We start from the raw sequence: 54,853 nt of genomic DNA, 5'->3' as shown, positions 1-54,853 counted from the left end.
GCTGCTGGTGTTGCCACAGGGGATGCTGCAGTCGTTCCTGCTGGCGTGGCTCGTGCTCGGGCACGGGTGGTCAGCGGTGTCCGCGGGTGTCGTGGTGACCGTGAGCCAGATCCTCGGGGCCGCCGCCCGGATCGTGGCCGGAGCTGTGTCGGACAGGGTCGGATCACGGATGAGACCCATTCGTGGCGTGGCTATCTCGGTGACCGCCGGCCTTGCGGCGCTCGCCGTGGCCGAGGCGCTCGGCGCGCCCGGTGCGGTGGCCGTGACGCTCGGCGTGGTGGCCACCGTCCTGTCCGTCTCGGACAACGGCCTGGCCTTCACCGCCGTGGCCGAGTACGCCGGGCCGCGGTGGGCCGGGCGCGCGCTCGGGGTGCAGAACACCTCGCAGTTCGTGACGATGTCGCTGGCGACTCCCCTGATCGCTGCCGTGATCGAGGCGTTCGGTTACTGGCCGGTGTTCGCCGGCGCGGCCGTGATCGCGGCGGTGGCGATCCCGCTCGTGCCGCGTGCGGACCAGCGCAGGGACTGACCGGCGCCCGGTGGTCAGGGAGCGGGTTCGCCCCGGTACTGCCCCACCGACCACACGTTGCCCTCCGGATCGCGGGCGGAGAAGGTGTGGTCGCCGTAGTCCGTGTCGTGCATGGCCATGACGATCTCGGCGCCGGCGGTGTTCGCCCGCGCGTAGACGGCGTCGGCGTCCGCGGTCACCACGTACGCCAGACCCGACCCCGGGGGCGCGGCGTGCGGATCAGCGGAGCCGCGGCCGGAATCGCCGAGCATGACCCCACCGCCCTCGGGCCAGAGCAGCTCGGCGTGGACAATCCTCCCGTCGTCGGTGTGGCAGGCGGTTTCGACGAATCCCAGCGCCTCGACCAGCCAGTCGATCACCCGGCGCGAGTCCGAGCACCGCAGACAGTGCCAGACTGACGGGACGGGTGGAGAGCCGACTTCGTGTGCGCTCATTGACCAAGTGTGCGCCGGTACGGCCGCCGACGGAAGACCCTTGACGGGGGTGATCGCGAGTCGCCGCTGGATAGACTGCCGGGCGTGTCGACCGCCCCCTCCACCAGCGCAGAGATCCGCAAGGGACTCGTCGACGCCGCGCCGGTGGGCCTCGGGTTAATCCCGCTGGGCCTGGCGTTCGGGGTGCTGATCACCCAGGCCGGGTTCGACTGGTGGTGGGCGCCGATCTTCTCGATCGTGATCTATGCCGGGTCGATGGAGTTCCTGGCGATCGGTCTGCTCACCGCGGTCTCCCCTCTGTACTCGTTGGCGGCCGCGACGTTCCTGGTGAACTTCCGGCACGTCTTCTACGGGCTCGGCTTTCCCATCGAGTCGATCCGATCCCGCCTGGCCCGCCTGTACGCCGTGTACGCATTGACCGACGAGGTGTACGCGATCACCGCGACCAAGCGGCACAGCGAGATGACCGGCGCGCGCACGATGACCATCGCGGTCACGTGTCAGTCGCTGTGGGTGCTGCCGGGAATCGTCGGTGGGTTGATCGGTGCCGCGCTGCCGCCCGGGCTGGACGGGCTGCAGTTCGCGTTGACCGCACTGTTCGCGGTCCTCGCCGTGGACGCGTGGCGCGCTTCCGGCGATCTGCCCGCGCCGGTGATCGCGCTGCTCTGCGGTCTGGCAGCGGCGTGGCTGGCTCCCGACCAGATGCTGCTGGTGGGGCTCGTGGCCTACGTGGTGCTGCTCTTGGTTCGGTTCGCGTGGGCAACACGATCCGGGCAGGAGGCGGCGTGAGCGCCACGGTGCCGCCGACCGGCTACCTGCTGGCCGGACTCGCCGTGATGTTCCTGGTGACGGTCGCTCTGCGTGCGGCTCCGTTCGTGGCCCTGACCCGGCTTCGGGACTCGCAGGTGGTCCGCTACCTGGGTCGCACCATGCCCGCAGGCGTGATGGTGGTGCTGGTGGTCTACACACTGCGCGACACCACGACCGAGTTCGGATCGTGGGTGCCGGCTTCGGCCGCGCTGGCACTCACCCTCGGCGTGCACCTGGCATTCCGACGCGCGGCTATCAGCATCGTGGTGGGCACCGCCGCATTCATGCTTCTGCAGGCCTGGCTGGGCTGAGCTGAGTGCCAGCTTCCCGCCTCAGCTCGCGACGGGACAGGTCCCCAGATCGACCTTCCACTCGGTGAGCCCGTTGAGCCACCCCGAGCGCAGCCGCTTGGGGTCGCCGAGCGAGGAGAGGTCCGGCAGGTGGTCGGCGATCGCGTTGAAGATCAGCTCCAGCTGCATCTTCGCCAGGTTGGCGCCGATGCAGTAGTGCGGGCCCTGGCCACCGAAGGTCACGTGCGGGTTCGGGTCGCGCAGGATGTTGAAGGTGAACGGGTCCTCGAACACCTCCTCGTCGAAGTTCGCGGAGCCGTAGCAGAGCAGCACGCGGTCTCCCTTGGGGATGGCGACTCCCCCGATCTCCACGTCTTCCATGGCGGTGCGCTGGAACTGCGTGATCGGCGAGGCCCACCGCAGGATCTCGTCGTAGGCCGTCTCCGGGCGCTCGGCCTTGAACAACTCCCACTGGTCAGGGTTCTCGAGCATCGCGACCATGCCGTGGGTGGTGGCGTTGCGGGTGGTCTCGTTGCCGGCCACGGCCAGCAGGGTGACGAACCAGCCGAACTCCTCGGGCGAGAGGTGTTCACCGTCGATGTCGGCCTGGACGAGCTTGGAGACGATGTCGTCCTGAGGGTTCTCGGCGCGGTCCACGGCCATCGTGTGGAAGTACTCGATGAGCTGCATGGACGCCACGGCGGCGAGGTCCATGCCGCCGGGCGCGTCGTAGCTGGTCATGGTGTTGGACCACTCGAAGATCTTGTGCCGGTCCTCCTGCGGCACGCCCAGCAGATCGGCGATCGCCTGGAGCGGCAGCTCGGAGGCGACGGCCGTCACGAAGTCGTCCGCGTTGTTCTCGGCGGCCTCGGTGACGATCTTGCGCGCGCGTTCGGAGAGTTCGTCGCGCATGCCGGCCACTCCGCGCGGGGTGAATCCGCGCGAGATGATCCGGCGGTGCTTCTTGTGGATCTCGCCGTCCTCGTTGACCAGCATTTCGCGCTGGGCCTCGATGATCGAGCGGTCGGTGCCCTCGGCGAAGCGCGGGATCATGGTGTTCTCGCCGGCGGAGAAGGTCTCTCCCGTGACGCGGGAGATCTCCTTGACGTCCGCGTGCTTGGTGGCCAGCCAGTAGTGGTCGTCGTCGAACCCGTCGATGCCGCGGCGCTTGTCGACGCGGCGGATCGGCTCGGATTGGCGCAGCTGGCGCCACTCGTCGTGCGGGAGTCGCTTCTCGAAGAGCTCGGGATCGGTGAAGTCGAACCCCGCGGGGATGGTCACGTCCATGGTGTCTCCTGCGCCTCGTAGCCCGCCGGGTCCGACGGGACTGAAACCGTGAATAGTGGTAACTATATACACGTGGCACTATCTGCGAGTGAGATTCTCGACCGCGCTCTGATGCTGTCGGAGGAGATGTCCGGCTCGATCGAGCGCGCGGCGGCGAATTACGGGCTCACCGTGCCTCGCCTGGAGCTGCTGTTCGTCCTGGGCCTGCAGGGCCAGTGCAAGCAGGTCGAATTGGCCGCCTACCTGGACTGTTCCCCGCGCCAGGTGACCGCGCTCGTGGATGGCCTGGAGGCGAGTGGGCACGTGGAGCGCACCATGTCGCCGGAGGACCGGCGGGTTCGCCTGATCGATCTCACCGCCGAGTCGCGTCGGATCGTGGATGAGGTGGTGTCGGCGCGCGTCGCCCTGGCGGAGTGGCTGTTCGAGGGGCTCGACGACGACGAGCTGCAGACGTTCGGAGCCATGTCGGAACGCCTCATCTCCCGGATGAGTGGCCGTTCCCTGGTCCGGCTGCCCGAGCAGTAAGTCAGACGCTACAGGCGGCGCAACCGGAGCTCTCGCGGGCGAACTCCATGAAGCCGCGCGCCTCGTAATTGGGGATCGCGGCAGGGGAGTCGTCATCACACGTGTGTAGCCAGACACGGCGGCAGCCCGGCACGTTCCAGGCGATGCGGCAGACCTCGGACAGGAACCATCCGCCCAGGCCATGGCCGGCGAACTCGGGGAGTATGCCGAAGTAGACGATCTCCACGTCGACCCCGTCGTCCGTGGTCTCATTCGCGCCCGTGGCGAAGGAGTCGACGGCCGGGTCGCAGGGGCTCATACGCAGTTCGGTGAATCCGACGACCTCACCGTCGACCGCGGCCCGGAGGGTGCTGATGCACGGGTCCGAGGCGTACGACGCCCAGTGCCCGTCGGACCACGCGAGGCGGTCGATCCAGTTCCAGTCGGCGCCGATCTCCCGGTACATCCGGGCGTTGAACGCGGGGTCGGCGGGGAAGACGCGGCTGATCGTGAGATTTGCAGGGGCAGCGGGCCGGAGCTGGTCGGCGGCGGTCTGCTGCAGGTAGGTCACGCTGGTCATCGCGCTATTCAAGCACCGAACCCTCCCGTGCCCAAGACCTACGGCGCGGGAGGGCTCGAGTGCAAGTGGCCGAGTCAGTTCACGTTGATACGGATGCCGGGGATGTTCAGGTCGTTGACAGCACCAGCGACCGAGCCGACTGCGTCGTTGTACATCGCTGCGCCGGCATTGTTGACGCCACCTGCTACATGCGGGTTCGCACCCGCAGCAGCTGCTCCGGACCCCAGCGCACCGACAGCACCCGCGCCCCCGAGTGCGGCGGCGGTCGTTCCGACCACGGCCACGGGGCTGGCAGCGCCTGCAGCGGTGGCAAGAGAAGCAGCGCCGGGCCCAAGGACGCCGAGTCCGCCGGTAATGGCGGCGGCGAGGGTGCCGATGATGCCAACGAAAGCGGCAGGGATCATGATTTCTCCTTGATGGTGTATCGAGGTAGTCGCCATCAGCCGATGGTGACCTGCTTGGGTTGGATGGGCGATATTGGATTCAGGGGCATCAGCGGGATGTCAATCGCTGGTGGCGGGACCGGTAGTGGCGCGACGGCTGGAGCCGGAGCAGGAGCTGGCGCCGGTGCGGGCCGGTATGGAGCCGGTACACGTTGGGGAACCGGCGCTGAAAGTCCGCGGGCTCCGGGCTGCCCGGCCGCCGCGGCCGGGTTTGATCCACGGATGGAAGAACCTGTCGATTCCCTTGGTGCCGGCACCTCGCTGCTGACCGGGGCGGTTGATGTCGCCACCTCTCCAGCCGGCCGTGAAGTGGAGATCGGAGATGCCGCGGTCGGCGGGAGGGTCAGCCCTGCCTGATGGACTGGGGCGGAACGATCCGCTTGGTCCGGGCTTCCGCCGCTGGCGTCAGTGGAGTACCAGCCGACACTTGCGCCCCCCGCGAAACCGACTACTGCGAGAAGGATGACGGCGAACCCGGCGTCGCGTATGGGCGACAGAAATGGGCGTGTGCGATCTCTGGCCACGATTGCCCCTCCCGGTCTGTGCATTGCGGTCGGGCCACGTCGCGGTGCCCGCCTGCACAGGCCGCCTCAGCCCGTGCGGCGGGAACATTAAGGAACCTTGGGCGGCCCATCAATTGCTTGGGTTGCTAACGGATTCGATAGCCGAGACCCGCTCTCAACTGGGCTGATTGCCACCGAATGATAATTTCCTGATACGCACAGGCAGGGGCGTCGACAAAGTGAATTGCTGTCACATCAGGTGCAAATGAACATATATTAGGTGCAGCGGCTACTGAGAGCTAAATCACAGTAGGGCCGCGCGGAATCGCAGCGGATGGCCATGCACTTTCCGTTCAGTGCTCCAGGTCAGCGAGCATCGTGCCCTTCGGCGTCAGGTAGAACACCACGAACGCGAACACCAGCAGGATGAGCCCGCCGATCAGTCCGGCCATGCCCAGGCCGGAGGTGAAGGCCTCTCCGGCTCGCGCGGCCAGGTCCGGAAGCTGCGCGGCGTCGGCCACCGCCATGGCCCCGCCGAGCGAGTCGCGGGCCGCTTCCGTGTCCTCCTCGCCCAGCATCAGCGCCTCGGCCGGGGTGCCGAGGTTCCGCCGGTAGAGGAACGAGGCCAACGATCCCAGGATCGCGATACCCAACACGGCGCCGAATTCATACGAGGTGTCCTCCATGGCGGCCGCATTGCCGGCCTTGGAACGCGGGACGCCGCCCATGATCATCGAGGAGGCCAGGGCCAGCGCGCCGATGCCTGCGCCGATCAGGGCGAGTGCGATGAACACCGAGGTCAGCTCCAGATCCTCACCCCGGATGCCCAGGAAGAGCATGCCGGCGCCGGCGACGAAGAGCGCTAAGAAGATCGTCGCGCGCATCCCGATCCGCTCCGAGGCGACGGGCGCGAGTAGAGAGGTCACGGCGGCGGCGAGCGCCAGCGGCATGAGCTGGAGCCCGGACTCGAACGCGGACGCGCCGTTGACCAGCTGCAACCACTGCGCGAGCAACAGCAGCCCGGCGGACATGGAGAAGCTCGCGATGAGAGCGGCCAGGACGCCCGCGGAGAAGATGCGGTGGCGGAACATCGTCACATCGAGCAGGGGAGAGGTCGACTTCAGGCAGCGCCGGACGAACCAGACCAGGGCTGCCACTCCCACGACGAAGGCGATCCACGCCGGGAGGTAGGTCATCGAGGCCTCTTCGCTGAACTTCTTGATGGCCCAGATGGTTGTCGACATTCCGACGAGCGTGAGAGCGGCGGCGAAGGGGTCCCACGGCCCGGGCTCGGGCACTCGTGACTCGGGAACGGTGAAGATGGCGCTGACAAACGCGATGACCATCATCGGCACGCTGACCAGGAACGCGGACTGCCAGTGGAACGTCTCGAGCAGGAAACCGCCCAGCAGTGGCCCGACGGCCGCACCGATGCCGGCGACCGCGGCCCACACGGCCAGGGCGGTCGCGCGCTCACGGGTGTCGGTGAAGGTGACCCGCAGCAGCGACAGGGTGGACGGCATGACCATCGCCGCGCCGATTCCGAGCAGGATGCGCAGCGCGATCACGAAGCCGGGGGAGTGCGCGAGGAGCACGAGGACCGAGGCGAGCGCGATGAGAATGTAGCCCAGCATGAGCATTCGTTTGCGGCCCCAGCGGTCGGCAATCGACGACATGGAGATGAGCAGTCCGGCCATGACCAGCGAGTACGCATCGATGATCCACAGCTGCTGGGAGGCGGTGGGCTGCAGGTCCGCCGACATCTGCGGGATCGCCACGTTGAGGATCGTCATGTCCGTGGTGATGGCCAGCAGGGAGAACGTCAGCGTGACCAGACCGAGCCAGCGGCGCGCCGGATCGTACGAGCCCACGATGTGCGGGTCGGCCCGCAGCTCACTCCGGGCGGGTGCGGTGGTGTCGCTCATGCGGTGGTGTCCTCATCGGGCATGGTCGAGATCGCCCGGATGACGGCCTCGAGTCGGGCGGTGGTGGGTGCGGTACCTGTGAGCGCGGTGTTGATGCCGGCCCCGTCCAGGCACATGGCCAGCACTTCCGAGCGGACCTTCCCGAAGTAGGGGGACAGTATCTCGGTGAGTCCGGTGAACCAGCGCAGGCTCAGCTCGCGCAGGTCCTCCTCAAACAGTCCCGCGTAGGCGAGGGAGCATTCGGCGAGCACCGCGCCCCGGTCCTCGAAGCCGGCGGCCGCGGCGGTGGCCAGGTAGGCGATCGGGTCGGGGGCGCCAGCGAGGTCGCGCCGGATCTCGTCCAGGTCGCTCTCGACCGCGGCGGCCAGGTGCTCGAGCGCGTGCCTGCGCAGGTCGTCGATCGTCGAGAAGTACCGGGTGGTGGTCCCGACGGCGACGCCGGCGCGCGCCGCGACCGCACGATGGGTCAGCGCGGCGGGCCCGGCCTCGGCGATCAGTTCGGCCGCGGCCTGCCCGATGTCACGGATCCGCTGCTCGGGATCGCGGGTGCGTCCGGCGCTCGTCACAGGTGCTCCTCACGTTGCTGTACAAACGTACGCGTACAAATGTACAACAACGCCATGCGAGCGCGGAATCGGCGCGATCACCTGGTAAGACTGTGCCCGTGACGGAACCGACGAGTACGCGGGTCAGGGCCTGGGCGGCAGTGGCGCTGGTCGCCTACGGGGCTGTGGTCGCGGCACTGACCATGCTCAAGGCCTTCTTCGTGATCGGCATGCTGTGGCGACCCGAGGCGCAACGGAACCGCTCGATGGAATGGGAGCCGTTCGCCCTCTATCGGAACTCGACGACCTGGTTCGGGCCGCTGTTCGACTACCTCGGCAATATGGCCTTCTTCATCCCGCTCGGAGTCCTGCTGTTCATCGTGCTGGAGCATCACAGGCGGGCGACGGCCCACGTCGTCGTCGTCGGAGCGCTGACCAGCGCCACCGTCGAGACCCTCCAGTACGTCTTCGCCCTGGGCCATTCGGACGTCTCCGACCTGATGTTCAACGTCCTCGGCGCCCTCGTCGGCGCGACGGTCGCCCGGCTGGGAGTCCGGCGCCTGTACCCGGTGTGGATCGGGCTCGCGTTGACGGCCGCGCTCGTGTTCGCCGTCCTGGTGATCCTCGGCCCGCGGCTCGGCGACCCGGACAGGGTCGTGGAGACGTCCATGGCGATGGGGTTGCCGGGGTAGAACTCAGGAGGCGGCCGGCGCGACCGGGGTCTCCTCGGCGCGGCCGTAGCGGCCCGCCAGCCACGCGCAGACGATGAGCTGGATCTGGTGGAAGATCATCAGCGGCAGCACCAGCAGGCCGAGCGGCTGGCCCACGAACAGCACCGCCGCCATCGGCAGGCCGGTGGCCAGGGATTTCTTGGAGCCGCAGAACTGCACCACGCGCTTGTCCCGGTCCTCGAAGCCGAGCGCGCGGGAGACGAGCTCCGTCAGACCAAGGACCACAGCAAGTAGGACGCAGCACGCCACCACCAGGCCCGCCAGCTGGGGCACGCCGACCATCGTCCAGATCCCCTCGGCCACGCCCTCGGAGAACGCGGCGTAGACCACGAGCACGATCACGGTCTTGTCGAACAGGGCCAGACGCTTGATCCTGTTGGTGATCGGCAGGATGCGGTCCCGGAAGATCTGGCCCAGCACGAACGGCAGCAGCAGCTGCAGTGCGATCGTGCCGACCGAATCCCACGTGATCTTCACCGAGCCGTCGGTGGTCATGAGCGCGAACACCAGCAGCGGCGTGAGGAACACGCCCAGCAGATTCGATACCGATGCCGACACCACCGCGGCGCTGACATGCCCGCGCGCGATCGCCACGAACGTGATCGACGACTGCACGGTCGAGGGCACCAGCGTCGTGAAGAGGAAGCCGGCGGCCAGAGACGCGCCGAGCACGGGGGTCAGCACCCACTGGCCGAGCAGGCCGAGCAGCGGGAACACCACGAACGTCGCCACGAGCACCACCGAGTGCAGCCGCCAGTGCCGCAGGCCCGCCCGCAGCTCCCGCGGCTCGAGCCGGGCGCCGTAGAGGAAGAACAACACGGCGATGCCGATGGTCGTGACCCAGCCCAGCGTCGTGGCGGCGCCGCCGGTCGCGGGGAGGAAGGCGGCGACGACCACCGCGGCCAGAATCGCCACGATGAACGGTTCGATCCTCAGCCGGCGCAGAATCTCCATCCGCCCATTCCATCACTTCGGCGCCCGCCGTCGTCGCTCGCCCGAGGCCGGATCGGGCGGCCGGTTCGGCCCGCCCGATAGGCTCGGACCCATGACGGGCGATGGCGGGTCGGGCTGGCGGCCCAGAGCACTCAGAGATGGTCAGGAGCCGGATCCACGGTTCACGCTCGCCAACGAGCGCACCTTCCTGGCCTGGATCCGCACGAGCCTCGGACTGACCGCCGGCGCGGTGGCTCTCGAGGCGTTCGCCGGCGACGAGATCCCGGAGATCATCCGCACCCCGCTCGCCTGCATCCTGTTGGTGCTGGCGGCGGTGCTGGCGATCGTGGCATTCCGCCGCTGGATCCGGATCGAGTTCGCCATGCGGCACAAGCAGCCGTTGCCGATGCCCCAGGCGTCGATCCTGCTGGCGCTGGGGATCTCGATCGGCGCCGTGGTCCTCATCGTCGCGATCCTCAGCGGAACGTTCACATGACCGACCCCCGGCCACAGCCGCGCCGACGCCCGCGGGTGATCGGTGTCTCGCCCACGGCGGTCCCGCCGGATGCGGGCCTGCAGGCCGAGCGCACCAGCCTGTCCTGGGCCCGTACCTGGGCCGTGGTGGGGGTCAACATCACGCTCGTGGCCAAGCTGGTGGGCGAGCTCTCGTGGCTATGGGCGTCGGCGTTCTCCCTGCTCACGGTGGTCCCGCTACTCGCGTTGCTCCGGGTGCAGCGCGGGCACGAGCGGCGCGTGGGCCGGTTCGTCCGTGCCGGTGAGGTCCAGCAGACGCAGGCGCTCTACAACGTGGGCCTGGTGGCGATGATCATCGTGATCTCCGCGTGTGGGCTCGCCGCGGTGCTGGTCCAGGCGCTGGGCTGAGAGTCCGTGCCGGGCTGGATCTCGGGGCCGGGCCGGGGGCTGGGTCTCGAGGCCGTCCGGAGTCCGGGCCGGTCTAGCCCTCCGCGGCGGCCGCGCGCCCCAGCGCCTCGAGCCCCTCGTCGATCTGCCGCGCCAACACGTCGTCCATCTTCACCAGGCGCGTCAGCGCCCGCATCACCGGGCCGCGGGTCCCGGTCATCTGCCACGTGACCTCGGTGCGCTCGGGCCCGAGCGGCTCGAGCGTGATCACCGTGGGGTTGGTGGCCTTGAACGGCTTGAGGAACCGGAGCTCGATCAGGACCTGCCGCCCCGCCGATGCCCCGGTGATCTCCATGGACCCCGCGCCGGCCTTGGCGTTGCCCGACCACTCGTAGCGCGCCCCGACGCCCCGCTCGGCGCCGGTGAACGTCCGCTCCATCGACGGGTCGGTCTTCTCCCAGAAGGACCAGTTCCGCCACTTGCGGAAGTCCTCGAGCTGGGCGAACACGGCCGGCGCGGGGGCATCGAGGATGGCGGTGCGGGTGATCGAGAACTCAGCGCTCATGCGGGGATTTTACAGCGCGGACGCCCCACGACCGCGCACTCAGGTGTTCTCGATGCGACCGCTCAGCGCGTCCCGCAGCCGGTCGACCATCCCGACGCCCAGGCCCACCGTCATGTGGAACAGCTCGGAGTGGGGTGAGTCGGGGTGCGGCCGGGTCGGCGCGACCTTCTTGGCGGCCTCCACCTTGCGGCCCAGATCCACCAGCTCCTCGGCGGACACGGCCCGCCGCAGCTTGGGGAACTGGTCGGACTCCTCGTCGTCGACGTGGTGGTCGAGCTGGCCCTTGAGCTCGCGGACCAGGCGCAGGAAGTCAGCGTCCTCCGAGTCGACGCCCTCGAGCTTGACGAGCGTCTCCTCGAGCTCCTGGTGCTCTTCCTTGTCGTGCTCGACCTCATCCGCGCCGTCGGTGACCTCCCGCGTGTACACGGGGTAGACGAACAGCTCCTCGGCCACGGAGTGCCGCACGATCTCGGCGGTCGCGGCATCGGCGAGTGCGCGCCGTTCGGCGGGGTCGGTGGTCTCCTCGATCAGTTCGAGGAGTCCGATCATCTCGCGGTGGTCGGCGGTGAGGATGTCAACGACGTCCTTCTGGGCCATGGCGAACTCCTTCACGGTCTGGTGCGATGAGGATTCACACCGTAGGGGCGCGCGCTGGTGGCGGCCACCGGAGGGCCCCTCAGCGGCCGGCGGTCTCCGTTTCGCACATGCCCTGCAGGGCGCACGATCCGCAGCCGCCGGTCAGGCCGCAGTCCTCCGCGGGATCGGCGCCGCCGTCCGGGCCTTCGGTCGCGGCGGAGGAGCAGCCGCCCGAGCCGGAGTCGTCGGGGCCGTCCGACTCGCCGGCGGAGGAGCAGCCCCCGGCTTCCGAGGCGTCGGAGTGGCCGCCGCAGCCGTCGGGGCCGCAACCGCAGCCGCCCGCGTCGCCGTTGTCGGCCTCCCAGATGGCCGCCGCGCGTGCCCCGGCCATGCCGGCCACGTTGAGCAGGGCGAGGGCGACCACGAGTGCGACGACGACGACGAGAACGCCGATCCAGCCGCCGATCAGTCCCAGGGCGAGCGTTCCGAGCAGGAGCGTCAGGCCCGAGCCGAGGAACGCGGGTGCGGCGGCCCGGTTGGCCAGCGTCCACGCCTCCAGCGAGCGCCGGGTCTCCGGGGTGCGGACCCCCAGCACGCCGTTGCCGGGCAGCTTGCCGGTCAGCGCGAGAAGGCCGGTGCCCCCGACCAGGAGGGCGAGCCCGGCGAGGAGCACCACGACCACCACGAGCACTGCGTTCACGCCTTAGAGGTTACGCCCGTGGCCGCGGAAGTCCGAGTCGCGTCAGCCTGCTGCGTGCCCCCGCCGCTGCCCTCGACCAGTGCGAGGATTCGACCGAGTTCGCGCTTGTCGTCGTCGTCCAATCGATCCAGGAAGACCCGCCGCACGGTTCGCACGTGGTCCGGCGCGGCCTTCTCGATCTCGCGCAAGCCCTCGTCGGTGGTGGAGACGAACGCGCCGCGCCCGTCCTCGGGGCAGCTCGTGCGCTGCACGAGCCCGCGTTTGGCCATCCGGGTCACCTGATGGGAGACGCGGCTGCGCTCCCACTGCAGGGCGTCGGCGAGGGCGGTCATGCGCAGCGGCCCGTCGGCCTCGCTGAGATGGACCAAGACTTCGAACTCGGGCTCGGTCAGGTCGGAGGACATCTTGAGGTCGCGCTGGATCTCCAGGTGGAGGCGACCTTCAAGGGCGAGGTAGGTGCGCCAGAGGGCCGTCTCCTCGTCGTTGAGCCAATTCACCTGTTCAGTCATGGGTCCATAATAGCCCTTAGTTGACATGCCACGTAGTCGATCAGTAGAACTGTGTGACGTATCATGTATGGCTCGCCGACCCGCGCGGACCGCCACGACGAGGTTGCTCCGGCACAGACCGGAGAACCCAACGGAAGGAACCACAGTGACCACCACTGCTACTCGCCCCGCCGCCCTCGAGACCTCGAGCAACCTCGTGCCCGTCTCCGCGGCCGTCCGCGGCATCGGCCTGCTGCTGGCCCGCGTCCTGCTCGGCGCGGTGCTGATCGTGCACGGCGGTCAGAAGCTGTTCAGCAACGGCGTCGAGGGCACCGGCGCCTTCTTCGAGTCGATGGGCGTCCCCGCCGCCCAGGCCGCGGCCGCGTTCGCCGGCACGGTCGAGCTGGTCGGCGGCATCCTGCTCGTCCTGGGGCTGCTGACCCAGCTCGTGGCGGTCCTGGTCGTCGTCGTCATGGTCGGCGCCTACTTCTACGTCCACCAGGCCGCCGGCATCTACGCCGCTGACGGTGGCTGGGAGCTGGTCGCCGTGATCGGCCTCGCCACGGCAGTGTTCGGCCTGGTCGGCCCCGGCCGCTTCAGCCTCGACGCGCTGATCGCCGGCCGCCGCGCCGCCAGGGCCTGACCCGGCAGGGGTACGGGCGCCGGCTGCCGCGGCGGTTGCTGGCTGCCCGGTGCCTCATGCCCCGCCGGTCCTCACGCCCCCGCAGTCCCGTCTCCCCACGCTGACGTGGCCCGGCCCGGCCCAGGGTTTAGGCTGGACACGGCCTGCGTGTGGGCACCGGCGAGACCAGGGAGAGCAGACAACGTGAGCAGCAGCGACCAGACCGTCACCGGCGATCAGTCCGAGACCGGACCGACCCACCGCTACGGAGCGGCACTCGCCGGCGAGATCGAGTCGCGCTGGCAGGCCGAATGGGCGCAGCGTGGCACCTTCGAGGCGCCCAATCCCGTCGGTCCGCTCGCCGCGACCGACGGCTCCGCACTGCCGGAGGACAAGCTGTTCGTCCAGGACATGTTCCCGTACCCCTCGGGCGCGGGCCTGCACGTCGGCCACCCGCTGGGGTACATCGCGACCGACGTGTTCGCGCGCTACAACCGCATGCTCGGTACCAACGTGCTGCACACGCTCGGCTATGACGCCTTCGGCCTGCCCGCCGAGCAGTACGCCGTGCAAACCGGCCAGCACCCGCGCGTGACCACCGAGGCCAACATCGCCAACATGGAGCGCCAGCTCGGCCGCCTCGGACTGGGTCATGACCGCCGCCGGGTGTTCGCCACCACCGACACCGACTTCTACCGCTGGACCCAGTGGATCTTCCTGCAGATCCACGGCTCCTGGTACGACCCCGAGGCGCCGGCCCGCACCACCGACGGCGGCGAGCATCCCGAGCGCACCGGCCGCGCCCGCCCCATCGCCGAGCTGCGCGAGCAGTTCGTCTCCGGCTCCCGCCCGCTGCCCGCCGAGTTCGCCGACCGCGCATGGGGTGACCTGAGCGCGGCCGAGCAGGAGAAGGTCCTCGACGCCCACCGGCTCGTCTACCTGTCCGATTCGATGGTCAACTGGTGCCCGGGGCTGGGCACCGTGCTGGCCAACGAGGAGGTCACCGCCGAGGGCCGATCCGAGCGCGGCAACTTTCCCGTCTTCCGCAAGAACCTCTCGCAGTGGATGATGCGGATCACCGCCTACGCCGACCGGCTGGTCGATGACCTGGACCGGCTCGACTGGACCGACAAGGTCAAGTCCATGCAGCGCAACTGGATCGGCCGCTCGCAGGGCGCCCGCGTCCGCTTCGCCGTGGCCGAGCAGTCCATCGAGGTGTTCACCACCCGCCCCGACACGCTGTTCGGCGCGACCTACATGGTGCTCTCGCCCGAGCACCCCCTGGTCGACGAGCTGGCCGGGCCGTTCTGGCCCGAGGCGCCGTCCGGCGCCCACGGTGCCGCGGGAGCGGACAGTGCCACAGGAGCGGGTGCAGCCGCCGAGCTCGATCCGCGCTGGACCGGCGGGCACTCCTCGCCGGTTGAGGCCGTGCGGGAGTACCGCCGCCAGGCCGCTCGCAAGTCCGACCTGGAGCGTCAGGAGAACAAGGACAAGACCGGCGTGTTCACCGGCGCCTACGCCGTCAACCCGGTCAACGGCGAGCAGGTCCCGGTGTTCGTGGCCGACTACGTCCTCATGGGCTACGGCACCGGCGCGATCATGGCCGTGCCCGGGCACGACGCGCGCGACCACGAGTTCGCCGCCGCGTTCGGACTGCCGATCGTTCAGGTCGTCGCGCCGGCCGACGGCTCCCGGATCGACGTGCAGGCCGAGGCGTACTCCGGTGACGGCGTGGCCGTGAACTCCACCAACGACGAGGGTCTGGCGCTCGACGGACTGGGCGTCGACGAGGCCAAGGCCGCCACCATCGCCTGGCTCGAGGGCGAGGGGACCGGCGAGGGCACCGTCCAGTACAAGCTCCGCGACTGGCTGTTCGCGCGTCAGCGCTACTGGGGCGAGCCGTTCCCGGTGGTCTACGACTCCGACGGCGTCCCCCACGCCCTGCCCGACGAGCTGCTGCCCGTCGAGCTGCCCGAGGTCGAGGACTACCAGCCCGTCTCCTTCGACCCGGATGACGCCGACTCGGTGCCGTCCCCGCCGTTGGCCAAGGCCACCGACTGGATGACCGTCGAGCTGGACCTGGGGGATGGGCTGCAGACCTACACCCGCGACGCCAACGTCATGCCCAACTGGGCCGGCTCCAGCTGGTACCAGCTGCGCTACATCGACCCCACCAACTCCGAGGAGCTGTGCTCGCTGGAGAACGAGCGCTACTGGACCGGGCCGCGTCCCGAGATCCACGGCTCCGAGGACCCCGGTGGCGTGGACCTCTACGTCGGTGGAGTCGAGCACGCCGTGCTGCACCTGCTCTACTCGCGCTTCTGGCACAAGGTGCTCTTCGATCTGGGCCACGTGACCAGCGAGGAGCCCTATCGCCGCCTGTTCAACCAGGGCTACATCCAGGCCTTCGCCTACACCGACGCCCGCGGCGTCTACGTTCCGGCCGCCGATGTGGTGGAGCGGGACGGGAAGTTCTATCTCGACGCCTCGCCCGACGCCCCCGAGGTGTTCCAGGAGTACGGCAAGATGGGCAAGTCCCTCAAGAACGCCGTCTCCCCGGACGAGATCTGCGACACCTACGGCGCCGACACCCTGCGCGTCTACGAGATGTCCATGGGCCCGCTCGACACCTCCCGCCCCTGGGCCACCAAGGACGTGGTGGGCGCACACCGATTCCTGCAGCGGCTGTGGCGGGTGGCGATCGAGGAGAGCACCGGGCAGGCCCGCGTCACCGGCGCCGAGCCGACCGAGGACGTGCTCAAAGCCCTGCACAAGACCATCGCCGGGGTCCGCGACGACTACGCCGGGCTCCGCGACAACACCGCGATCGCCAAGCTCATCGAGTACGTCAATACCCTCACCAAGGCCTACCCGACCGCCGGCCCGGGCGCTCCGCGCTCCGTGGTGGAGCCGCTCGTGCTGATGGCCGCGCCCGTCGCCCCGCACCTGGCCGAGGAACTCTGGTCGCGGCTCGGCCACACCGGTTCCCTGGCGCACGGCCCCTTCCCCGAGCACGACGAGTTCTACCTGGTCGAGGACTCGGTGGAGTACCCGGTGCAGATCAAGGGCAAGGTGCGCTCGCGCATCACCGTCCCCGCGGACGCCTCGCCGGCCGACGTCGAGTCCGCCGCGCTGGCCGACGCGAAGGTGCAGGAGAACCTCGGTGGCGCGGCGCCGAAGAAGGTCATCGTGGTGCCCGGGAAGATGGTCAACATCGTCCCCTGATCTCGACAACGCGGGCCTACGCTCACGCGGGCCGGCGCTGGCTGGCGCCCGCCGGGCAGAGAGGCAGCGCATCCAACGGCGGATACGCTGCCTCTCTGTCTTGCGCTGGCCGAGTGCACGCCAGAAGGCAGGTTGCGCTGGGAGATCGGACCATTTCGCCAGCGCAGAGCACAGCGGCAGCGCAACTGGGGCCGGATACGCTGGCGAGGCGCCCGTCAGCCGATCTCGACGAACGCCACCGACGAGGTGAGCAGCAGGCACGCGGTCGTGAGCATCCACATGGCGTAGGTCGCGAACAGCCACGGCCGCCAGCGGATGTGCCGCGACCACGTCTGGTAGGTCTTCCACGCCGAGAACACCGACAGCAGCAGCGACAGCAGCGTGGGGATCACCACCACCTCGATGCGGCCCGCCGTCAGACACAGCCCGTCGGCGCCGCCGCACTCGTCCTGGATCCCGCCGACGAGCGTGATGACCAGCGCCGCCACCGCCACCACCACGACCGTCGACACCAAAAAGAAGCGGAAGGCCAGGGTGCCCTGCCGCTCGTTCCGCTCCAGCCGTTCGAGCGGATCCTCCACCTCGTCGAATTCCTTGGCGCCCATGGCTACTCTCCGGCGAACCCGTTGTGGCCGCCCGCCGCGGCGACCTCGTCGACGGTCTCGAGACCCAACTGCTCGTCGGTGACCGGCGGGAACAGCGGGCCGCCGCCGAAGGCTCCCCGGTGGGAGAGGGGCACGGCGTCGTCGTCGTTCCTGATCCCGTGCTTGCGCCCGTACTCGGCGGTGACGACCGTGGCCCCGCTCATCGACGCGAGCTCGGGGTCCTCGGCGAGGGCGGCGATGACGCGACCGACGAATGTTGGGTCCTCCGCGCGGTCGAGCGGGAAGCCGTTGAAGTCGTCCATCCCCAGCGACAGGATGAGCTCTGTGCGGATGAGGCCGAGCCACAGCGAGAGCGTGGAGACTCCCGTACCGGCCAGATCGTGCGCCATGTCGGAGGCCATCTTGTCCAGGGCGGTCTTGCTCATGCCGTAGAGGACGGTGTGGAACGGCGCGCGCGAGCCGAACGAGGAGATGTTGACGATCAGGCCCGAGCCCTGCGGCACCATCACCTTGGCGGCCTCGCAGGAGGCGACGTAGTGGGCGCGCAGGCCGATGCCCATGAGCGCGTCCCAGTCGCCGGTGGGCCGCTCCCAGAACTTCCCGTCGAACCCCATGAAGCCCTTGGGGTTGGTCCAGACGTTGTTGACCAGGAGGTCCAGGCGGCCGGTGTCGGCGACGATCTTCTCGACGACGACGACGATCTCCTCGTCCCGCCCGTGGTCGCATTCCAGGGCCCGGATCTCGCCGGGGGCGCCTGAGGCGGTGTCGACGGTCGGCTGCAGGCGCTCGGCGGAGCGCCCGGTGACGTAGACGGTCCAGCCGGCGGCGGCGAGCGCGGTGGCCACGCCCTTGCCGACGCCGCGGCTGCCGCCGGTGACCAGCGCGACCCGGGCGGTCACGAGTCGGCTCCGGCGGTGGCGGCTCCCGGGACCGTGTCGACCTCGGGGTAGGTCACGGTGGCCCCGGTGAGTTCGCGTGTGACGGACCAGCCCGGCGTGAACAGACACTCGGCCATGACCCAGCGGCCGCCCTCGACCACGTAGACGTCCGAGTACTCGCCGGTGGACTGGGTCTCGGTGCCCTTGTCGCGGTCGACCTGTCGGAACTGCAGGGTCCAGGTCCCGGTGGCGCGGGTCGGCTCTCCGCCGTCCGCGGGTGCCTCTACATCGATCGAGGGCATGAAGCCGTGGTGCATGTCGAGGATCCGGGGGCCGCCGTCCGCCGCGGTGGACAGGGCGATCTTCTTGAAGATCCCGACCATGGTGTCCGGGTCGGTCCGTCCGAGGGGGCCGAAGTCCAGCACGCCGCCGGAGGCCACGAAGCACTCGCGGAAGCCCTCGGGATCCTTGCCGTCACAGGCCCGCCAGTAGCGGTACTTGAGCTGCTCGATCGCCGCGTGGGCGCGGGCTTCCACCTCGTAGTCCATGCAGGCCACGTTAGCGTAGGGCGTATGAGCCGAACACTGGTCGAGCTTTCCGACCGCTGGGACCTGCAGGACCTCATGACCCGCTACGCGACCTGCATCGACTCGCGGGACTTCGACGGGCTGGACCGCGTGTTCACGCCGGACGCGCGGGTGAGCTTCGTGGCGTCCGGCGGGCCCGACGACGTCTACCCGGCGATCCGCGCCTGGCTGGCCGAGATGTTGCCGATCTTCGCCGCGACGCAGCACCTCATGGGCAACCTGGCCGTGGAGCTGGACGGGGACTCCGCCTCCGGCCGGTGCATGTGTTTCAACCCCATGGCGCTGAAGCCCACCACGGAGAAGGACCAGAAGGTGTTCTTCTACGGCCTCTGGTACGTGCTGGGCTTCGTCCGCACGGCCGAGGGCTGGCGCATCGCCTCACTGACGCAGGAGCAGGCGTACCACCACAACCTGCCCTGAGCGGCCCGAAGTGTGTGTGTTCTCCTCACTCTGCCTGCCCGAGTCCGTCCGCGTCTGCCCGTTGTGGGCCGGTTCCGCGGATCCGCGCTCCGCGGCTCCTCGCCGGTGATTCACTGTTGACACATGTCTAAACCGGTGACTTAAAGACGTCGCCGACCGGCGAGAGGTAGTGGGATGAGAAGTGTGGGCAAGGGTCTGATGGCGGCGTGCGTCGGGGCGGTCCTGCTGTCCGGCTGCGCGGTCGGAGGCGACACGGCCGGGGCGGCTGACTCGGTCGCGGCCGACAAGGGCGTGACGCAGGAGTCGACCGAGGCGTCGCGCATAATCGAGGCGCGACCGCTTCGGATCCTGCTGACTAACGATGACGGGTGGGGCGCGGACGGAATCGTGGCCACCCGCCGGGCGCTCGTCGAGGCCGGTCACACGGTCACGGTGGTGGCTCCGGACAGCAACTACAGCGGGGTCTCCTCCGCAGTCGACTTCAGTGGGGACCTGGACGTTGCCGAGCCCGAAGTCGGCGTCTACACGGTGTCCGGCACTCCCGCGACAAGCGTGGTCTACGGGCTCGACGAGGTGCTCGCGGAGCAGGCCCCGGACCTCGTGATCTCCGGCACCAACGTGGGGTCGAACACCGGGTTCGATCAGAATTTCTCTGGGACCATCGGTGCCGCGGTGGTCGCCAGCGGGATGTATGACATCCCCGCCATCGCGATCAGCACCGCCACCGCGCACGGGGACGAGAAGAGCGCCGCATATGAGCAGACCGCCGAATTCCTGGTGGATCTGCTGGCCACCGGTGAGGTGGACATCCGCAGTGGCGAAGTCCTCAACATCAACTACCCGTTGCTGAAGGGCGACACGACGGCCCCAGAGGTCCGGGTGGCCCCCGCGGCCGAGGCATCGGCGGCCGCGTTCGGATTCCGTGAGACCGGGCCCGGGCAGTGGGTGATCGTTCCCGCCCGGTCTGAGGTCGAGCCCGCGGCTGACTCGGACGCTGCACTTCTGGCGGACGGGTTCGTGGTGATCGACATGCTCGAGGTGGCGCGCACTGTTGACGCCGGACGTCACGCGGAGCTCGAGGGGCTCGCCACGGCAGTGGGGTAGGAGGTCGGTCGCTCGGTGCGTCAGGGGATGCCGTTAACTTGACGGTGGCCGGTGTCGTAGCTCACTGCTACGGTTGTTCCGTGCCGAAAAACGTACTGATGTGTTGGCGACGCGAGCCCGTGTGGACCCGCGCCGCCCGCTGCGCCTCGGCGTAGCAACGAGCACTGCGACGGGCCCGCCGGGGGACGGGTGGGCCGCGCATTCACTCCAGGAGGGCCGGCCCGCGCCGGAACCCGGGTCCATCTCGTCGCGACCTGTGGCCACGACAACAGTCGGGCCGCCCAACTCCAGGAGAGATCTCAGGTGACCGCAAGTCCCCGTACCATCCACCCGCCGACGCTTCGCGACGCGGACGTCCTCGTCAGCGCCCGTTCGCTGGGCGAGTACGTGGACATGTTCGGCTTGGACGAGGCCGATCTGCGGCGACGGATCGTGGACTGCCCCGGCGGCGCCGCCAGCGCGGTGGCGGAGATCTGCGCGGCCGGCGGCGACGCGGTCGCGGTGGACCCGCAGTACGCGCGCGGGGCGGACGAACTGCGCGCCCGGATCCATGAGGACGTGGACCGTGCGGTGTCGCACCTGCAGCGCCGGGAGGTCCAGTACGACTGGGACGTCCGCGGCGGGTTGGCGGGCCACGAGGAGATCCGGCGCAGGGCCGCCGAGCAGATGCTCGACCACATGGCCGTCGCCCCCGAGCGCTACATCGCCGGCGCGCTCCCAGGGCTGCCGCTGGCCGATGACTCCGCCGACCTGGTGCTCTGCTCGCATCTGCTGTTCACCTACGCGGACAGACTCGACACGGCCGACCACGTGGCGGCGATCGTCGAGATGGCGCGTGTGGCCCCGGAGGTCCGGATCTACCCGTTGGTCGACCACGCCGGCAACCCGCTGCCGGAGCTGGTGCGCAGCGTGATCGCCAAGCTCAAGAAGGAGCGACTGACGAGCCGGATCGAACCGGTCGTGCGGCCCTTTCAGCTGGCCGCCACCACCCAGTTGGTGGTGGAGCGCACCGGGAATTGCCGCCCGTAGGGGCCTAGGCGGCTCCAACCCACGGGCTCGCGCGGGCCGGCCTGCTCGATAGGCCTGCTCGACAGGCCTGGTCGTCCCGCCTACTCGGTCGGCGCGCCGGGACCCAACCGCAGGGCCTCCTGGCCTGTGAACGGCGAGACCGCAGCCGTGGCGACCAGCGGCTCGGGTCCGCCCACCTCGAGGGCCTGACCGGGTAGGAAGATCGTGCCGCTGGCTAGCGCGAACGCCACGATGTCGCACATCTGGCCGTAGACCGCCGCCGGGGGAGCGGCCACGTCCAGCCGCTCGAGATCCATCCGCCCGAACCTGCCCAGGCCCGTCGTGTACGCGCACGACGTGGACTCGGACTGCATTCCTGCGCGGATCCCGACGAGCGCCGGGGCGGGGACGGGGTTCGCGGTCACGAGCTCGCGGTAGGGGCCGGCGGGCAGGGTCGTCGCCGCGCCGCCCACGGTCACGGCCACCGAGCCCGGCAGCGCGGTCAGTGCTGCGGCGACGTTCGCGACCGCCAACTCACAGCGCAGTGTCTCCAAGCGTGGGTCCATGTACTCGGGAGCGGTGGGCTCGCCGTCGTCGCCCGGTGGTCCCCACCGGAACGCCGCCACCACGAGCTGCGAACGGTGCGTGTCCACCACGGCCTCCTGCCCGTTCCACATCGCCAGGTCGGCGGTGTAGCGGGAGGCCTCGCCGTCGGGGACGGGCGAATTGACCGTGGAGACGATCACGGTGGCGTCCTCAACGTGGACCGCGGTGGCCGGGTCGTCGTCGGTGCCGGTCTCGACCTCGTAGGCGCCCTCGAAGATCTCCGCGAGCAACTCACCCACCTCGCGGTGGTCGGGCGCCGGGCGGTCGAGCAGGACCAGCGCCAACGGGGTCTGCTTCCAGGAGAGGTCCTCGCCGGTCTGCGGATCGATCGACGACCCCGCGTCGGCGGGCTGGTCCGCGGCGGGTTGATCGGACCCCGGCTGGGCGGTTCCGGGCTGATCGGGGTGCCGAGGCTGCTCGGGCTGGCCGGGCTGCTGCGAGTCGCTCATCGCCCCAGGCTAACCGCTCGCCGTCCGGCGGCCCCGGCGCCCGACGATCAATCCGCTACTCCCTGTCTCGATCAGCTGGCCGCGTGCGCGTAGCGGATAAGGACAGGGAGTAGTGGATCCCGGGAGAGGGCGTGGCGGTACGCCCGCGTAACGCTGGCTCAGTGCGTGAAGAAGTCGATCACCAGACGCTCGAACTTGTCCTTCTGCTCGATCATGGCCCAGTGGCCACAGCGGGAGAAGGAGTGCAGCTCGGCCTTGGGCAGCTGGCGGAATGCGAAATGGGCCTGCTCGTAGGGGAGCATGCGGTCATCGCGGCCCCAGATGAGCAGGGTCTCCTGGCGGATCTGCGAGGCGCGCGCGTACAGCGGGGTGTAGGCGTTCTCGGGCTTGAGGATCGAGCCGAAGATCGAGTACATGCGCTCCACGGCGCCGGGTGCGGTGGCGGCCTCGGTACGGGCGCGGATGAGTTCGTCGGAGACGACCTTCTTGTTGCCGACCATCGTGTCGACCCAAGCGGCCATCTTCTCGTCGGTCGGCTCGGCGAGGAACTCGAATAGACGACGCGAGCCCTCGCTGGGCTCCGGGGTGAACAGCGGCGCGGCGAGTCCGCCGGGCCCCATGAGCGCCATCTTGCGGACGCGGTCCGGGTAGGCGAGCGCGGCCTCGCAGGCGACGTTGCCGCCCATCGAGTTGCCCACGATGTCGACCTTCTCGATGCCCTTGGCCTCGCAGAACGCGTCGACGGCCTCTGCCGCGATCTTCGGGTACGCCTTCTCCCACTCCAGGTCGCCGCTCTTCCCGAAGCCTGGCATGTCCAGCAGGATGGTGTGGAAACGCTCGGCGAAGACCGGGAAGTTGCCGGCGAAGTTCGACCAGGCAGTGACGCCGGGGCCGGACCCGTGGAGGAACAGGACGGGCACCGAGCTCTCGGGCTCGGCGACGCTGTTCTCGCCCGCCTCGTGGTAGTGCAGCTCGAAGCGGCCGGCGGTGATGGTCTTGCTGGTGGACTCGAAGTCGAGGGCGCTCATACGCCCAGGGTACTAGAACACGTTCTAGGCGACTGCCGGATGTCCTGAGCCGGACGGCGACCCGGGGCCGGACCGGACCTGAGAAAAGGTTCCGAAATGAAGTCAGCCGCGCGGGGAGTCCCTGAAACATCCCCGCGCGGCGATGTCGTGGACATTACTAGAAAATCCTCAGGTGACAAGTACGTAACAATTATGATTCGCCTCACACCCGTGACATGTCAGCCGTGCGTCTACCCGCAGCGGTGCGTCCGGGCCCAATTGGACGTCTGTTTCGGACCGCGCCGCTGCTGTTCATCTCCCGGATGACGGGGAAGGTCAGCCCATGGCGCGCGCGAGGAACGCGGTGGCGTCGGGCGTCGCGGCGTAGACGGTGCCGCTGTGGTCCTGGTCGGGGTAGACGCGCAGTTCGAGCGGCTGGTGGTTCAGCGTCATCTCGGCTGCGAGCGACAGGGCCGAGGGCGCCGGGACGTCGAGATCGAGCAGACCCTGGCCGAGGAACACGGGCCGGTCATAGCCGACGGCCGGGGTGCCCATGTAGCGCTGCAGCTTGCCGAACACGTCGGGGATGTCCTTGAGCGGGCGCTGGAGCGCCTGCGAGATCTGGAAGGCGCCGACCTTGTCGCGCATCGCGGCGTAGCAGAGGGTTTCGGCGGAGTCGACCATGTCTCGGCCCGCCGGGGTGAGTAGCGAGTTGATGTCCAGCTCGGGGTGTTGGTCGCGGAACCCGGCGAGGATGTAGAAGGCGTACAGGTTGAGCCCGGTCGGTAGGTTGACCGGCGGGAACCCGGGCCCACCCCACTGGAAGATGTGCTCGATGTTGGCCGGCGCGCCGGTGGCCACGACGCCGCGGTAGTCCAGGCCGGCGGGTGCGCCGAGCTCTGTCGCGCGCACCGCGGTGTTGAGCGCGGCGCCGGCGCCCTGCGACTGCCCGACCAGTGCCCACGTCGGCGAGAGCGGGAGGTCGGAGCTTCGCGCGGCGATCACGGAGTCGACGATCGCCTGCCCGGTGGCCGGCCCGTTGAGGTAACTGAGCAGGCCCGGCGTGCCCAGGCCCACGTAGTCGGAAGCCACCACGGCGTAACCCTGGTCGAGCCAGTGGCCGAGGTATTCGGCGTCGCGGTCGGAGCGCGGCTGGGTCGAGGGCGCGCAGTCGTCGCCGAGGCCGGTGGTGCCGTGGGCCCACGCCACGACGGGCCAGCCGCCGTCCGGTGCCTCGCCGTGCGGGAGGAACACCGCGGAGGTGGAGACGGCGGGCTGTCCGTGCTGGTCGATGGTGCCGTAGACCTGTCGCACCGCGCGTCCGGCCTGTGGCAGCGAGAGCGCGGGGTCGAGCGGCATGGTGGCGGCCACGCCGCCGGGCGCGGGGATCGGCGCGGTCCACTGGCGGGTGTCCATGCCGGACCAGGTGGGCGCGGGGTTGGGCGAGGCCGTCGGCGCGGCCGCCGACGGGGCGGTGAGAGAGGCGACGACGACGACGGCAGCCGCAGAAGAACCGAGCAGCCGCCGGGCGCGGCAGAATGTGAGGAAGTTCATAAGCGGAGTGTAGTCCGTCGTTAATTCCGCTCACAGCCTTCTGGCGTCCGGCCCGGAATCGACCGGTGTCCGGCGCTGTGGACGGTGCCTAGGATCGCCGCCATGCACGTTCTCGAGATCGGCGCAGATGTCCCCGACCCGCTGGCCCCGTACCTGGAGGTGGATCGGTCCTCGCCCCGGCACGAATGCTGGGTCGCCGGGCACATGGTCGCGGGGTTGGATGGAACGGCCGCGGTCGGCGGCCGGGTGGGCGCGCTGTCCACCCGCCCAGACCAGGCGTTGTTCCGCAGCATGCGGCAGATCGCCGACGTCGTTCTGGTCGGAGCCGAGACGGTCCGGCGCGAAGGATACGGGCCGGTGCGGCTGTCCGAGGACGCGCAGGCACGGAGGCAAGAGCTCGGAAAGCCGGCCACTCCGCCGGTCGCCGTGGTCAGCAGGAGCCTGAATCTGGACGGGGCCGCCAGCGTGTTCGCCGATGCTCCCGAGCACGCCCCGACGGTGGTCATCACCTGTGCGGGGGCGGATCCGGGGCGCCCCGCTGAGGTCGAGGAGTTCGCCGAGGTCATCTTGGCCGGCGACGAGCGTGTGGAGCCGGAGCAGGCAATGCGCGCGCTCTCCGACCGCGGGCACGGCGTGGTGCTCTGCGAGGGCGGTCCCACCTGGCTGGGCGAACTCGTCGCGGCCGACAGGCTCGATGAGCTGCTGCTGTCCATCTCCCCGATGATGGGCGGCGACCCGTTGCCCGTGTCCGTGACACCTCCCGGAACTGGCATCGCCAGGTTCGACCTGAAGGGCGTCATGGCCGAGGACGGCACGATCTTCCTCCGGTACGAGGCTGCGGCAGACCAGACGGCGGCTGGCGAGAGGTCAGACCGATGAGCACGGACGCCTTCGGCCGGCTGATGGCGTCAGCGGATCCGGCGATGATCGTGGTGACGACCGTGGCGGAGAACGAGCCGGCGGGATGTCTCGTCGGTTTCCATGCCCAGTCGAGCATCTCAGCCGAGCACTATTGCCTGTGGCTGTCCAAGGCCAATCACACCTACCGGACCGGGCTGCGTGCCACGCACTTTGCAGTCCATTTCCTCACTGAAGCCGATCTCGCGGTCGCCGAATGGTTTGGCACCCGGACGGGGGAGACGACCGACAAGTTCGCGGGTCGCGGTGTCAACGAGCGCGGTACGGACACCGACGAGCACGGACTGCCGCTGCTCAGGGACTGCCCCAACCGGATGGTGGTCGAGAGAATCGCGATGCTCGACGACGGTGGCGACCACGCCTGCTTCACCACTCGGGTGCTCTCGGCGCACTCCGAGGGCCCGTTCGCGCCTTTACGCCTCAGCGACGTGGCCCACCTCGACGCCGGCCGGTCGAGCGAGTCCCGGGCGGTGCATCCCTGATCGCCTCGAACATGGTCCGACCGCCGGCGGAAGATCCACCGACGGCCGGTACATGTGTGCACCCGGGCGGGCGCACTCACTCGCTCAGCTTGAGCGCCTCGCGGTACGTGAGCTTGCGCCCGGTCTGCATGATCGAGCGGCGGTAGATCCGCTCGGCCACGCCGATCACCAGGGCGGCGGCCACCAGCGAGACGATCATCGCGACGATCGGCTCCCACCATGCTGCGGTGCCCTCGATGAGCCGGATCGGCATGGTGACGGTCGACATGATCGGGATGTACGAGGCAACGATCTGCCAGGTGCCGGAGACGAACAGCCCGCCGAAGGTGGCGATCATGATGAGCGTCAGCACGGGGGAGGAGGTGGACTGCACGTCCTCGGCGCGGGTGGCCAGCGCCCCGGCCACGGCGAACAGGCAGGCCAGCGCCACGAACCCGATAACGAACAGGGCCAGGTACCAGGCGGCGGCCCCGGCCATCGCCGGCAGCAGCGCGGTGTACTCGGTGAAGGACAGGCCGATCAGGCCGATGCCCACGAACAGCACCATCTGGCCCATCGCGAGCACAGTGGCGCCCACGACCTTGCCCACCAGCAGCTGCCGCAGCGGGATGGCGGCGGCGAGGATCTCCACGATCCGCGACTGCTTCTCCTCCACCACGCTGTTGGCGATCGCGTAGCCGAACAGGATCGCGGCCAGGTAGAACAGGAACACGAAGACGAATCCGGCGATGAACTGCACGCCCTCGTCGGCGGCGCCGTCGGGGTCGAGGAGTCGTTCGCCCACCTCGGAACCTGCGGTGAGGTCGCCGACCGTGGTGCCGGCAGCGGCCGCGTTGGTCTCCAGGGCGTCGGCGGCCACGGTGGCGCCGATCAACCCGGCCAGCGAGCTGTCGACGGAGTCGGTGCCGACGAGGGTCCACTCACCGGGCGCACCGATCAGGGCGGCGTCGGCGTCACCGTCGCTCACGGCCTGTTCGGCCGCGGCGACGTCCGGGTATTCGCTGATGGTGACCTCGAGGTCCCCCGGGGCGAACGGCCCGGACATCGCAGCGCCCTCGTCGGCGGTCGCCTGCTCGGCGACCGCCACCGCCTCGGGGGAGGCCACCGCGAGGGTCTTCGACTCGGTCTGGCCACCGACGAAGAACGACACCGCGAACGCGACCACCATGATCGCGAGCGTGGTCAGCGTGGAGATGATGAAGTTCTTGTCCCGCAGCTTGACCATGATCTCGCGGCCGGCGACGATCCGCCACGCGGACTGCGTCTCGGGGGCCGCAGCGCCGGTGCCAGGGCCAGCCCCGGCGCCGCTGTCGGTGGCCGTATCGGACGGGAAAGGGAACTGGTCGGTGGTGGTCATACCGTCACCTCGCGGTAGATATCGGACAGGGTGGGGACGACCTCGGCGAACTCGCGGACGCTGCCGCGGGCCATCGCCTCGCGCAGGACGGCGTCGGTGCCGGCGGGGCTGCCGCCGCCGCTGAAGTCGAGCAGGGCGGTGGGGCCGTCGACGTCCACCACGTGGACGCCGGGCAGATCGCGCACCCAGCCGGCGTCGCCGCCCACCACCAGGCGGTGCAGGACGCGCCCGCGTCGCCGGAGATCCTCAACGGTGCCCTGGGCGACGACGCGGCCGCGCGAGAGCACCACGAGCTGGTCACAGAGCCGCTCGACGAGGTCGAGTTGGTGGGAGGAGAACAGCACCGGCACACCGCGGGTGGTGTGCTCGCGCAGCAGGTCGACCATCGAGTCCACGGCCACCGGGTCGAGTCCGGAGAACGGCTCGTCGAGCACGAGCAGCTCCGGCCCGCCGATCACGGCGGCGGCGATCTGCACGCGCTGCTGGTTGCCCAGCGAGAGCGACTCGAGCTTGTCGTTCAGCCGCTCGCCCAGCCCGAACCGGTCGAGCAGGTCGGTGGCGGTGCGGCGGGCGTCGGCGGCGGAACGGCCTTGGAGCCGGCCCAGGTAGACCAGCTGGTCGAGGATCGCCTGCTTGGGATAGAGCCCACGCTCCTCGGGCATGTAGCCGAACGTGCGGCGGTCGGCGACGGTGGCCTCGTGGCCGTTCCACAGCACGCTACCGGCGGTGGGCTGCAGGACGCCCATGATCATGCGCATGGTGGTGGTCTTGCCGGCGCCGTTGCCGCCCACGAAGCCGGTCATGGTTCCACGTGGAACCATGAATTCGACGTCGTTCACGGCGACGGTGTCGCCGAAGCGTCTGGTCAGTCCGTCGATGCGGAGCATGGTGTCCTTCCCTGACCCGCCGTCCCTTCTGAGGCCGCCGGTCGATTGTCCTGATGACACCCATGACGTTATGGCGCGGCGCGGCGAAGCGGATCAGCCGTGAGGGGGAAATCGGCGCAGGGCAGCGGTACTCGTCTCCTCCTTGAGGAGGAGAGATACTTGACGACGACGAGACCGTCCGCCCGCCCGCGACGAGATTGCCGCGCGGGGTGGGCGTGTACGGCGGCGATATCCGGGGCCGGGCCTCCGTGCCAGCCCACCGTGTCGTAGGTGGCAGACATGCTGGCAGGGGAAACGGATCACAGACCCGACCTTCAGCCAAGGAGTCACGCCATGCACGAGATCAAGTGCCCCCACTGCTCCAAGTCATTCACCGTGGACGAGGCGAGCTACGCCGAGATCGTCCGCCAGGTTCGCACTGCCGAGTTCGACCACGAACTCCACGAACGTCTGGCGCTGGCGGCGGCGGAAAAAGACAAGGCCGTCGAGCTGGCCGAAGCCCGCGCTGCCGGGGAGATGCAGAAGTCCGCAGCGGCGAAAGACGCTGAGATCGCCGACTTACAGGCCACACTGAAGTCCGAGGAGATCAGCCGCCAGCTCGCCGTGACCGGAGCCCTCGCGGAGGTCGAGAAGGAACGCGACGCCCTGGCAGTACGGCTCGAGCAGGCCGCAGCGGACAAGAAGGCACAGCTGGACCTGGCCGAAGCTCATGCCGCCGGCGCGCTGCAGGAGGCAGTGTCAGCCAAGGAATCTGAGATTCGCGACCTCAAGGCCAAACTCGACGCTGAAGGCACAGCTAAGAAGTTGGCTGTGACCGAGGCTGTGGCGCTGGTGGAGAAGGATCGCGACTCCATCAGATACAACCTGGAACGGGCAACCCTGGAGAAGGAGCTCGGCGAGAAGTCCCTCAGAGACCTCTACGAGACGCAACTGAAGGACCGAGACGACACGATCGAGCGGTTGAAGGACCTCAAGGCCCGATTGTCCACCAAGATGCTCGGCGAGACCCTGGAACTGCATTGCGAGACGGAGTTCAACCGTATGCGGTCCGTTGCCTTTCCCCACGCCTACTTCGAGAAGGACAACGACACGAGCACTGGGACCAAGGGTGACTATGTGTTCCGGGAGAACGATCCGAACGGGACCGAGGTGGTGTCCATCATGTTCGAGATGAAGAACGAGGCAGACACCACTGCCACCAAACAGAAGAACGAGGACTTCTTCAAGAAGCTCGACAAGGACCGCAACGACAAGAACTGCGAATACGCCGTGTTGGTGACCATGCTTGAACCGGAGAGTGAGCTCTACAATCACGGCATCGTGGACGTGTCCTACCGGTATCCGAAGATGTTCGTGGTCCGGCCACAGTTCTTCCTCCCCATCATCACGCTTCTGCGCAATGCCGGACTCAGTGCTCTCGAGTACAAGTCGCAGCTCGAACTCGCCAAGGCGCAGAACGTGGACATCACCGACTTCGAGGAGCAGCTCGAAACCTTCAAGTCGCAGTTCGGCAGGAATTACGACCTCGCCAGCAGGAAGTTCCACAGCGCAATCGACGAGATCGACAAGGCGATCGCCCGTCTACAGAAGGTGAAGGAGGAACTGCTGGGCTCCGAGAACAACCTGCGGCTGGCCAACGACAAGGCGAGCAAGATGTCCATCAAGAAGCTCACCCGTGGCAACCCCACCATGACCGCAAAGTTCGCGGCACTCGAAGCCGGAATGGACGGCGATGCCGGTGGCGAGGTGGGTGACGAGTTCGAGTAGACTTGCGGTCTTCGCGGTTCACGGGCGCGCTAGGCATCGATGCGCAGCAGCCCTCAGTTGTGGAGGCGAACTCTCGGATCGCCGACCTGGAGCGCATGACGCCGACGACGTTGTGGAAGTGGTGAGGCAGTTATGAGGCGGATGGGATCGCGGGACTGTTCGACGAGTCGCGATCTGGCCGGGCGAAGCGGATCGATGACTAGACGATCATCGCCGCGACGTTAACTCCCCCGCCGAAGAAGTTCGGGGAGACGCACTGGACCCCCCGGCTTTTGGCCGAGCATCTGAAGATCGGCAAAAGCATCCCCGGGTTCCACGCACACTTCACCCCGACGTCCAGGTCTTGGCTCAACCTCGTAGAAGTCCGGTTCGAGATCATCGCCCGACAGGCTACCCGCCGCGGAGTCTTTACATCCGTCAAGGACCTCAACGCGAAGATCCGCCAGTTCATAACGGGCTGGAACGACCGAAAACCCCCCATTCGTCTGGGCTAAAACTCCCGAACAGATCCTCGCGAAAAGCGAACCTACTTCAGAAACGTGACACTAGTTTTCCGTCGATTCGCTTTGCCCTTGTGCTTCCTGCGTTGGGTAGTAGCGGGTTCCGCGTCCAGATCCGCGCCTTATGAGCTGGCCAGAGTCTACAAGTTCCTCGAAGTAACGACGGATTGATCGTTCCTGCTGGATTTTGGTGACGGATTGGGCCTCTGAGTTGTTAATTGAACCTGCCTTGATCGCAGCGTCGACAATTGCCTTCTGCGGACTTGCCAATGCCTCGTGACTAATGGTCACTCTCACGCGATCCGATAATTCTTCGATCACCGGAGGACGCAGTAGCAGGCTCTCCATGGCCTCGAACGCAGAGTTCAGGCCTTCGCCAATGTCCTGGTTCGGGGCGTCGGGAAACTTATTGATCACGCGTTGAATCTGAGGATTGCGGGCAGAGCGCTCACTCAGAATATTTTGCACGGTTACGTGTCCATGCAGTCGGCCTGGACTATCGATCTCGAGCCGATTGTCGAATATCCGCACATGAACATAGTCCGAAATGCCGTAGTCGCGATGCAGAAAGGCGTTCGTCAGAATTTCATGGAGAGTCGTTGTTGGGTACTCCTTGTGCTCGAAACCGCCGACTTCCAAGCTGGGGATGGCAGTAACGATCCGAATCACCGCCTGCTTCGTCTGCTCAATTAGAACTGTAAGCGGACCTTCGATTGTTTCTGGCGGACCAGCCAGGTGGTCCCGATGTTCCAGTCCTGCCGTCTTGTAGCGGTAGATCTTGACCGCCGAGTTCGCTAAATGTGCTTGAGGCAAGTCGGAAAAGAGCAGAGTACCCGCGATTGTGCTTTTTTCATCCTTAATCAGCAGTTGTTTGTATAGAAACTCGCTTGGTTCAGCGAATGCTCTGCCGTTAATCATGAAGTCGATCATGATCGTTGAGTTGGCAAGCTCCTCGACGGGAGCAGCGGTGCTTGTTAACTCGTAGCGAACTTCCCCCTTGGACCGCTTAAGGGCGTCGAGAGCTTCTTCAACAAGACGTCTGTTCTGTGCGCCATGGCGCTGGTATGTCTCCCCCGCCGCAGACCTCACTAGCATCGGGTGCCGCTCAATGGTGAAGAGCAGTCCAAACCCTGAATCACTTGCTGGTCTAACGAAATCCACGCGAAAGTAACTCTGCGACATTGTCTCGGCAGCTACTTGCAGGATTGGGTTCAAGTCCTCGATTGTTGCCAGGCCCACGAAGGATCCGTCGTCCTCCATCCCGACAAATACTTCGCCTCCGTCGGCATTCGCGAAAGACGAAAAGCTCTGTGACAGCTTTGCTGGCTTAATAGCCGAACTTTTTCTGTCGAAGAATTGGTCTTCCTGGCGCTCGGCATAGAAGGTCAGTTCATTGTCGTGCATGGTTCGTGTGTCGTAGCTCAAGATACCCCCGTGTATTTCGGCCGCCCCCGGCGGCCCTCTGACCTATGTCTAGCAGATGCTCCCCAGACCGCGACAGCACCAACTCCTCGGCACTCCATGGCCTGTACCAATCTCGCTAACCGAGTCGACGGCTCTAGTGTCACGTTTCTGAAGTAGGTTCGCTTTTCGCGAGGATCTGTTCGGGAGTTTTAGCCCAGACGAAACCACTTCCACAACGTCGTCGGCGTCATGCGCTCCAGGTCGGCGATCCGAGAGTTCGCCTCACCCTGCGCCGTGAGTCGGATAATCTGCCCCCGCACCACCAACCCCGACTGGAGCGAGGTGGACCGCATCCACGACTCCAATTCCTCGCGGTCCCCATCACGAAGAATCAAACCCGGAGCGGGGCTATTTGGCATGACCCATTTGCCCTAGCACGCAAGCATTTAGGAACTAACTATACGCGTCACTAGTCGCCGGGCCGGACGAGTCCGGCCTCGTACGCCAGGACCACGGCCTGCACACGGTCGCGAAGGTGCAGCTTGGACAGGCACGCCGAGACGTGGGACTTGACGGTCGCCTCGCCCACCACGAGTTCGGCGGCGATCTCCGCGTTGGACAGCCCCCGCGCGACGTGGCGCAGGACCTCGCGTTCGCGCGCGGTCAGCGCGTCGAGGGCGGGGGAGGTGCCGCCGCCTCCGGCGGGGGAAGAAGATCCGACGACGACGTCATCCGTCCCACCGCCACTCCCGGCTGCGCCGGCCGGCCCTGCACTTCCGGCTCCGTTCGTCACGGCCCCACGTTCGGCGGCGTCCGGCGGAGTGGTCATCTTCTCGATCACTCGGCGGGTCACCTCGGGTGCGAGCAGGGCGTGCCCGTGGGCGACGGCCCGGATGCCGTCCACGAGGTCGTCGGGGTCGGAGTTCTTGAGCAGGAAGCCGCCGGCGCCGGCGCGGAGGGCGTCGAAGAGGTAGTCGTCGCGGTCGAAGGTCGTGAGGATGAGCACGCTGGACAGGCCTTCGTCCACGATCCGGTTGGTCGCCTCGATGCCGTCCATCCCGGGCATCTGCACGTCCATGAGCACCACGTCGGGTCGGAGTCGCCGGCACGCCTCGATCGCGGCCGCACCGTCGGCGGCGTCGCCGACCACCTCGATGTCGTCCTCGGCGCTGAGCATCATCGAGAACCCGGATCGCATCAGCGGCTGGTCGTCCACCACGAGCACCCGCAATACCCCGGGGCGGGCCTGGTCGGTCTCCGGGCCATTGCCGTCGTTCTCGGGAGGGGGAGGTGGCGGTAATGGTGTCGTCGTCGTCATCGCTCCTCCTCGTCGCCGGCGCCGTACGGCAGGCGGACCCGCACGCGGTAACCCCCGGTCACTCGGGGGCCGATCTGGCATTCACCATGGTGGGAGCGGACGCGCTCGCGCATCCCGAGCAGGCCCAGGCCGCTGCCGGAGGTGCCGGGGCGCGGCCGGCCCTCGTCGAGGATCTCGACCTCCACGTAGGGAGTATGGTCGGGGCGCTCGCCGGTGCGCAGGACCACGCTCGCACGGGTCGCGGTGGAGTGCCGGCGGACGTTGGCCAGCGCCTCCTGCACCGTGCGGTACAGCGACGAGCCGGTCAGCGGTGGGACCTCGGCGATCGGATGGGCGGGGTCGACGGCGACGTCATAGCTGGTCGCGAAGCCGGCGGTGTCGTGGGAGGCCACCAGTGCGGCCAGCTCGTCGAGGCCGTGGCCGGCGGTGCGCGACCCGGTGTCCGCCGTTGCGGCGGGGGCGGCCTCCTCCGAGCGCAGGGCGCCGAGCAGCGCCCGCATCTCGCCGACCGCCGACCGCGACGAGCCCTCGATCGTGCGGAGCGCCTCGGCGGCGGCCCCCGGGTTGCGGTCCATCACCCGGCGCGCCGCGGCGGCCTGGACCCCGATCGCCGCGATGTGGTGCGCCACCACGTCATGGAGCTCGCGCGCGATACGCAGCCGCTCCTCGGTGACCGCCGCATCACGCAGGGCCTCGGCCTGGCGCTCGATGGTCCGCGCCTGCTCCCGGAGCGCGTACTGGCGGTGCGCTGACCGCCAGGCGCTGATGCCAAGCGCGGCGGCGCCGCCGAAGTACACGACGTTGATCAGGGCGGTGTAGACGAGATAGGACGGCACGGCGGGGAAGAGGCCACCGCCGGACGGGTCGGTGTCGGAGACCGCGTCGAGGATCTGCTGCATGCCCGAGCCCAGCGCCAGGTACCAGGCCATCCACACGCCCAGCGCCGCCGCGATACCGGCCGCGACCCCCACCAGCGCACGGCGGTCCCTAGCCCAGGCGACCGACGAGTAGACCGCCACGAAGTAGAGCACCTGATGGGACAGCTGACCCATGACGAGCGGCATGACGCTGCCCAGAATCAACAGATGTAGTGTCGCGGCGATTCCGGTGGTCAGTGGGAAGCGCCGCCGGATCGCGAGGACAGCCGCCGCTGTGGCCATCGAGAGGTACTGGCCCCAGATCGGCGCTGTCTCGGCGTCGAGGACGCCCATGCTCCGCAGGACCTCGATGCCCAGCGCCGAGCACGCGAACATCACCAGGGCGAGTGTGATGTCGGCGCGGAGATACCCGGCAGGCAGCGGACGGATCCACGGGTCCTCGGCGTCGAAGAGGCGGTTCAGGCGGGACCACACGGATACGAGCCTATCGGCACGCCGCGCTACGTATCGTGGGCGCGTGCCTGCCAAGAGCATCGACATCCCAGACCTGTCCGGCCAGACCTGGCTGATCACCGGCGCGACCAGCGGCGTCGGCCTCGAGAGCGCGCGGTCCGCGTCCCGGCACGGCGCCCGGGTGATCATCGCCGTCCGCGACACCGCGCGCGGCCGCGAGGTCGCCGCCGCGCTGCCCGGCCCCTCGCGAGTGGTGGAGCTGGACCTCGCGTCACTGGCGAGCGTCCGGCGCGCGGCTGGTGAACTGGTGGGCGCAGGGGGCGACGACGACGAGGTGGGCGGCCGCATCAACCCCCGCCGCGGCGAGGATTTCGGACCGGAGCGGATCGACGTCCTGGTCAACAACGCCGGGGCCATCACGCCGCGCCGCCGCGAGACCGCTGACGGCTTCGAGATGCTTCTCGGGGTCAATGTCCTGGGGCCGTTCCTGTTCACCGACCTCGTGCTCCCGCTCGTGCAGCGGCGGGTGGTGATCGTGGGCTCGAATGCACACAAGGCGACGTCGTTCGACTTCGGCGACCCGTACTTCCGCCGCCGCCGTTGGACCCCCGCGAGCAGCTACGCCCAGTCCAAGCTCGGGGACATGCTGTGGGGGCTCGCGCTGGACCAGCGCCTGCGGGACGGGCGGGCCGAGGCCGGCGCTGCCGGAGTGGATGTGCAGCTCACGCACCCGGGGTGGGCTGCCACGGGTATCTCCAATGCCACCGGCAACGCCGTGCTCGACAGGGTGATCACAAGCGTGTGCTCGGTGTTCGCCCAGCCCGCGGCGCAGGCGGCGCTCACCACGATGTACGCCGCGACCCGGCCACTGCCGCCGTGCAGCTACACCGGCCCGGACGCGATGCGGCACCTGCGCGGGATGCCGACGCTCATCGGTCGAAGCGCCGAGGCGTCGGACCCGGCGCTCGCCGAACGCCTCTGGGACTTCGCCGAGGCGGAGACCACGGAGCGGTAGTCGGCGGTGAATGTGTACACGAAACGGCGATTCGTGTACGCGTTTCTTGGACGTGTCGAAGCTGTGTACATGTCTGGAGGGTGCGCGGGTCGACGGATACTGCAACCAACTGGTTGCAGTATCGCCTTCGGCATGCAATCGTTGTCCTCGGGAGGTGCGTGACATGACCGATCCAGACGCACAGACGACCATCGACGACGTGCCGGACGAGATCCGCCGCAGCATCCACATCGATGCCGACACCCACGCGGTGTGGGAGATCATCGCCGAGCCCGGGTGGTTCATCAACGACGGTTCCTGGGCGGAGCGCGAGATCACCACCGACGGTGACATCGCGCGGGTGGTCGACCCCGTCCACGGCGAATTCAGCGTCCGCACCGTGGCACTTGATCCGCCGCACCGCGCGGTCTTCCAGTGGCTGGGCGGGCAGGCTGGCGACGTCGGTGCTGGTGACCTGGCCGCCAACACGGTCGAGTTCACCGTCGAGCCTGACGGCACAGGTGTCCTGCTGACCGTCCGCGAGACGGGGTTCGCGGGACTCCACGACGACGCGATCGTCCGGCGCCGCCGGTTCGAGGAGAACTCCGAGGGTTGGGAGATCGAACTCGGGCTCGCACGGGATCGGGCTGAGGCTCGGGTGTGAGTGGAGTGTCAGCCCGCCAGGATGCGGGGTCGGCCGGGCCGGTTGCGGCTCTCGCCGGCCTTCTCGCTCCCGACGCCGACGACGTCTTCACGGCGCTCGGCGATCGGACCCGCAGGCAGATCATCGTGCGGTTGGCCGATCAACCGGACGACGCCGGTGCGGTGGCACGCGACCTGGGGATCAGCCGCCAAGCCGTCGCCAAGCATCTTCGGATCCTGACGAACGCTGACATGGTCCTCGCCAGGGCCGACGGGCGACGACAGGTCCACGCAGTACATCCCGGCCGCATCCGCGAGATCTCGGACCTCCTCGGAACCGTGGCGGACGGGTGGGACCGGCGGCTCGAGCAGGTCCGCCGGCTCGCCGAACGCGAGGACCAGCGCCCCCGGTGAGTGCAGGTCAGGTGAGGTGGGCGGACTCGCTGAACGACTCCGGGACCTCGCCGAGACCGAGACCGCGTAGCGGTGGAAGGCAGTTTGATCGATTTGCTCCGGGGATCACGACGGTTTCCGGATGTGCTGGAGGAACACCCGCGCTCCGACCAGGATCGCCACCACGATGAGTCCCGCGGCGAGCGGGGGCAGTGCGCCGTAGCCGAACTTCGCCGCGAGGGCCGACGGCGCGGTGGCCCCGATGATGGCGCCGGCGGCGACCGCGCTGTTGAACAGGCCCATCGCCGACCCCTCGCCGTCGGTGGTGAGGTCCGCGGCCATCATCGTCGCCCCGATGTAGTCGAACGGGTACCCCAGTGCCACCAGGATGAGGCCCGCGATGCCGAGCCAGGTGGCGCCCGGCTGGTGCCAGAGCCAGCCGCCGGTCATCAGGAGCAGTCCCAGGAGCGTGATGGTCAGTCCCGTCCCGAGGACCCAACCGCACCCGTGGCGCCTGGCGAGCGCGCCGCAGACGGGATACAGGCAGGCGCCTGCGACGGACGCGACGAGATACCAGGTCGCGGTGTGTGAGGCCGACACGTGGAAGGCGTCGCGCATAACCAGCGGCATGACGTTGAGGAACGTCTGCACCGCGGTCATGGCGAGGAGCCAGGAGAGAAGGAACCGTCCGAACGGGCCTCTCAGTTCCTTCTGCAGGCTGCCGGTCGCGGCCGCCGGGGGATCAGTCGGGGCAGCGTTCGGGGCGACGGCCGGTGCGGTGGCGGGCGCGGTGGTCGGTGCGCGGTCCGGGGCGTCGGACTGCTGACGACTCAGGTGGGGGAGCCCGAGTCGCCCCAACCAGGCCCCGAGGAGGATCACACCGCCGGCGACGAACCAGCCCAGATGGACGTGGCCGCCGGCGAAGACGGCGCCGATGGCCAGCCCCGACACCTGGCCGACACCGAACACGAAGCGGAACCACCCGATCCGCTCGTCCCATTCCGACTTCGGGTGGCCCTCGACGATGAACACACTGCCCAGCGTCTGCACCGCGCCCGCGGTTGTGCCGGCGACCACTGCCGCGACGGACCACCCCAGGACATCGGTTGCCAGACCGAAGCCGATCGCCGCGGCACCCATGAGGGGAAAGGACCCGAGGAAGATGATCCGCTGCGTCCCGGTACGGTCGGCGACCGATCCGATGACCGGGGCGAGGAGCTGGCCCGCGAAGAACGCTGCGAGCACCGTCGCCACAGCGACAGGCCCCCGGGACGTGACCGTGAGCGGGATGAGCAGCGGGACGATGCCGTTGACGAGCAGGCCCGCGAGCGCGTACGCGCTGAACCACGGCTCGATACTTCCGCGCATTCCCACCCGTGTGGGCTGCGCAGCCCCTGGCGAGTGATCAGCCACACGACACTCCTGTCACCGTCATCCGACCCAGGTGTCCATGAGAGCATGCTCGATTCGGTTCCGTGTCATGTCGGGGTCGACCGAGGGCGGTGACGCGGAAAAGGAGGCGTGCCAGCGGTGTGTCTTCAGGTGAGGTGGTCGTACTCGCCGTCGACCCAGGCGGCGTAGCGCTCGGCCGACCGCAGCACCGCGGCCCGGGCATCTCGCGGGACGCAACCGCCGAAGTTGCCGTAGATCCGGTCGAAGTCGTAGCGGCCCACGTGGTCGGCGATCCGCCGGACCACCGCCGCGGACAGTGGCATCCAGTTGGGGAACGAGCGCATGAACGTCACCCAGGCGGGATCGGCGACCGTGCCGATCGTGTCGCCGGTGAACAGCACGCCCTCGCCGGCGGGCGCGGTCCAGTGGACGACCGCGCTGCCCGGGAAGTGCCCGCCGGGCTGGGAGGCGCGCACCCCGGGAAGTAGGTCGATCTCGACGTCCCGGTCCGGGGCGACCGAGCCATCACCACCGACGGCCCCGTCGTTCCGGCCGCCCCACACCACGGTGTTGCGCGGCCGCAGTCCCAGCCACTGCTCGTCGGCCGCGGAGACGTAGACCGGGCAGTCGTCGAACGCCTCCGACCACAGCGACTGCACCCCGTACATGTGCGGATGCGAGGCGATGATCGCCGCAACCCCGCCCCAGCCGCGGACCGCCGCCACGGCCTCGTCGGTGATGACGTTGGGCACCTCCACCAGGACGTTGCCGCGATCCGTGCGGATGAGCGCGGGCTTCTGGCCGATCCCGGGGCAGTTCTTCTGCACGAGCATGATGACGTCCGGTTCGCGTTCGACGAACTCGATCGCTGCGCCACCCGCCCGCGACTGCTCGGGCGTGGTCCACCGCTGACCGTCCGACGGTACGAACTGGCGCTCGTCAGCGCAGATCGGGCACACCTCCGGCAGCGGCGCGGAACGCTCGACACCGCACGTCGCGCACTGCGTGACCGACCCCTGACCGGAGGACGTCTCCGCGCTCGGCCCGGTCACGAGATATCGCCCTCGGTGTCGACCGGATGCCATTCACCACCCACCTCCACCTCCAGGACACCGTCGGAGGGGCGGTCCTCACGTTGACGGTCGGCGGCGGACTCGAGCGCTTCCTGAGCATTGTCGAATTCACCGAGGTCGATCGTGCGGTCGGGGGTGCGGAGGCGGAACATCGACATGCCCTCAAGTGTCCTCCTCGCGAGCCGCCACCGCACCCGGCCCGGGCACATCGCGATCTCCCGATGATCGGTATTCCCTCCCTCCGGCACGGCGCGAGAGCACACTGGGGAGCGGCATCGCCCCCCAGAGGAAGGCACACCATGTCGTCGTCATCCACTCCGTCACACGACGGTTCACCCGCGGTCCCGGAGGGCCCCGCCGCCCGCGAGGACGCGCCCCACGGTTACCCGGGGCTGGGCGACGAGCCCGTCAGCGGCATCCGGCTCCTGCGCGCCCCGGCCGTGCCGACGGCCGTCGTGCGCGCCGACGACGTGCCGATGGCCACCATCGCCGGCCTGTTCGACGCGGTGTTCGGCACGGCGTTTCCCGCCGCGTTCGCGCGCGGACTCACCCCGGCGGGCCCGGCGTTCGCGCTGTACACACGACTGACCGACGGCGCCGACGCCGTGGCCGACGTGGAGATCGGGTTCCCGCTGGACGGGCCGCTGCTCGCCCAGATCGACGCCGAGCTCGTGGAGGTCGACGGCCTCCGCGTGGTCGCCTCGGTCCTGCCCGCCGCCGACGTCGCGGTGACCAGCCACCTCGGCGGGTTCGACGGTCTCGGGCGGGCCTGGGGCGAGTTCCTGGGCGAGATCGGGGCGATGGGCTGGGCGCCGGGCGTCCCGTTCTGGGAGGCCTACGTGACCGAGCCGTCACCCGACATGGACCCAGCGGACCTGCGAACCGACCTGTACTGCGTGGTTCGCACGCCCGACGACGCCGCCTGACCGCGGCCGGTTACTCGATGTCTTCCAGCGACCGGCCGTTTGTCTCCGGGATGAATCGGGCCACGAAGAGCAGCGACAGCAGCGCCGCCACCGCGTAGAAGCCGTAGGTGAACGTCAGACTGAGCTCGGCCATCGGTGGGAAGGCCGTCGAGACGGCGAAGTTCGCGCCCCACTGCGCGGCCGCCGCCAGCCCCAACGCGGTGGTGCGGATGCGGTTGTTGAACATCTCGCCGAGCAGCACCCACACCGCCGGGCCCCACGACATCCCGAAGAACACCACGAACCCGTTGGCCGCGATCAGCGCGATCAGGCCCTGGACGTCGCCGAGCTGCGGGGCGAGCTCGCCGTCCGCGCCCGGGGCCATGGTGGCCTGACTGAACATCGCGGCCATCAACGACAGCGACACCGTCATGCCCACCGAGCCGATCATGAGCAGTCGCCGCCGCCCGATCCGGTCGATGAGCGCGATCGCCACCACCGTCACGACGATGTTCGTGACCGACGTGATGACCGTCTGCGTGAGCGCATCCGCCTCCGTGAACCCGACCGACTGCCACAGCGACGTGGAGTAGTAGAAGATCACGTTGATGCCCACGGCCTGCTGGAAGACCGACAGCACGATGCCGATCCACACGATGGGCAGCAGGTTCCTCCCGCCCGGGGTGACGAGGTCGCGCCACGTGCGCTTGCGGTCCTCGCGCAGGGTGCCGCGGATCTCCCGGATCCGGTCGTCGACACCGCCGTCCTGGAGAGAGCGCAGCACCGCCTTCGCGCGGTCCAGCTGCCCCCGGCCCACCAGGTAGCGCGGTGATTCGGGGATCGTCAACGCCAGCACCCCGTACGCCACCGCCGGGATGAGCTCGGCCCAGAACATCCACCGCCACGCCGCCGCGCCGAGCCACAGTTGCTCGATCGCGCCCCCGGCCACCCCGGCCAGCCACGCGTCCGAGAGCAGGGCCACGAAGATCCCGGAGACGATCGCCAACTGTTGCAGCGAACCGAGCCGGCCGCGGATCGCCGGTGGGGCGACCTCCGCGATGTACGCGGGCGCGATCACCGACGCCGCGCCGACGCCCAGTCCGCCGATGACCCGCCAGACGATGAGGTCCCACGGGCTCACGGCCAGGCCCGACCCCAGCGCGCTCACGGTGAACAGCACCGACGCCAGGACCATCACCCGGGTGCGTCCCCACCGGTCGGCGAGACGGCCCGCGAGGAACGCGCCGGCGATACACCCGAGCAACGCAGAGGAGACGGCGAACCCGGTCAGCCCGGCCCCCATGCCGAAGCTCTCCTGCACGGCGTCGACGGCGCCGTTGATGACCGCGGTGTCGAAGCCGAACAGGAAGCCGCCCAGCGCCGCGACCAGGGAGATGATCACCACCCGGCCGGTGTGGAACGACTCCTCCCCGGGCCGCGGCCCGGCGGTGTTCTGAGTGGACATGCGTACCCCGCTCCCCGGCCCGGTGAACCGGGGCCGCGCCGACTGGCTCTGCTACAGGTGGTGAGAGGAGGGTAGGCACGGGGTGGAAGTGTCGCAAGTCACACCATGGTCGGCTGTGGTCCGAGCTGTACGAGCCCGCGCGACGAGAACACGTTCTAGGCTGAGGGGCACTTCGTCGTCGTCATCGAAAGGGCACCCACCGTGAGCGTCACCCCCGAGCAGATCCGCGCCACCGCCGACTCTTACATCGCCGCGCTCACTGCCGGCGACCTCGAGGCGGTCATGGCGCTCTACGCAGAGAACGCCACCGTCGAGGACCCGGTCGGCGGCGGCACCGTCCACGAGGGCGCCGCCGCGATCCGCGAGTTCTACGCCTCCGTGGTGGCACTGAAGATCGACGGCCGGGTGCTCGAGGCCCGGGCCTGCGGCAACGACCTGCTGTTCAACTTCGAGATCACCACGCACTTCGACGAGGGCTCCAAGGCCACCATCAACGTGTGGGACCTGATGACCCACGACGAGCAGGGCAAGGTCGTATCCATGCGGGCCTACTGGACCCCGGAGAACATGAGCTGACGGTTCCCCGCGTGCGCGATCGGCCCGCTCGACTAGCCTGGATCGCATGATTACCGCAATCGTCTTCGTCCACGCCGAGACGGCGCGGATCCCCGAGGTGGCCTCCGCCATCGCCGAGATCGACGGTGTGTCCGAGGTCTACTCGGTCACCGGGACCATCGACCTGATCGTGCTTGTGCGCGCGCGTCGAAACGAGGAGATCGCGGACGTCGTGTCGGACCGCCTCAACAAGGTCCCGGGCGTGCTGGACACGGAGACCCACATCGCGTTCCGGACCCAGTCCAAGCACGATCTCGAGGCGGCGTTCTCGCTCGGCTACGACGACTGAGCCCGGGCCAGCCGCCGCGCCCGCCGCTGGGCGCGCCGGAGGTCGGACAGCAACTGCGGGCCGGTCCACTGCCGCCTGTCGGGCCCGGCCCTCTCGGCTTCGTGCACCAATTCGACGATGCGGGCACAGGCCGGCGCCTCCACGCCGAGCCGCCGACCCATGCGCACCACCTCGCCCTGCAAGATCCCGATCTCGGTGGGCCGACCGCGCTCGAGGTCGTCGTGCATCGACGAGGTCCCGTCGGGATCGACGCGGATCACCGCGCGCGCCAGCCGACGGAACGCAGGCGTCGGCAGCCGCATGATCGTCGGCAGCATCCCGGCCGGGACCGGGAGCGGAACCCGCGGCACCACGCCGGCCGCCGTGAACACCCGGCTGGCCTCCGCCTGGCACAGCGCCACGCATCGTCGGAACTCCCGGTTGAGAAGCTCGGTGCGCAGCGGCAACCCCGACAGCGCCTGCACGGCGTTGTTCATGTTGAGCAGCACCTTGCCGTGCAGGACGGCCTGGATGTCGTCGGTGGGGCGCGCGGCCATCCCGGCGGTGGCGAACACCTCCAGCAGCGGCGCCGCGGCCGCATGGTCGGCGATCCGGATCTCCCCGCGCGAGGTGCGCCGGTAGGTCGCGGGACCGGTCCGCGCCACGTTGAACGGCACGGTGCCCGCGATCACGGGCGCCACGTCCACGTCGTCACGGATCCGGTCGGCCGAGTGCAACCCGTTCTGCAGCCCCACGATCAGCGAACCTGGTCGCAGGAACGGCAGGAACGCCGCGGTGGCCTCCCCGGTCTGCGCGGCCTTGGTGGTCACCAGGATCACGTCGGAGCGCCGAACCGCCTCGGGGGACTCGGTCAGGGTGAGCGAGTCGGGCGGCAGATGCAGGCGATCCCCTTGGCCGTCGCCGGACTCCACTGTCAGCCCCACAGCGCGGATCGGATCGAGCACGTGCGCGCGCCCGACGAGCGTCACGTCGGCGTGGCGGGCGAGCCGGCCGCCGAGGTAGCAGCCGACGACCCCCGCACCGATCACGGTGACGCGCAGAGGGCTGTCCGGGCTGGTCATGATGATGTTGACGGTACGACACGCGCGGGACTTCGGCAGCCGGAACGGGGGACCTTTCCCTCGGCGCCGCCTCGGTTCCGGATGGGTGTCGCGTCAGCGTCGGGTCAGTGCGGGCGGGGCCGCAGGACGACCTCGGTGGGGTGCGCGTCGGGTGTCGCGTCCAACGCCTGCCGGATCGCCGCGGCCACCGACTCGGGTGTGAGGAACGCGCCCGGGTCGTAGGTGCCGCCCTCGTCGGCGACGATCGCGCGCTGCATGTCGGTGTCGACGCGCCCGGGGTGGACGGACGTGACGCGCAGGTCCGGCTCCTCCTGACGGAGCACGTCGGAGAAGGCGCGCAGGGCGAACTTGGAAGCCGCGTAGGAGCCCCAGCCGGCCTTGGCGGTGTACCCCGCGCCGGAGTTGACGACGACGACGTGGCCCCGAGCCGTACGCAGCGACGGGAGGAGGGCCCGCGTCAGCTCGAGGACCGCGACCACATTGACCTCGAAGGCGCGGCGCCACTGGTCGGCCTCCGTGTCGGCGATCCGGCCCAGCTCGGCGATGCCCGCGCAATGGACGAGCCCGTCGAGGGTGTCGATCCCGGCCGCGGCCAGTGCGGGCCCGTCGGCGGACGAGAGGTCGGCGGTCACGACCCTGGCCGACCGGCAGTCGCCGGCGACCGCGTTCAGCGCGTCGGTGTCGCGTCCCACCAGGACGAGGTCGTGCGATTCGGACAGGGCGCGGGCGGTGGCGGCCCCGATCCCGCGGGAGGCGCCGGTGACGAGGACAGTGCTCATGCCGCCGAGGCTAGTCGGCGTCGAAGGCGTCGAGCAGTGAAGTGAGGGCGGGGACGGCGTCGGCGAGCACGGCGCGATGCTCCGGGGAGAGTCGGGACAGCTGCTCGGCGAAGTCCCGGTCCCGGTCCATGAGGACCTGCTTGATGCGGTCCCGGCCCAGGTCGGTCAGCGCGACGCTGACCCCGCGACGATCCGCCTCGTCCGGGATCCGCGTGACGTAGCCCATCGACTCGATCACGCTCACCGAGTTGCTGGTGGTGGGGACGCGGACGTTCTCCAGGCGGGCCAGGTAGGACATGCGCAGCGGTCCGTGGTTGGCCAACGTGTGCAGGATCGAGGTCTGTGCCCGGCTCAACTCGTACTGGGTGTTCTGCCGGCGGACCAGTAGGTCCAGGCGCAGCATGATGGGCCGGAACAGAGTCGCCAGCTCGAGCGCCGGCCCGTCGTGTGCGGCCGGCGGCGCCGGGTCCGCAGCCGACGGCTCCCCGTCCGTCACGGCGGTCCCCGGGGAGGCCTGAGGCTCACCGCCCGTGGTGGCTACGGGCTCTCTCGTCGTCGTCTCCATCTACACCAGCCCCCTCGACACCGACTTCCCCCGAAGCCCCGTCGACCGGAATGTAAACATGATTTTTTGCCGTCATGGGGCATCACCCCGGCCTCCCGGGTGATACTTGACGAATGGATCTGTATCACCGCGTCACGGGCACCGGGCCGACCGTCGTTCTCATCCACGGGGTCTGCCACCGTGGGCACGCCTGGGACCCCGTCGTCCCGCTGCTGGAGGACCGGTACCGGCTGGTGATGGTGGACCTACCGAGCCACGGGCTCTCCCCGGACCTGCCGACCGAGGGCGACCCGCTGGAGTACATGGTCGACCAGGTCACCACCATGCTGGAGGACATCGTCCCGCCCGGCGAGCGCGCGCACTTCGCCGGAAACTCCCTCGGCGGCTTCCTCGCGCTGGAGATGGCGGCCCGCGGGCACGCGCACAGTGCGACGGCCCTCTCACCTGCGGGATTCTTCAGATCCGACGCCGACTGGCGCTACACGATCACCGTGTTCCACAGCCTGCAGCGCGTCGCCGCCAAGCTCGGTCGGCACATCCCCGCGGTGTCGCAGCGGGCGGCGGGGCGCGCGGTGATGATGGGTGCCTTCTGCGCGCGGCCGTGGCGCTACCCGGCCGAGGCAGCGGCGATCGACGGCGAGGCGATCATCACCAACACCGTGCTCGACCGGGCCGACAGGCGCGCGTTCGTGTTCACCGCGCCCGTCGACGAGGACGTGCCGCTGACCATCCGCTGGGGCCGGTTCGACCTCGTGCTCCCCGCGGCGCAGCGGCGGCTCGCGGCACGGCTGTTCCCGCGGGCGCGGATCGAGACCTCCGCCGACGGGCACGTGCCGATGTCCGACGATCCGGAGGGTGTCGCCGCATCGATCGCGGCCACCGTCGAGCGCGGCCTGGCCCGCGACCGCGAGCTCGCCCTCGCCCGGTAACCCGCGCATGCGCGTCCTCTTTGCTCGTAGCCGGCGGGGTTACGCGTCGGCTTTGCTTCATTCCGGACGCGTAACCCCAGCGTATAGGCGCATTCCGGGCGCGCACGCCCGGACCAGGTAGATGACCGACGCCCCGCCTCCTCGGGAGGAAGCGGGGCGTCATGTCGTGCGCGTGAGGGGCAGGGTCGGTCAGGAGCCCAGCAGGCCCGCCGGCAGCAGGCCGCCCAGTGACCCGGCTCCGCCGCCGAAGCCGTTCTTCCACGCCACCACGGTCGAGGGCCGCGGCTGCGAGGCGCCGCCGTCGGGCCAGTGCGAGGCCGGGTTCTCGATCGAGGAACCGTCCTTCTCGCCCGGGTGCTGGACGTTGACGATCGCGCGGTTCTCGAAAACCAGCGGGCCGCACGTCTCGGCGCCGATCGGCACGGTGAGGAACAGCTTGGTCTCGCCGCGGTTCGGACCTGACGTGGTGACGGAGTAGAGGCCGTCGTTGAAGCCGAGTGCGTTGCCGTCGGTGGAGACCCACAGGCCGCCGTCCGGGCCGAACGCCACGTTGTCCGGGCAGGAAATCGGGCTGACCTTGGACTTGTCGAAGCCGCCGAAGTAGGTGTCGGCCTCCTTCGGGTCGCCGCAGACGAGCAGCAAGTTCCAGCCGAAGGTGGTGCCCGCGTGGTCGTCGGTGATCTCCACGACCTGGCCGTGCTTGTTGTTGTGCCGCGGGTTGGCCTCGTCGGCGGCGGCCTTGCCGGCGGTGCCGCGCTGCGAGTTGTTGGTCAGCGCCATGTAGACCTTGCCGGTGGTCGGGCTGGGCTCGACGTCCTCGGGACGGTCCATCTTGGTGGCGCCCACCGCGTCACCGGCCATGCGGGTGTGCACCGCGACCTGCTCGGGGGTCATGCCGACCACATGCGAGACGGCCGTGCCGTCGGCGGTGACCGTCATCAGCGGGATCCAGGTGCCGGTGCCGTCGAACCGGCCGTCGGCGGGCAGGGCGCCGGTGCCGTCGATCTCGGCGGCCGGGGAGTTGCCGGAGAAGGTGGCCACGTAGAGGGTGCCCTCGTCGAGGATCTTCATGTTCTCGGCGCGCGCGGTGGCGGTCTGGCCCGGGTTGATCTTGCGGCTCGAGACGAACTTGTAGAGATAGTCGAAGCGCTCGTCGTCGCCGGAGTAGGCCACCACGGTGCCGCCGGGGGTCACGTGGATGCTGGCGCCCTCGTGCTTGAACCGGCCCATGGCGGAGTGCTTGACCGGGGTGGAGGTCGGGTTCCACGGGTCGACCTCGACCACGTAGCCGAAGCGGTTGACCTCGTTCGGCTCCTTGGCCAGATCGAAGCGGTCGTCGAAGTTCTCCCACTTCCGGCCGGACGTCTCGGCGGCGATGCCGTAGCGACGCAGCTGCTCGAGCCTCGTGGAATCGGTGATGGCGCCGGCGGTGCCGAAGTACTGGTTGAAGTTCTCCTCGCCGGACAGCACGGTGCCCCACGGGGTGTGGCCGCCGGCGCAGTTGTTCAGGGTGCCCAGCACGCGCGTGCCGGTCGGGTCCGCGTTGGTCCGGGTCAGCGGGCCGACGGCGGGGCCGCGCAGCTCGAACGGGGTCAGCGCGGTGATGCGGCGGTTGTAGGAGCCCAGCACCGGGTCGAGCCCGCCGTCGTTCGGGCGGCTGGCCAGCTCCACCACGGACATGCCGTGCGCGGCCCAGGCGATCTCGACCTGCTCGCGGGTCGGATTCTCCGGGTCGTAGCCGCGGAACATCGAGGGCTCGGTCGTGTACTCGTGGTTCACGGTGAACAGGAAGCGCTCGTCGCGGTCGTCCATGGGGAACATCACGGCGAGGTCGCAGTTGAAGCCGTACTGCCGGGCCTGCGCGGCGGCGGTCTGGTTCTCGAAGTCGAACTCGGGCGCGCCGGCGATCACGGGGTCGCCCCAGCGGATCACCACGTCACTCGAGTACCCCGCCGGGACGGTCACGGCGTCGTCGGTGTTGGGGGAGACCGGGGTGAATGTGGTGTCGACGCCGTTGCCGCCTAGCGATCCCGTGTCGCCGAGCGAGCCGGCGGCCGAACCCTGGGCCGCCGCCACGCCGGGCATCACCTGCGTGGCGCCCACGGCGAGCGCCACCACGCCGGCGGCCTTCAGGGCGCCGCGGCGGCTGATCTCGGTGGCGATGTCCCCGAAGTACGGGTTGCCCGTGGTGTTGGGAACCGGCGCGGCGCACTGGTCACCACACTTGTAGACACAGGTGATGTGCTGGCGGTTCGAGATCCCGGGCGCAGCACCTCCCGAGGTGGTGAGCGGCAGCAGGCGGCGGATCGACATCATTTCTCCCTGAAGACGTTTGCGGCTGAGCGAACCCTGTGACCGTAGGAAGGGCGGACGACCATCCGGGAGAGAGGTGGCCACGTCCGGATGAACTACGGGCGCAGTGCGGGTGAACTCTCCGCTCGGTCGCTACAGTCACCTGTGTTCACCCTCAATCTCGGATCGTCCGGCACGTTCCTGCCGGTGAAGGGAAAGTGACGCAACGTGTCCGGAGTCAGTTTCGAGAACGTGTCCATCGTCTATCCCGGGGCGACCCGCCCCAGTGTCGACGAGCTGGACCTGCACATCGGGGAGGGCGAGTTCCTGGTCCTCGTCGGCCCGTCGGGGTGCGGCAAGTCCACCATCCTGCGTTCGCTCGCCGGCCTGGAGCCGGTCACGCAGGGCACGATCACCATCGGCGGCAAGGACGTCACCGGACTCGAGCCCAAGGACCGGGACATCGCGATGGTGTTCCAGAACTACGCCCTCTACCCGCACTACACGGTCCGCGAGAACATGGGCTTCGCCCTGAAGCTGGCCAAGAAGTCCAAGGCCGAGATCACCGAGCGGGTCGACAGGGCCGCGGAGATGCTCGACCTGGTGCCCTACCTGAACCGCAAGCCCAAGGAACTCTCGGGCGGCCAGCGTCAGCGTGTGGCGATGGGCCGGGCGATCGTGCGGAGCCCGCAGGTGTTCCTCATGGACGAGCCGCTGTCCAACCTCGACGCCAAACTGCGTGTGGCCACGCGTGCCCAGATCGCCAAGCTGCAACGCGAGCTGCACACCACGATGATCTACGTGACCCACGACCAGGTCGAGGCCATGACGATGGGCGACCGGGTGGCGGTCCTGCGTGACGGGCGTCTCCAGCAGGTCGCGGCCCCGCGTGAGCTGTACGAGAACCCGATCAACGCGTTCGTGGCCGGCTTCATCGGTTCGCCGGCGATGAACCTCTTCGACGCGCCGGTGGTCGACGGGACCGTCGATCTCGACGGCATGCGGGTCCCCGCCCCGGCCGGCGCGGTCGGCACGGTCACCATCGGCGTGCGGCCAGAGCATCTGCGCCTGGCCGCGCAGGGCGGGGAGGGAATGCACGCCGTCGTCGACCTGGTCGAGGAGCTCGGTGCGGACAGTTTCCTGCACTGCTCGACGCCCGACGGGCACCCGCTCGTCTATCGCGCCGAGTCGACCGACCACCCGCGCAAGGGCGAGGACATCCGCCTGGCCGCGCACGAGGGGCAGGTTCGGTTCTTCGACGCCGAGACGGGTGACCGCCTGCGCTGAGTATCAGCTGCGCAGGGGTCTCACCGCGCGGATGGGCTGAGTGCGTTCTCCGGTGTCACCGCCAGTAGCCGGTGAACGTCACGATGTCCCTGGCGACGCCGCATTCCCTGACCAGGAACCGGCGGAGGCCGGTCACCATGGACGACGGGCCGGCGAGATAGGCATAGGTGAGGTCGACCGGGGCGCCGCGCCGCCGGACCTCATCGGTCGCGCGGGCGCCGGGCTCGTCGTCGTCGCCCCGTTGTTTCCACACGACCTCGACCCCCACGGGTCGGGGGAGATCGCGGATGTCGCGGGGGTCTCTGACCTCGACGACGACGAGCCCGCTCAGGGCCGGCGGGGCCTGGTCCAGGATGCCGGCGATCGCGGGCAGTGCGGATTCGTCGCCGACCAGTAGTTCGGCCGTGGACCCGACCGGCGGTGCGTAGAGGCGTCCCTCGTCGAGTATCGCGGCAGGGGAGCCGATCGCCGCCTCGCGCGCCCAGGTCAGACCCGGGCCGGAGTGGGAGTCGTCCACATGCACGTCGAAGTCGAGCTCGGCGGTGGCCCGTCCCGCTGCCGGGTCGGCGGGTCGGTACCCGGCGGTCGTGTAGTTGCGGATGAGCGGCCGACGAGAGGGCGGGGTGAGCGTGTAGGCGGCCATGCTGCGGATGCTCATGTCCGGCAGCGTCTTCGGTTCAGCGGACCCGCCGGCACCTTCGGTCGGCAGGAACAGGCGGAACCACTGGTCCGCGCCCATGGGGCGGTAGTCGGCCAGGGCCTCGCCGGTCACGGTCAGCCGCACGAAGGACGGACTGATCAGTTCTCGGGCGGTGAGGGTGACGGGGACGGTGACGGCGGCGCCGGGCTTGATCCTTCTGATTGACATATGGTGTGGCTAACCTAACTAGCTGCGCTTGCCGCGGCGCCGAAGGTCACGTTTAGGTAGCGACCTGATGCGGGTGTGACAAGCAGGGCGAGGTGCGGGCGGCGCTGGGATAGGGTTCCTGAAGACATTGTGAGTGCGGCCACTGGTCGTCCTCGCGCGGGTCGATGACAGGAGTTGGATTCATGGCCGGATTCGGCAGGATTTTCAAGGGTGCTGCGATCGCCTCGATCGTCGCGCTCTCCGTGACCGCATGTTCGAGCGACGACGGCGGCGACACGTCGGCGAGCGAGGACACCACCGCCGGTGTCGAGTCGCGCGGTCCCATCAAGTTCGCGATGGGTAAGAACGACGTCGAGACACTGAAGCCGTTCATCGAGCAGTGGAACGCCGAGCACCCCGACGAGGAGGTCACCCTCCACGAGCTGCCCGGTGACCAGGACGGTCAGCGTGACACGCTGGTCCAGTCCCTTCAGGCCAAGAGCGGCGAGTACGACGTGTTCGCGCTGGACATCACCGACACCGCCCACTTCGCGGCGAACGAGTGGATCCAGCCGATCGAGGGCGACACCGCCGTCGACACCTCCGGCCTCCTCCCGGCCGCCGTCGAGTCGGCCACCTACAACGGCACGCTCTACGCGGTCCCGCAGAACACCAACGCGCAGCTGCTGTACTACCGCACCGATATGCAGCCCGAGGCCCCGGCCAACTGGCAGGCCCTGGTCGACTCGTGCATCGCTGCGTTCGAGGCCGACATCGACTGCCTGCAGATGCCGCTCAATCTCGGCGAGCAGACCACGGTGGCCGCCAGCCAGTTCATCAACAGCTGGGGTGGCGCCATCATGGGCGAGGACGGTGCGACCCCCGAGGTCGAGTCCGAGCAGTCGCGCGCCGGACTCCAGGCGCTCGTCGACGGCTACCAGTCCGACGTGATCGCCAAGAAGACCGACTCCTTCTCCGAGGAGGAGACCGCTCTCGGCTTCCTCGCCGGCGAGACCATGTACTCCTACAACTGGCCGTACATGTACGACAAGGCGCTGACCGAGGGGCAGCCCGAGGTCGCCGAGAACTTCGACGTCGCGCCGATCCTCGGCCCGGACGGCGCGGGTGCCTCCACCCTGGGTGGCTACAACAACGCCATCAGCGTCTTCTCGGAGAACAAGGCCACCGCTGTGGACTTCGTCCAGTACATCATCAGCGAAGAGGTCCAGATGGGCTTCGCCCAGGCCTCGTTCCCGCCGGTGCTGGCCTCGATCTATGACAACGCGGACCTGCAGGCCGAGTTCCCGTACATGACCGCGCTGAAGGTCGCGCTGGACAACGCCAAGCCCCGCCCGGTGACCCCGTTCTACCCGGCGGTGTCCAAGGCGGTGCAGGACAACACCCACGCAGCACTCAAGGACGAGAAGTCCGTCGACCAGGCAACGACCGATATGGCCGCGGCCATCCAGCAGGCCGGAAACTGAGAATTCGCGGCTGAGGTGAGCGGGAGACCTTCGAACTCCCGGACTCATCGCCGTACCGCCGTCGACCGGCCGGTGCGCGGGTATACGATCCCGTGTGCCGGCCGGTTCGTCGTCGGGGGCGTCGGCTCCCGCACCTAGTTCCAGGCGCCACAGCCGCACCGTGTGCCGTACCACTCCTCGCACCACCGAAACCAGGAGGGCCGATGACAGCCCAGCGACCGGAGGCCTCGACGGCCCCGGCCTCCCCGCCAGGCGTTGAGCCGAAGGCGGCCGAGTCGCCGGCGCTCGTCAAGAAGAAGTTCGACTGGCGCCCACTGTGGATGGTCGGGCCGCCGCTGGTCATCCTCGCCGTCATCATCGGCTACCCGATCGTGCGGGCCGTCTATCTGTCGTTCGTCGGCGATGCCGGTCTCAATCCCGCGACCGGCAAGTTCGAGGCGGGGACGTTCGGCACCCTCCAGCACTACATCTACTGGCTCACCCAGACGTGCACCAGCAACAGTGGCGACTCCGTCCCGTGCGCCCCCGGCAACATCGCCACCGACTTCTGGCCCGCCATGCGCAACACGGCGATGTTCACCGTGGTGACCGTGTCGATCGAGACGGCGCTCGGCTTCTGGATGGCCGTGGTCATGGGTCGCAACATCTGGGGCCGCGCCCTGTTGCGGGCCGCGGTGCTGGTGCCCTGGGCCATCCCCACCGCAGTCACGGCCAAGCTGTGGGCGTTCATCTTCTCGCCCAACGGGATCGTCAACTCGATTCTCGGCCGCGACATCGCCTGGACCACCGACCCCTTCTACTCGAAGGTCGCCGTGATCGTCGCCGACGTGTGGAAGACCACGCCGTTCATGGCGCTGCTCATCCTCGCCGGCCTGCAGATGATCCCCCGCGACGTCTACGAGGCGGCCCGCGTGGACGGCGCCTCCAAGTGGCAGCAGTTCACCAGGATCACCCTGCCGCTGGTCCGGCCGGCGCTCATGGTGGCGGTCCTGTTCCGCACCCTCGATGCGCTGCGCATGTACGACCTGCCGGTGATCCTCATCAGCGCCAACTCGAGCTCGCCCACGGCCACCATCTCGCAGCTCGTGGTCAATCAGATGAGAACCGGCGCATTCAACAGCGCGTCCGCGTTGTCCACCTTGGTGTTCCTGCTCATCTTCGCGGTGGCGTTCGTCATGGTGAAGTGGCTCGGGGCGAACGTGGTCGAAGACCGCACCGGCAAGAAGGAGGAGATCCGGTGAGCGCACCCACCGCCCCGGCCGGTTCCGGTCCGGGATCCCGACCCGGCGGCCGGCCCGACTCCGCCCGCCCGGCCCTCAAGGCGCCCAGGCCCCCGCTCTGGCCGCAGATCCGCACCTACCTGGGTGCACTGTTCATCCTGGTCTGGGGTCTCGCGCCGTTCTACTGGATGGTCGTCACCGCATTCCGGGACAACGTGCACACGTTCTCGCAGAACCCGCTGCCGACGCACCTGACGCTCGACAACTTCAAGCAGGCCCTCGACACGAGCGGTGGCAACGACTTCCTGGCGGCGATCGGCAACTCGGTCCTCATCAGTGTCGTCACCACCGCCGCGGCGATCACCTTCGGCGTGTTCGCCGCCTACGCGCTGGCCCGCGTGGATTTCCGCGGCAAGTTCATGGTGACCGGCGTGATTCTCGCGGCGTCGATGTTCCCGGGCGTCGCCCTGGTGACCCCGCTGTTCCAGCTGTTCACAGATATCGGCTGGATCGGCAGCTACCAGGCGATGATCATCCCCAACATCTCGTTCGCGCTCCCGCTCACGATCTACACGCTCACGTCGTTCTTCAACGACCTGCCGTGGGAGCTCGAGGAGGCCGCGCGCGTCGACGGTGCCACCCGCGGGCAGGCGTTCGTCAAGATCATCCTGCCGCTGGCCGCGCCGGCCCTGTTCACCACAGCGATCCTCGCGTTCATCATGACGTGGAACGAGTTCATGCTGTCGAGCCAGCTGTCGAACCAGTCGACCGAGCCGGTGACCGTGGCGATCGCCCGCTTCGCGGGCAACGACCCGTTCACCCAGCCGTACGCGGCGATCATGGCGGCCGGCGCCCTGGTGACCGTCCCGCTGGTGATCATGGTGCTGATCTTCCAGCGGCGCATCGTCTCCGGTCTCACCGCCGGCGGCCTGAAGAGCTGACCCGGCGGTGGCCCGTTCCGGATCGGACGCGCTGGGCACCCGTCAGCGGCTGGAGGTGCTCGGCGGGTTCGTCGGCTTCTTCACCGTGCTGGCGGTGGTCAACGCCGTCGGGCTGATCGTCACCGGCAGGCCGTCAGCACCGGCCTCGTTCGTGCTCGTGCTGATGCTCGTCCTGTCGTGGCTCAACTTCCGCGCGTGGCGTCGGGCGGACCGCGCGGTCAAGGGCCCCTGAGCCGCGGCCGGCGGGCGCCCTCCTCCCGGGCGAGCCCCGCAGGAGTGTTCTTCAGCGTCCGCCTCAGCGCCCGTCGCGCCAGGCCACCAGTGACTCGACCAGCTCGAGCGGGTAGTCGGGCCCGTCGACGCCCACGGTGAACAACGTGATGCCCTCGGCATGCAGCGCCTCCGCCGTCCGTCGCGCCGCATCCGGTGACTCGGCACCGCCGATCTCGGTGGAGCGTTCGATCTCGGCCGGGTCGCGGCCCACGTCAGCGCAGTGCGCGGCGAGTACCGCGGACTTGTGGCGGTAGGTCTCCACGTCCACGAACGAGTGCCAGATGTCGGCGTGCCGCGCGACGTGCCGGAGCGTCTTGCGCTCCCCGCCGCCGCCGAGCAGCACCGGGATGTCGCGCGTGGGCGCGGGGGTCAGCCGGGCCAGTCGGTTCTCGATGCGCTCCAGCGAGTCGCCGAGCGCGTCCAGCCGCGAGCCCTTCGTGCCGAACTCGTACCCGTACTCGGTGTAGTCGCGCTCGAACCATCCGCTGCCGAGCCCCAGGATGAGCCGCCCGCCCGAGATGTGGTCGACGGTGCGGGCCATGTCGGCGAGCAGGTCGGGATTGCGGTAGCTGTTGCAGGTCACCAGGGCGCCGATCTCGACCCGCTCGGTCTGCTCCGCCCAGGCGGCGAGCATGGTCCAGCACTCGAGGTGGGCGCCGTCGGGGTCGCCGTAC

The 54,853-nt window shown here is 69.0% G+C and carries 59 protein-coding genes and 1 pseudogene (2 of these 60 only partly in view); 28 read left to right on the top strand and 32 right to left on the bottom strand.

All coding sequences use genetic code 11. The features are described 5' to 3' along the window. On the top strand, positions 1-529 hold the final stretch of the coding sequence (locus tag ACWIFB_RS08775) for an MFS transporter (protein WP_452098286.1). Its footprint begins 737 nt before the window's first position; the window shows 529 of its 1,266 coding nt (coding positions 738-1,266); its start codon lies beyond the left edge, outside the window; it ends in the stop codon at positions 527-529. 14 nt (positions 530-543) lie between these two features. On the opposite strand, the gene ACWIFB_RS08770 is transcribed toward ACWIFB_RS08775, so the two are convergent. Next, positions 544-963 (bottom strand): VOC family protein, encoded by a 420-nt coding sequence (locus tag ACWIFB_RS08770; protein WP_452098285.1) that lies wholly within the window; start codon positions 961-963, stop codon positions 544-546. Positions 964-1,047: 84 nt separating this feature from the next. On the opposite strand from ACWIFB_RS08770, the gene ACWIFB_RS08765 reads away from it, so the two are divergent. Both ACWIFB_RS08765 and ACWIFB_RS08760 read left to right on the top strand, forming a co-directional pair. After that, positions 1,048-1,752, top strand: a complete 705-nt coding sequence (locus ACWIFB_RS08765) for an AzlC family ABC transporter permease (RefSeq protein WP_452098284.1) — start codon at positions 1,048-1,050, stop codon at positions 1,750-1,752. Further along, a complete protein-coding gene (locus tag ACWIFB_RS08760) occupies positions 1,749-2,084 on the top strand; it encodes a branched-chain amino acid transporter permease (RefSeq protein ID WP_452098283.1) in 336 nt (111 codons plus the stop codon). Before ACWIFB_RS08765 ends, ACWIFB_RS08760 begins: the two co-directional genes overlap by 4 nt. Positions 2,085-2,105: 21 nt before the next feature. Here the strand turns inward: ACWIFB_RS08760 and ACWIFB_RS08755 are convergent, their stop codons facing one another. Continuing rightward, the gene (locus ACWIFB_RS08755) at positions 2,106-3,350 is read right to left on the bottom strand and encodes a cytochrome P450 (protein WP_452098282.1); all 1,245 of its coding nucleotides are present in this window, start codon (positions 3,348-3,350) and stop codon (positions 2,106-2,108) included. A 72-nt stretch (positions 3,351-3,422) separates the two neighbouring features. Between ACWIFB_RS08755 and ACWIFB_RS08750 the strand changes: the two genes are divergently transcribed. Continuing rightward, complete coding sequence (locus ACWIFB_RS08750) at positions 3,423-3,875, top strand: MarR family winged helix-turn-helix transcriptional regulator (RefSeq protein WP_452098281.1); 453 nt, start codon at positions 3,423-3,425, stop codon at positions 3,873-3,875. A gap of 1 nt (position 3,876) precedes the next feature. Here the strand turns inward: ACWIFB_RS08750 and ACWIFB_RS08745 are convergent, their stop codons facing one another. From ACWIFB_RS08745 to ACWIFB_RS08730, 4 genes are all read right to left on the bottom strand, one after another. Then, the gene (locus tag ACWIFB_RS08745; protein ID WP_454058017.1) at positions 3,877-4,434 is read right to left on the bottom strand and encodes a GNAT family N-acetyltransferase; all 558 of its coding nucleotides are present in this window, start codon (positions 4,432-4,434) and stop codon (positions 3,877-3,879) included. A gap of 74 nt (positions 4,435-4,508) precedes the next feature. Further along, entirely contained in the window at positions 4,509-4,838 is a 330-nt protein-coding gene (locus ACWIFB_RS08740; RefSeq protein WP_295648962.1) for a hypothetical protein, read from the bottom strand. 895 nt (positions 4,839-5,733) lie between these two features. Next, the gene (locus tag ACWIFB_RS08735) at positions 5,734-7,305 is read right to left on the bottom strand and encodes an MFS transporter (protein WP_454058016.1); all 1,572 of its coding nucleotides are present in this window, start codon (positions 7,303-7,305) and stop codon (positions 5,734-5,736) included. Beyond that, a complete protein-coding gene (locus tag ACWIFB_RS08730) occupies positions 7,302-7,871 on the bottom strand; it encodes a TetR/AcrR family transcriptional regulator (RefSeq protein WP_454058015.1) in 570 nt (189 codons plus the stop codon). Before ACWIFB_RS08730 ends, ACWIFB_RS08735 begins: the two co-directional genes overlap by 4 nt. Positions 7,872-7,969: 98 nt before the next feature. Here ACWIFB_RS08730 and ACWIFB_RS08725 point away from each other — a divergent pair, with 98 nt between their 5' ends. After that, on the top strand, positions 7,970-8,542 hold the full coding sequence (locus tag ACWIFB_RS08725) for a VanZ family protein (RefSeq protein WP_454058014.1): 573 nt from the start codon (positions 7,970-7,972) through the stop codon (positions 8,540-8,542). Positions 8,543-8,545: 3 nt separating this feature from the next. Here the strand turns inward: ACWIFB_RS08725 and ACWIFB_RS08720 are convergent, their stop codons facing one another. After that, a complete protein-coding gene (locus tag ACWIFB_RS08720; RefSeq protein ID WP_452098276.1) occupies positions 8,546-9,535 on the bottom strand; it encodes a bile acid:sodium symporter family protein in 990 nt (329 codons plus the stop codon). A 91-nt stretch (positions 9,536-9,626) separates the two neighbouring features. Between ACWIFB_RS08720 and ACWIFB_RS08715 the strand changes: the two genes are divergently transcribed. Next, complete coding sequence (locus ACWIFB_RS08715) at positions 9,627-10,010, top strand: YidH family protein (protein ID WP_452098275.1); 384 nt, start codon at positions 9,627-9,629, stop codon at positions 10,008-10,010. Beyond that, a complete protein-coding gene (locus tag ACWIFB_RS08710) occupies positions 10,007-10,396 on the top strand; it encodes a DUF202 domain-containing protein (protein WP_452098274.1) in 390 nt (129 codons plus the stop codon). Before ACWIFB_RS08715 ends, ACWIFB_RS08710 begins: the two co-directional genes overlap by 4 nt. Before the next feature lie 73 nt (positions 10,397-10,469). Here ACWIFB_RS08710 and ACWIFB_RS08705 read toward each other — a convergent pair whose 3' ends face one another. From ACWIFB_RS08705 to ACWIFB_RS08690, 4 genes are all read right to left on the bottom strand, one after another. Further along, positions 10,470-10,940: an SRPBCC family protein gene (locus tag ACWIFB_RS08705; RefSeq protein WP_452098273.1), complete on the bottom strand. Its 471-nt coding sequence runs from the start codon at positions 10,938-10,940 to the stop codon at positions 10,470-10,472. Between the two features lie 39 nt (positions 10,941-10,979). Then, complete coding sequence (locus ACWIFB_RS08700; protein ID WP_452098272.1) at positions 10,980-11,537, bottom strand: hemerythrin domain-containing protein; 558 nt, start codon at positions 11,535-11,537, stop codon at positions 10,980-10,982. A gap of 79 nt (positions 11,538-11,616) precedes the next feature. Beyond that, a complete protein-coding gene (locus ACWIFB_RS08695) occupies positions 11,617-12,216 on the bottom strand; it encodes an SdpI family protein (RefSeq protein WP_454058013.1) in 600 nt (199 codons plus the stop codon). After that, positions 12,213-12,725, bottom strand: coding sequence for a MarR family winged helix-turn-helix transcriptional regulator (locus ACWIFB_RS08690; RefSeq protein WP_454058012.1), 513 nt, complete (start codon positions 12,723-12,725; stop codon positions 12,213-12,215). The genes ACWIFB_RS08695 and ACWIFB_RS08690 overlap by 4 nt, the downstream gene beginning before the upstream one ends. A 145-nt stretch (positions 12,726-12,870) precedes the next feature. Between ACWIFB_RS08690 and ACWIFB_RS08685 the strand changes: the two genes are divergently transcribed. Continuing rightward, positions 12,871-13,347, top strand: a complete 477-nt coding sequence (locus ACWIFB_RS08685) for a DoxX family protein (RefSeq protein WP_452098269.1) — start codon at positions 12,871-12,873, stop codon at positions 13,345-13,347. 183 nt (positions 13,348-13,530) lie between these two features. Then, positions 13,531-16,551 carry a leucine--tRNA ligase gene (locus ACWIFB_RS08680; RefSeq protein WP_454058011.1) on the top strand — a complete coding sequence of 1,007 codons (3,021 nt, stop codon included), beginning with the start codon at positions 13,531-13,533 and terminating at the stop codon, positions 16,549-16,551. A 215-nt stretch (positions 16,552-16,766) separates the two neighbouring features. Here the strand turns inward: ACWIFB_RS08680 and ACWIFB_RS08675 are convergent, their stop codons facing one another. From ACWIFB_RS08675 to ACWIFB_RS08665, 3 genes are read right to left on the bottom strand one after another with little or no spacing between them, the layout of a single operon-like run. Next, positions 16,767-17,156: a hypothetical protein gene (locus tag ACWIFB_RS08675; RefSeq protein ID WP_452098267.1), complete on the bottom strand. Its 390-nt coding sequence runs from the start codon at positions 17,154-17,156 to the stop codon at positions 16,767-16,769. 2 nt (positions 17,157-17,158) lie between these two features. Next, positions 17,159-18,055, bottom strand: coding sequence for an SDR family NAD(P)-dependent oxidoreductase (locus ACWIFB_RS08670; RefSeq protein ID WP_454058010.1), 897 nt, complete (start codon positions 18,053-18,055; stop codon positions 17,159-17,161). Next, positions 18,052-18,582 (bottom strand): nuclear transport factor 2 family protein, encoded by a 531-nt coding sequence (locus ACWIFB_RS08665; protein ID WP_452098265.1) that lies wholly within the window; start codon positions 18,580-18,582, stop codon positions 18,052-18,054. Before ACWIFB_RS08665 ends, ACWIFB_RS08670 begins: the two co-directional genes overlap by 4 nt. A 24-nt stretch (positions 18,583-18,606) precedes the next feature. On the opposite strand from ACWIFB_RS08665, the gene ACWIFB_RS08660 reads away from it, so the two are divergent. From ACWIFB_RS08660 to ACWIFB_RS08650, 3 genes are all read left to right on the top strand, one after another. Then, positions 18,607-19,041 (top strand): nuclear transport factor 2 family protein, encoded by a 435-nt coding sequence (locus ACWIFB_RS08660; RefSeq protein ID WP_454058009.1) that lies wholly within the window; start codon positions 18,607-18,609, stop codon positions 19,039-19,041. Positions 19,042-19,215: 174 nt separating this feature from the next. Beyond that, positions 19,216-20,145, top strand: a complete 930-nt coding sequence (locus ACWIFB_RS08655; protein WP_454058008.1) for a 5'/3'-nucleotidase SurE — start codon at positions 19,216-19,218, stop codon at positions 20,143-20,145. Between the two features lie 303 nt (positions 20,146-20,448). Further along, positions 20,449-21,174 (top strand): class I SAM-dependent methyltransferase, encoded by a 726-nt coding sequence (locus tag ACWIFB_RS08650; RefSeq protein WP_295648928.1) that lies wholly within the window; start codon positions 20,449-20,451, stop codon positions 21,172-21,174. Positions 21,175-21,254: 80 nt separating this feature from the next. On the opposite strand, the gene ACWIFB_RS08645 is transcribed toward ACWIFB_RS08650, so the two are convergent. The 3 genes from ACWIFB_RS08645 to ACWIFB_RS08635 form a co-directional block, all read right to left on the bottom strand. Next, positions 21,255-22,208, bottom strand: coding sequence for a hypothetical protein (locus tag ACWIFB_RS08645; RefSeq protein WP_454058007.1), 954 nt, complete (start codon positions 22,206-22,208; stop codon positions 21,255-21,257). Positions 22,209-22,366: 158 nt separating this feature from the next. After that, on the bottom strand, positions 22,367-23,236 hold the full coding sequence (locus ACWIFB_RS08640; RefSeq protein WP_454058006.1) for an alpha/beta fold hydrolase: 870 nt from the start codon (positions 23,234-23,236) through the stop codon (positions 22,367-22,369). A 315-nt stretch (positions 23,237-23,551) separates the two neighbouring features. Beyond that, positions 23,552-24,769: a lipase family protein gene (locus ACWIFB_RS08635; RefSeq protein WP_454058005.1), complete on the bottom strand. Its 1,218-nt coding sequence runs from the start codon at positions 24,767-24,769 to the stop codon at positions 23,552-23,554. 102 nt (positions 24,770-24,871) lie between these two features. On the opposite strand from ACWIFB_RS08635, the gene ACWIFB_RS08630 reads away from it, so the two are divergent. Both ACWIFB_RS08630 and ACWIFB_RS08625 read left to right on the top strand, forming a co-directional pair. Next, positions 24,872-25,648, top strand: a complete 777-nt coding sequence (locus ACWIFB_RS08630; RefSeq protein ID WP_454058004.1) for a pyrimidine reductase family protein — start codon at positions 24,872-24,874, stop codon at positions 25,646-25,648. Next, complete coding sequence (locus tag ACWIFB_RS08625) at positions 25,645-26,169, top strand: flavin reductase family protein (RefSeq protein ID WP_454058003.1); 525 nt, start codon at positions 25,645-25,647, stop codon at positions 26,167-26,169. Before ACWIFB_RS08630 ends, ACWIFB_RS08625 begins: the two co-directional genes overlap by 4 nt. Before the next feature lie 76 nt (positions 26,170-26,245). Here ACWIFB_RS08625 and ACWIFB_RS08620 read toward each other — a convergent pair whose 3' ends face one another. Next, entirely contained in the window at positions 26,246-27,526 is a 1,281-nt protein-coding gene (locus ACWIFB_RS08620) for an ABC transporter permease (RefSeq protein ID WP_454058002.1), read from the bottom strand. Then, positions 27,523-28,413: an ABC transporter ATP-binding protein gene (locus tag ACWIFB_RS08615; RefSeq protein ID WP_454058001.1), complete on the bottom strand. Its 891-nt coding sequence runs from the start codon at positions 28,411-28,413 to the stop codon at positions 27,523-27,525. Before ACWIFB_RS08615 ends, ACWIFB_RS08620 begins: the two co-directional genes overlap by 4 nt. A 333-nt stretch (positions 28,414-28,746) precedes the next feature. On the opposite strand from ACWIFB_RS08615, the gene ACWIFB_RS08610 reads away from it, so the two are divergent. After that, positions 28,747-30,180, top strand: coding sequence for a DUF2130 domain-containing protein (locus tag ACWIFB_RS08610; protein ID WP_454058000.1), 1,434 nt, complete (start codon positions 28,747-28,749; stop codon positions 30,178-30,180). 305 nt (positions 30,181-30,485) lie between these two features. Then, positions 30,486-30,723 (top strand): annotated as a pseudogene (locus ACWIFB_RS08605) (IS630 family transposase); the annotation flags it as partial. Between the two features lie 2 nt (positions 30,724-30,725). On the opposite strand, the gene ACWIFB_RS08600 reads toward ACWIFB_RS08605, so the two are convergent. The 3 genes from ACWIFB_RS08600 to ACWIFB_RS08590 all read right to left on the bottom strand — a co-directional run bounded on the left by ACWIFB_RS08600 (position 30,726) and on the right by ACWIFB_RS08590 (position 34,754). Continuing rightward, a complete protein-coding gene (locus tag ACWIFB_RS08600) occupies positions 30,726-32,084 on the bottom strand; it encodes an ATP-binding protein (protein ID WP_454057999.1) in 1,359 nt (452 codons plus the stop codon). Between the two features lie 469 nt (positions 32,085-32,553). Continuing rightward, positions 32,554-33,282 (bottom strand): response regulator, encoded by a 729-nt coding sequence (locus ACWIFB_RS08595; protein ID WP_454058043.1) that lies wholly within the window; start codon positions 33,280-33,282, stop codon positions 32,554-32,556. 116 nt (positions 33,283-33,398) lie between these two features. Next, the gene (locus tag ACWIFB_RS08590) at positions 33,399-34,754 is read right to left on the bottom strand and encodes a sensor histidine kinase (RefSeq protein ID WP_454057998.1); all 1,356 of its coding nucleotides are present in this window, start codon (positions 34,752-34,754) and stop codon (positions 33,399-33,401) included. 43 nt (positions 34,755-34,797) lie between these two features. On the opposite strand from ACWIFB_RS08590, the gene ACWIFB_RS08585 reads away from it, so the two are divergent. From ACWIFB_RS08585 to ACWIFB_RS08575, 3 genes are all read left to right on the top strand, one after another. Then, positions 34,798-35,748: an SDR family NAD(P)-dependent oxidoreductase gene (locus tag ACWIFB_RS08585; protein WP_454057997.1), complete on the top strand. Its 951-nt coding sequence runs from the start codon at positions 34,798-34,800 to the stop codon at positions 35,746-35,748. A 163-nt stretch (positions 35,749-35,911) separates the two neighbouring features. Continuing rightward, complete coding sequence (locus ACWIFB_RS08580) at positions 35,912-36,391, top strand: polyketide cyclase (protein ID WP_454057996.1); 480 nt, start codon at positions 35,912-35,914, stop codon at positions 36,389-36,391. Beyond that, positions 36,388-36,783 carry an ArsR/SmtB family transcription factor gene (locus ACWIFB_RS08575; RefSeq protein WP_454057995.1) on the top strand — a complete coding sequence of 132 codons (396 nt, stop codon included), beginning with the start codon at positions 36,388-36,390 and terminating at the stop codon, positions 36,781-36,783. The genes ACWIFB_RS08580 and ACWIFB_RS08575 overlap by 4 nt, the downstream gene beginning before the upstream one ends. 105 nt (positions 36,784-36,888) lie before the next feature. Here ACWIFB_RS08575 and ACWIFB_RS08570 read toward each other — a convergent pair whose 3' ends face one another. From ACWIFB_RS08570 to ACWIFB_RS08560, 3 genes are all read right to left on the bottom strand, one after another. Next, positions 36,889-38,175 carry an MFS transporter gene (locus ACWIFB_RS08570; protein ID WP_454057994.1) on the bottom strand — a complete coding sequence of 429 codons (1,287 nt, stop codon included), beginning with the start codon at positions 38,173-38,175 and terminating at the stop codon, positions 36,889-36,891. 125 nt (positions 38,176-38,300) lie between these two features. Beyond that, the gene (locus ACWIFB_RS08565) at positions 38,301-39,206 is read right to left on the bottom strand and encodes an MBL fold metallo-hydrolase (protein ID WP_454057993.1); all 906 of its coding nucleotides are present in this window, start codon (positions 39,204-39,206) and stop codon (positions 38,301-38,303) included. Beyond that, positions 39,203-39,385: a hypothetical protein gene (locus tag ACWIFB_RS08560; RefSeq protein WP_344992068.1), complete on the bottom strand. Its 183-nt coding sequence runs from the start codon at positions 39,383-39,385 to the stop codon at positions 39,203-39,205. Before ACWIFB_RS08560 ends, ACWIFB_RS08565 begins: the two co-directional genes overlap by 4 nt. A 141-nt stretch (positions 39,386-39,526) precedes the next feature. Here ACWIFB_RS08560 and ACWIFB_RS08555 point away from each other — a divergent pair, with 141 nt between their 5' ends. After that, positions 39,527-40,153 carry a GyrI-like domain-containing protein gene (locus tag ACWIFB_RS08555; protein ID WP_454057992.1) on the top strand — a complete coding sequence of 209 codons (627 nt, stop codon included), beginning with the start codon at positions 39,527-39,529 and terminating at the stop codon, positions 40,151-40,153. A 10-nt stretch (positions 40,154-40,163) separates the two neighbouring features. Here ACWIFB_RS08555 and ACWIFB_RS08550 read toward each other — a convergent pair whose 3' ends face one another. Beyond that, positions 40,164-41,597 (bottom strand): sugar porter family MFS transporter, encoded by a 1,434-nt coding sequence (locus ACWIFB_RS08550; protein WP_454057991.1) that lies wholly within the window; start codon positions 41,595-41,597, stop codon positions 40,164-40,166. Between the two features lie 201 nt (positions 41,598-41,798). Here ACWIFB_RS08550 and ACWIFB_RS08545 point away from each other — a divergent pair, with 201 nt between their 5' ends. Both ACWIFB_RS08545 and ACWIFB_RS08540 read left to right on the top strand, forming a co-directional pair. After that, positions 41,799-42,173 (top strand): nuclear transport factor 2 family protein, encoded by a 375-nt coding sequence (locus ACWIFB_RS08545; protein WP_344992077.1) that lies wholly within the window; start codon positions 41,799-41,801, stop codon positions 42,171-42,173. A 46-nt stretch (positions 42,174-42,219) separates the two neighbouring features. Next, positions 42,220-42,501: an Lrp/AsnC family transcriptional regulator gene (locus tag ACWIFB_RS08540; RefSeq protein WP_230929723.1), complete on the top strand. Its 282-nt coding sequence runs from the start codon at positions 42,220-42,222 to the stop codon at positions 42,499-42,501. On the opposite strand, the gene ACWIFB_RS08535 is transcribed toward ACWIFB_RS08540, so the two are convergent. The 3 genes from ACWIFB_RS08535 to ACWIFB_RS08525 form a co-directional block, all read right to left on the bottom strand. Further along, positions 42,489-43,562 (bottom strand): 2-dehydropantoate 2-reductase, encoded by a 1,074-nt coding sequence (locus ACWIFB_RS08535; protein WP_454057990.1) that lies wholly within the window; start codon positions 43,560-43,562, stop codon positions 42,489-42,491. The genes ACWIFB_RS08540 and ACWIFB_RS08535 overlap by 13 nt on opposite strands. 104 nt (positions 43,563-43,666) lie before the next feature. Next, positions 43,667-44,341 carry an SDR family oxidoreductase gene (locus tag ACWIFB_RS08530; protein WP_452098242.1) on the bottom strand — a complete coding sequence of 225 codons (675 nt, stop codon included), beginning with the start codon at positions 44,339-44,341 and terminating at the stop codon, positions 43,667-43,669. A 10-nt stretch (positions 44,342-44,351) separates the two neighbouring features. Beyond that, the gene (locus ACWIFB_RS08525; protein WP_454057989.1) at positions 44,352-44,837 is read right to left on the bottom strand and encodes a MarR family winged helix-turn-helix transcriptional regulator; all 486 of its coding nucleotides are present in this window, start codon (positions 44,835-44,837) and stop codon (positions 44,352-44,354) included. 182 nt (positions 44,838-45,019) lie between these two features. On the opposite strand from ACWIFB_RS08525, the gene ACWIFB_RS08520 reads away from it, so the two are divergent. Beyond that, positions 45,020-45,835: an alpha/beta fold hydrolase gene (locus ACWIFB_RS08520; protein ID WP_454057988.1), complete on the top strand. Its 816-nt coding sequence runs from the start codon at positions 45,020-45,022 to the stop codon at positions 45,833-45,835. 189 nt (positions 45,836-46,024) lie between these two features. Here the strand turns inward: ACWIFB_RS08520 and ACWIFB_RS08515 are convergent, their stop codons facing one another. Next, complete coding sequence (locus tag ACWIFB_RS08515) at positions 46,025-48,148, bottom strand: PhoX family protein (protein ID WP_454057987.1); 2,124 nt, start codon at positions 48,146-48,148, stop codon at positions 46,025-46,027. A gap of 207 nt (positions 48,149-48,355) precedes the next feature. Here ACWIFB_RS08515 and ACWIFB_RS08510 point away from each other — a divergent pair, with 207 nt between their 5' ends. Next, positions 48,356-49,414 (top strand): ABC transporter ATP-binding protein, encoded by a 1,059-nt coding sequence (locus ACWIFB_RS08510; RefSeq protein WP_454057986.1) that lies wholly within the window; start codon positions 48,356-48,358, stop codon positions 49,412-49,414. 55 nt (positions 49,415-49,469) lie between these two features. On the opposite strand, the gene ACWIFB_RS08505 is transcribed toward ACWIFB_RS08510, so the two are convergent. Beyond that, positions 49,470-50,282 carry a siderophore-interacting protein gene (locus tag ACWIFB_RS08505; RefSeq protein WP_454057985.1) on the bottom strand — a complete coding sequence of 271 codons (813 nt, stop codon included), beginning with the start codon at positions 50,280-50,282 and terminating at the stop codon, positions 49,470-49,472. A 182-nt stretch (positions 50,283-50,464) separates the two neighbouring features. Here ACWIFB_RS08505 and ACWIFB_RS08500 point away from each other — a divergent pair, with 182 nt between their 5' ends. The 4 genes from ACWIFB_RS08500 (at position 50,465) to ACWIFB_RS08485 (ending at position 54,138) form a co-directional block, all read left to right on the top strand. Further along, entirely contained in the window at positions 50,465-51,745 is a 1,281-nt protein-coding gene (locus tag ACWIFB_RS08500; protein ID WP_454057984.1) for an ABC transporter substrate-binding protein, read from the top strand. 203 nt (positions 51,746-51,948) lie between these two features. Further along, positions 51,949-52,986, top strand: a complete 1,038-nt coding sequence (locus ACWIFB_RS08495; protein ID WP_454057983.1) for a carbohydrate ABC transporter permease — start codon at positions 51,949-51,951, stop codon at positions 52,984-52,986. A 107-nt stretch (positions 52,987-53,093) separates the two neighbouring features. Next, positions 53,094-53,906, top strand: coding sequence for a carbohydrate ABC transporter permease (locus ACWIFB_RS08490; RefSeq protein WP_452098370.1), 813 nt, complete (start codon positions 53,094-53,096; stop codon positions 53,904-53,906). 7 nt (positions 53,907-53,913) lie between these two features. Continuing rightward, the gene (locus ACWIFB_RS08485; RefSeq protein WP_454057982.1) at positions 53,914-54,138 is read left to right on the top strand and encodes a hypothetical protein; all 225 of its coding nucleotides are present in this window, start codon (positions 53,914-53,916) and stop codon (positions 54,136-54,138) included. A 63-nt stretch (positions 54,139-54,201) separates the two neighbouring features. Here ACWIFB_RS08485 and ACWIFB_RS08480 read toward each other — a convergent pair whose 3' ends face one another. Further along, positions 54,202-54,853, bottom strand: the 3' portion of a protein-coding gene (locus ACWIFB_RS08480; RefSeq protein WP_454057981.1) for an LLM class F420-dependent oxidoreductase. It continues 149 nt past the right edge of the window; only the last 652 of its 801 coding nucleotides appear in the window; the start codon falls outside the window, past its right edge; it ends in the stop codon at positions 54,202-54,204.

It is taken from the genome of Dietzia sp. NPDC055340 (genome assembly GCF_053645335.1).
Note: the sequence above shows the minus strand (reverse complement) of the source record. Positions and strands in the feature narration are given on the sequence as shown.

Bases quoted from the DNA above. Each gene is read 5' to 3' on its own strand.
- ACWIFB_RS08655 (WP_454058008.1), top strand. From the start codon at position 19,216: ATGAGAAGTGTGGGCAAGGGTCTGATGGCGGCGTGCGTCGGGGCGGTC.
- ACWIFB_RS08620 (WP_454058002.1), bottom strand. From the start codon at position 27,526: ATGACCACCACCGACCAGTTCCCTTTCCCGTCCGATACGGCCACCGAC.
- ACWIFB_RS08715 (WP_452098275.1), top strand. From the start codon at position 9,627: ATGACGGGCGATGGCGGGTCGGGCTGGCGGCCCAGAGCACTCAGAGAT.
- ACWIFB_RS08755 (WP_452098282.1), bottom strand. From the start codon at position 3,350: ATGGACGTGACCATCCCCGCGGGGTTCGACTTCACCGATCCCGAGCTC.
- ACWIFB_RS08495 (WP_454057983.1), top strand. From the start codon at position 51,949: ATGACAGCCCAGCGACCGGAGGCCTCGACGGCCCCGGCCTCCCCGCCA.
- ACWIFB_RS08555 (WP_454057992.1), top strand. From the start codon at position 39,527: ATGTCGTCGTCATCCACTCCGTCACACGACGGTTCACCCGCGGTCCCG.
- ACWIFB_RS08665 (WP_452098265.1), bottom strand. From the start codon at position 18,582: ATGGACTACGAGGTGGAAGCCCGCGCCCACGCGGCGATCGAGCAGCTC.
- ACWIFB_RS08630 (WP_454058004.1), top strand. From the start codon at position 24,872: ATGCACGTTCTCGAGATCGGCGCAGATGTCCCCGACCCGCTGGCCCCG.
- ACWIFB_RS08640 (WP_454058006.1), bottom strand. From the start codon at position 23,236: ATGAGCGCCCTCGACTTCGAGTCCACCAGCAAGACCATCACCGCCGGC.
- ACWIFB_RS08740 (WP_295648962.1), bottom strand. From the start codon at position 4,838: ATGATCCCTGCCGCTTTCGTTGGCATCATCGGCACCCTCGCCGCCGCC.
- ACWIFB_RS08540 (WP_230929723.1), top strand. From the start codon at position 42,220: ATGATTACCGCAATCGTCTTCGTCCACGCCGAGACGGCGCGGATCCCC.
- ACWIFB_RS08595 (WP_454058043.1), bottom strand. From the start codon at position 33,282: ATGCGATCCGGGTTCTCGATGATGCTCAGCGCCGAGGACGACATCGAG.
- ACWIFB_RS08520 (WP_454057988.1), top strand. From the start codon at position 45,020: ATGGATCTGTATCACCGCGTCACGGGCACCGGGCCGACCGTCGTTCTC.
- ACWIFB_RS08645 (WP_454058007.1), bottom strand. From the start codon at position 22,208: ATGAGCGACTCGCAGCAGCCCGGCCAGCCCGAGCAGCCTCGGCACCCC.
- ACWIFB_RS08735 (WP_454058016.1), bottom strand. From the start codon at position 7,305: ATGAGCGACACCACCGCACCCGCCCGGAGTGAGCTGCGGGCCGACCCG.
- ACWIFB_RS08515 (WP_454057987.1), bottom strand. From the start codon at position 48,148: ATGTCGATCCGCCGCCTGCTGCCGCTCACCACCTCGGGAGGTGCTGCG.
- ACWIFB_RS08550 (WP_454057991.1), bottom strand. From the start codon at position 41,597: ATGTCCACTCAGAACACCGCCGGGCCGCGGCCCGGGGAGGAGTCGTTC.
- ACWIFB_RS08770 (WP_452098285.1), bottom strand. From the start codon at position 963: ATGAGCGCACACGAAGTCGGCTCTCCACCCGTCCCGTCAGTCTGGCAC.
- ACWIFB_RS08660 (WP_454058009.1), top strand. From the start codon at position 18,607: ATGAGCCGAACACTGGTCGAGCTTTCCGACCGCTGGGACCTGCAGGAC.
- ACWIFB_RS08675 (WP_452098267.1), bottom strand. From the start codon at position 17,156: ATGGGCGCCAAGGAATTCGACGAGGTGGAGGATCCGCTCGAACGGCTG.
- ACWIFB_RS08535 (WP_454057990.1), bottom strand. From the start codon at position 43,562: ATGACCAGCCCGGACAGCCCTCTGCGCGTCACCGTGATCGGTGCGGGG.
- ACWIFB_RS08690 (WP_454058012.1), bottom strand. From the start codon at position 12,725: ATGACTGAACAGGTGAATTGGCTCAACGACGAGGAGACGGCCCTCTGG.
- ACWIFB_RS08625 (WP_454058003.1), top strand. From the start codon at position 25,645: ATGAGCACGGACGCCTTCGGCCGGCTGATGGCGTCAGCGGATCCGGCG.
- ACWIFB_RS08505 (WP_454057985.1), bottom strand. From the start codon at position 50,282: ATGTCAATCAGAAGGATCAAGCCCGGCGCCGCCGTCACCGTCCCCGTC.
- ACWIFB_RS08580 (WP_454057996.1), top strand. From the start codon at position 35,912: ATGACCGATCCAGACGCACAGACGACCATCGACGACGTGCCGGACGAG.
- ACWIFB_RS08705 (WP_452098273.1), bottom strand. From the start codon at position 10,940: ATGAGCGCTGAGTTCTCGATCACCCGCACCGCCATCCTCGATGCCCCC.
- ACWIFB_RS08615 (WP_454058001.1), bottom strand. From the start codon at position 28,413: ATGCTCCGCATCGACGGACTGACCAGACGCTTCGGCGACACCGTCGCC.
- ACWIFB_RS08745 (WP_454058017.1), bottom strand. From the start codon at position 4,434: ATGACCAGCGTGACCTACCTGCAGCAGACCGCCGCCGACCAGCTCCGG.
- ACWIFB_RS08600 (WP_454057999.1), bottom strand. From the start codon at position 32,084: ATGCACGACAATGAACTGACCTTCTATGCCGAGCGCCAGGAAGACCAA.
- ACWIFB_RS08700 (WP_452098272.1), bottom strand. From the start codon at position 11,537: ATGGCCCAGAAGGACGTCGTTGACATCCTCACCGCCGACCACCGCGAG.
- ACWIFB_RS08710 (WP_452098274.1), top strand. From the start codon at position 10,007: ATGACCGACCCCCGGCCACAGCCGCGCCGACGCCCGCGGGTGATCGGT.
- ACWIFB_RS08560 (WP_344992068.1), bottom strand. From the start codon at position 39,385: ATGTCGATGTTCCGCCTCCGCACCCCCGACCGCACGATCGACCTCGGT.
- ACWIFB_RS08500 (WP_454057984.1), top strand. From the start codon at position 50,465: ATGGCCGGATTCGGCAGGATTTTCAAGGGTGCTGCGATCGCCTCGATC.
- ACWIFB_RS08720 (WP_452098276.1), bottom strand. From the start codon at position 9,535: ATGGAGATTCTGCGCCGGCTGAGGATCGAACCGTTCATCGTGGCGATT.
- ACWIFB_RS08635 (WP_454058005.1), bottom strand. From the start codon at position 24,769: ATGAACTTCCTCACATTCTGCCGCGCCCGGCGGCTGCTCGGTTCTTCT.
- ACWIFB_RS08610 (WP_454058000.1), top strand. From the start codon at position 28,747: ATGCACGAGATCAAGTGCCCCCACTGCTCCAAGTCATTCACCGTGGAC.
- ACWIFB_RS08530 (WP_452098242.1), bottom strand. From the start codon at position 44,341: ATGAGCACTGTCCTCGTCACCGGCGCCTCCCGCGGGATCGGGGCCGCC.